We start from the raw sequence: 56,949 nt of genomic DNA, 5'->3' as shown, positions 1-56,949 counted from the left end.
CGACTCCAAGAAGCTCACCGAGGCGGTGCGCGAGGAGCTGTTCCCGGTGATCCAGCGGCTCGCGCTCGCGTACCAGGTGGTCGTGATCCCGGCCTGGGAGATCGACTCCATCGGCATCCACGTCGCCAATATCGAGGGCATGCGCCGGGCCGTGGCGGGGCTGGATCCGGTGCCCGGCTACGTGCTCACCGACGGTTTCCGGGTGCCCGGCATTCCGGTGCCGTCACTGCCCGTGATCGGCGGCGATGCGTCCTCGGCCGGTATCGCGGCGGCCAGTGTGCTGGCCAAGGTGACCCGGGATCGCATGATGGTCGAGCTGGACGAGCAATTCCCGGGCTATGGTTTCGCGGCCCACAAGGGGTACAACACACCCGAACACAACGAGGCGCTGCAGCGACTGGGCGTCACCACCGAACACCGGCGGTCCTGGCGAAACGTCCGTGAGACCGGCCGAGTGGCTACCGACACCGCGTATGCGGGATGATGTCTCTACACCCAGTGTGGCGATAAGGAGGACGTTCCACCCGATGAGCGCCGAGGACCTCGAGAAGTACGAAACCGAGATGGAACTATCCCTGTACCGCGAGTACAAGGACATCGTCGGTCAATTCTCGTACGTGGTGGAGACCGAACGTCGCTTCTACCTCGCCAATTCCGTCGAACTGCGGCCGCAGAACGCCGATGGCGAAGTGTATTTCGAGGTGCGGATGTCCGATGCATGGGTATGGGACATGTACCGGCCCGCCCGCTTCGTGAAGCACGTTCGAGTCATCACCTTCAAGGATGTGAACATCGAGGAGCTGGAGAAGCCCGACCTGCGGCTTCCGGAGTAGTCCACAGCTTTTCGTCATCCACAGGCCGACCTGTTTCCCCAGGTCGGCATGGCCGGTCCCCGCTCGGGTCCGGCCATTCTGGTGTGCATGGCACACAATCTCGCGCTCGGAGCGCACGGGGAGGAGCTGGCGGCGCGATTCCTGCGCGACGCCGGCCTGGAGATAGTCGCCAGAAACTGGCGCTGCCGCTACGGCGAACTCGACCTCATCGCCCACGACGGTGACATCACCGCCTTCGTCGAGGTCAAAACCCGCACCGCCCGCACCTTCGGCCCACCCGCCGAGGCCGTCACCTTCCTCAAACAGCAGCGCATCCGCCGCCTGGCCCTGCTCTGGCTGCACGAACAGAACGGCCCCTGGCAGCACGTCCGTTTCGACGTCGTCGCCATCCTCCTGCGCCCGCACACCGACCCGGTCATCGAGCATCTGAAGGCGGTGTTCTGATATGCCGCTGGGTCGAGCGTTCTCGGTGGCCGTCGCGGGGGTGGACGGCCAGCTCGTCGAAATAGAAGCCGATATCGGCCAGGGTCTGCCCTCGGTCCACCTGGTCGGCCGCCCCGACGCGGTACTGCAGGAATCACGGGACAGAGTGCGGGCCGCGGTCACCAATTCGGGCGAGAAGTGGCCCGACGGTCGCGTCATCCTCGCGCTGTCCCCGGCCACCCTGCCCAAGGTCGGCAGCGTCTACGACCTGGCCCTGGCCGCCGCCGTCATGGATGCTTCCGGAGCGGTTCCCGCCCAGCGTCTCGTGGGCACGGTACTGCTCGGCGAGCTGGCCCTCGACGGCCGCCTGCGCCGCGTGCGCGGCGTCCTGCCCGCCGTGGTGGCGGCACGCAATGCCGGACGCGCGACGGTGGTGGTGCCCGAGGCCGCGCTCGCCGAGGCGGGGCTCGTGAAAGGCATCCGCATCTTCGGTGCCGCCACCCTCGTCGACGTGCTCGACTGGTTGCGCGGCGGCGCGGATCTCATCACCCCGGAACCGGTACCGCCCCCGCCGCCGCCCGCGGTGGGCGACCTCAATGAGGTTGTGGGGCAACATGAAGCGCGCTGGGCGCTCGAGGTCGCGGCGGCGGGCGGGCACCACCTGTTGCTCACCGGGCCACCAGGAATCGGTAAAACGATGCTGGCGCAGCGTCTTCCGAGCCTGCTGCCACCGCTGACCGAACGAGAATCACTCGAGGTGACGGCGATTCATTCGGTGGCGGGCATTCTGTCCGACGACTATCCGCTGATCACCGTGCCCCCGTTCGTAGCGCCACATCATTCGACCTCGGTCAGTGCCATGGTCGGCGGCGGCTCGGGATCAGCGCGGCCCGGCGCGGTGAGCCGGGCACATCGCGGCGTGCTCCTGCTCGACGAATGCGCCGAGATCTCGAAGTCCGTGCTGGAGGCGTTGCGAACCCCGTTGGAGGAAGGCGAGGTTCGCATCGCTCGCCGCGACGGCGTCGCCCGCTACCCCGCGCGATTCCAGCTCATTCTGGCGGCCAACCCCTGCCCGTGCGCCCCCGCCCGGGATATCGACTGCATCTGCGCACCCCTGGCTCGTCGACGCTACCTCGGCAAACTCTCCGGCCCCCTGATGGACCGCATCGATCTCGCGGTGCAGATGCACTCCCAGGCCGCCGGGGCGTTCAGCGGGGAGGAAGTCGAAAGCAGCGAGACCGTGCGCAAGCGGGTCGCGGCGGCGCGTGACGCGGCCCGGAAACGCTGGAGCTCGGTGAACCTGACCACGAATGCGGAGGTGCCCGGACATGTACTGCGGCAACGGTTCCGGCTTCCCCGGGAGGCCCTGGCTCCCGTGGAGAACGCACTGAAACACGGCCGCATGTCGGCGCGCGGCGCGGATCGCGCCATCCGCGTCGCCTGGACCATCTGCGATTTGCGTGGTGGCGAGGTGCCCATCGCGCAGGATGTATTGCAGGCGTTGAGCTTCCGGCAGCGGGGTGTGGCATGAGCGGCGCGGCCGAGGAGCGAATGCGGGCATGGGTGTATCTGTCGCGCATGGCCGAGGGGCCGTGTGCGGCGTTGTCGGCGCTCATCGAATCCGTCGGGGTGGAGGAGGCGGCCCGCGCGGTGGAGGGCAGCGCGTTGCCGGCGGCGCTCGACAGGCTGGTCGAGAAGCGGGCAACGGTCTCGAGGAGGAAGTGCGTCGATCAGGATCTGGCGTGGATCGGACGCCTGGGTGGGCGGGTCGTCACCCCGGACGATGCGGAGTGGCCCGCCTGGCGGATGCTCGGCCTGAACCAGCTCGATCCCACCCAGGACGAAGGGGCGGCAGTGCCTTTGGCGCTGTGGGTCCGGGGGCAGCGATCGCTGCTGGAGTGCGCCGAGCGAGCCGTCGCCGTGGTGGGGACGCGCTGCAGCACCGGATACGGCAATCACGCGACCGGTGAGATCGCGGGCGAGCTCGCCGCGCGTGGCTGGACCGTGGTTTCGGGCGCGGCGTTCGGGATCGATGGGATGGCGCATCGCGCGGCCCTCGGAGCCGGCGGGACGACCGTGGCCGTGCTGGCCTGCGGGCCGGATCGGCCGTATCCGGTGCAGCACGATCGATTGCTGGCCGAGATCGTCGAGAACGGGGTCGTGGTCACCGAGTATCCGCCGGGGACGCCGGCGCGGAAGCATCAGTTCCTGGCGCGCAATCGGCTCATCGCGGCGCTGGCGGATGGTGTCGTCGTGGTGGAGGCGGGGCTGCGCAGCGGGGCTCGGAACACGGTGAAGTGGTCGCGGCGGTTGGGGCGGCCCGCCATGGCGGTGCCGGGGCCGGTTACCTCGGCCGTGTCGGTGGGGTGCCATCGGATGATTCGGGAGGGGGAGGCGTACATGGTCACGTGTGCCGATGACGTGCTCGATGAGGCGGGGCCGCTGCGGCTGTCGTTGCCCGGGGTGGTGCCGCCTGATCCGGAGGAGAACCTGGGTGGCGACGAGGCGGCGGTGTACGCGGCGTTGCCGAGTGTGGGGGCGCGGTTGCCGCGGTCGCTGGCGGAGGCGGCGGGGGTGTCGATGGGGTCGGTTCGGGCGGCGCTCAGTGGTTTGGAGATCGCCGGGCTGGTGGTCTGCGATGAGAACGGGTGGTCTCGGAGCGCGGCGGGACGGCGGGGGAGCGGGGTGGTGTGACGGTGTGGTGGCTTGCCTGTACGGGCGGGGCGGGTGAATGTGGAGGGATGCGTGCATTGCCCGAGGATTTGGAAGCCTTGCTGACGGAGTACGGGCGGCATCTGCGGCTGGGGCGGAATCGGTCGGAGCACACGGTGCGGGCCTATGCGGGGGATGCGCGGTCGCTGCTGGAGCATTTGCTCGTCAGGTCGGCGGATTCCGGTGTGGGAGAAGTGGATCTGGCGTTGCTGCGGTCGTGGCTGGCGGAGCAGGCGGCGGGTGGGGCGGCGCGGACCACCATGGCTCGGCGGGCGTCATCGGCTCGGACGTTCACCGCGTGGTTGACGCATACGGGGCGGTTGGCGGTGGATCCGGGGCCTCGGCTGGGGTCGCCGCGGCCGCATCGGGTATTGCCGTCGGTGCTGGGGAAGGAGCAGGCGAAGGCGGCCATGGAGGCGGCGGAATCGGGTGCGGCACAGCATGATCCGATGGCCTTGCGGGATCGGCTGATCGTGGAGATGCTGTATGCCACGGGGATTCGGGTGAGTGAGCTGTGCGGGCTGGATATCGAGGATGTGGATCGGGAGCGGCGGTTGGTGCGGGTCCTCGGCAAGGGGAACAAGGAGCGGGCGGTGCCGTTCGGCGCACCGGCCGATCAGGCGCTGGACAGTTGGCTGCGGCACGGGCGGTCGGCGTTCGCGAACGCCGCGTCGGGACGTGCTCTGCTGCTCGGGCGGCGCGGGCGGCGGGTTGATCCGCGGCAGGTGAGAACTGTTGTGCACGAAGTAGTTTCGGTGATCCCCGGCGCGGCGGATATGGGGCCGCACGGGCTGCGGCATTCGGCGGCCACCCATCTGCTGGAAGGCGGTGCCGATCTGCGGGTGGTGCAGGAGATTCTCGGTCACGCCAGCATGGCCACCACGCAGCTGTACACGCACGTTTCCATCGAGCGGCTCAAGAAGGTCCACGACCAGGCCCACCCGCGCGCGTGAACTTCCAGCTGATCGAGGGCGCGGCGGATTCGCCTGTGATACTTCATGTTCCGCATTCCTCGCGCCGTATTCCCGCTGCGGTGCGCGGCGGCATCCTGCTCTCCGACGCCGCGCTGGAGCGGGAACTCGACCACCTCACCGACGCTCACACCGAACAGCTGGCGGCCGCCGCGGTGGAGCTCGCCGGGACTCCGCCGTGGCGATTCGTGAACCAACTGTCCCGCCTGGTCGTCGACCCCGAGCGATTTCCCGACGAGCGTGAGGAGATGCTCGCGGTCGGGATGGGCGCCGTCTACACGCGGACCACGCATCGAGAAGCCCTGCGCCCCAGCGATTTCGACCCCGCCGAGCTCCTGGACCGCTACTTCCGCCCCTATGCGCGGGCGTTCACCGAGCTGGTGCGGGACCGCCTGGCCGTCACCGGCCGTGCGGTGATCCTCGACGTGCACTCGTACCCGACGACGGCCCTGCCCTACGAACTCCACGGCGACGGCCCTCGCCCCCCGATCTGTTTGGGCGCGGACGCCTTCCACACCCCGCCGGAGCTCTTGGATCGAGCCGCCGCCGCCTTCGCGGAGTTCGGCGGGATCGAGGTGAACACCCCGTTCGCCGGAACCTATGTGCCGCTGGCGCACTACGGCGTGGACTCGCGCGTCACCGCGCTCATGGTGGAGATCCGTCGCGATACCTACATGCTCGAACCCGGCGGCCCGCCCGGCTCCGGCCTGCCCCGTCTGGCCGCCGCCCTATCCACTCTCATCGACGCGCCAACGTGATTTCCGCCATATTGGAATGTATCGACGAGCTATCGGAGTTGGATCTACTCTGACTTAGGTAATCCTAATATGGAGGTGATTCCTTTGGCTCGACCCCGCACGACTTTCACAGTTCAGAGCACCATCCGGCTCAGCGACCACATGGTCCGTGTCCGCCTCGGCGGTGACGGGTTCACCGCGTTCCAGCCCAACGCGTTCACCGACGCCTACGTGAAGCTCGTCTTCCCGAGCGCCGACGGCGATGTCATGCGCACCTACACCGTCCGCGAGGTGGACCCGGCCGCGCAGGAGATCGCGATCGACTTCGTCTACCACGGTGACGAAGGCATCGCGGGCCCGTGGGCCGCCGCCGCCCAGCCCGGCGACACCATCGATCTGATGGGCCCCGGCGGCGCGTACGCCCCCCGCCCGGACGCCGACTGGCACCTGCTCGCCGGCGACGAATCCGCGCTCCCCGCCATCGCCGCGGCCTGCGCGGCCCTGCCCTCCGACGCCACCGGCCGAGTCTTCCTCGAGGTCGCCGGCCCCGCCGACGAACTCGCCCTGGTGCACCCGGAATCCGTGCAGCTCACCTGGATTCACCGCGGCGACGCCGCCCCCGGCGAAAAGCTCGCCGCCGCCGTCCGCGCCGAGCCCTGGCTCGACGGCCAGGTCCAGGTCTTCATCCACGGCGAAGCCCAGGCCGTCATGCACGACCTGCGCCCCTACATCCGCAAGGAGCGCGGCGTCCCCGCCGAATGGGCCTCCTCCATCTCCGGCTACTGGCGTCGAGGCCGCAGCGAGGAAGGCTTCCGCCAGTGGAAGTCCGACCTCGCCGAACGCGAAAAGGCCACGCCCGCAGTCGTCTGACCGCCGCCCCCCGCCGGCTTCCGTCGGCAGCCACGCCGACACCGGGGCAACGATTGCCCGCCCCGCCGCACACCGGGGCATCGGTTGCCCGTCACGACCGTGACACGGCCGCCCGTCACCGCCTCAGGCGGTGACGCGGTCGCCGGTTGCACGAAATGTGCTCGACGCCCGCGAAATCGGGCCGTAGCGTCGACCACCATGACGATCGAGCCGATCGCGGAGAGCTACCGCACAAGACTGCGCGCAGACCTGAAACAGGCGATGAAGGACAAGAACCGTCCGGCAATCGCAGCCCTGCGTTCCCTGCTGGCCGCCATCGACAACCACGAGGCAGTAGACGCCTCCCACGTCCAGGCCGGCGCCATCGAGACCAGCCCCCTCGGCCTGGGCGCCGCCGAACTCCCGCGCCGCGAACTGACCGCCGCCGAGATCGACGCCATCATCAAGTCCGAATACCACGAGCGCATCACGGCGGCCGCCGAGTACGACACCCTGACCGGCGGCGCAGACCGCGCAGCCACCCTGCGCGCCGAAGCCGCCGCCCTGGCCAAGTACGCCGACGCCGAATAGCCCGGATACGCCCGGCCTCCGATCACCGCGAGCACTCTCCCCGATGCCGGGCGTACCGGCATGGCTGTTCAGTTCGGCCGAAGTGCGTTGATGTATCGGGCGGAAAAGATGCGCTGGATCTGCCGTACGACCGGACTGCCGAGGCGGGCGTACCAGGGGCCGGGGCGGGAAAAGGCCGCCACGACAACATGTACCGAGTCGTCGGTGGGGTCGTACTCGGCCACGAAGAGTTCCTCGCCGCGCAGGGGATGCCCAGCGAGCGTGCCGTAGGCGAACCCCCGGCGGTCCGGCTCGTCGACCACATAGACGACTCGGGCCGGGGCGGTGATGCCGATTCGGGCGAGGCCGAAGAACATTCGGACTTCCGTGCCCGGTTCGGCGGTGGGGGTGGTTGCCTGCGCGAAGATGCCGGTGGCCTTCTGCATGCGGTAGGCGAGGATGTCGGCTGCCGCCTGCTCGAAAACCGCGCGGCCCGAACCGATCCGGCGGCGGCGGCGGAAATGGCGGTAGCCGGGTGGGAATTCGCCCCTGGTTGCGCCGACGTCGGGGTAGGTGAACGGGGTTTCGGTGGACTGGTGCGGCATGTCTTCATCCTGGTCTTGTCGGCGCGGTGTGGACAGGGGGATGGTTGTGCTGGGTGTCTCGGATCGTCATTGGCGGGTTATGGGTTTCAGGCGGAGGGGGGCGCGCTGGATCAGGGCGAGGGGGTTCAGGTAGTCGTGGCCGCGGCGTACGCCCCAGTGCAGGCAGGCGGAGGTGGGGCAGCCTTCGTGACCGGCGCTCAGGGTGCCGAGTGGTGCTCCGCGAGTTACCTTGCGCCCCACGGGGATCGAGGCTGTCACGGGTTCGTAGGTGGTGCGCAGCCCGCCGGCGTGGTCGATCGATATCACCGGCTTGCCCGCCACCACCCCGGCGAACACCACGACTCCCGACCCGGCCGCCAGGACCGGCCGCCCGGTACCGGCGGCTAGATCCACGCCGCGATGGCCCGGCAGCCAGTCGTGCTCCGGTTTGTCGAACGCGCGCACGACCGCCGGTCGCGGCCGCAGCGGCCAATCGAACTCGCCGCGCGGCGCGGCGGCCGCGCCGGGTGCGACCGAGACCAGCAGTGCGAGGACAACCGGTGAGATCCCGCCGAGGACCAGCGACATGATCGGGCGCATGAGACCACTGTCGCGGAAACGATCGCGTGCCGGGATACCGTGTTCGGCGAGTGTGGACAACTCGAGCGTATGTGGACACCGCCTGCCTCGAACCTGAATCAGCCCTGATCCCGGCCTACAGGAGGACATCGTTCATGGGCTCTGCCGAGCCGACCGCCGGCGCCGGGAACGAGAAACTCGATGACATCGCCGAGGCCGAAGAGCGCGATATCGACTACCGCTTCACCCTCGCCAACGAGCGCACCTTCCTGGCCTGGATCCGCACCGCCCTGGGCCTGCTCGCGGGCGGCGTCGCCGTGCACGAGTTGGTCCGCCCGTTCCGCCACCACGGTCTGCGCAGTGCCGTCGCCATGAGCTGCATCGTGCTGGCGGCCGTCATCGCCCTGGGCGCGTACGGCCGCTGGCGGCATGTGCAGGCGGCCATGGAACGCGGGGAACGCATGCCGCGCGCCCTCATGGTTCCCGTCCTGTCGGTCGGCATCGCGGTGATCGCGGTGCTGGCCAGCGTCGGTCTGTTGCTGTCGTGACCAGCCCCGAGGCCGGTCTCGCCGCCGAGCGCACCGCGCTGTCGTGGCGGCGGACCTGCGTCGCGGCCATGGCCAACGCGGTGCTGCTGGTGCATCTGGCCTATACGACCGAGTGGCTGCCGGTGGCTGTGCTCGCGCTCACAGCCGTTGTGTCCCTGGGCGTTCTGACGCTGGTCGGGGTGCGTCGCAGTCATGTGCTGCATTCGCACAGGCGGGGTGACTGGGCCGATGGTCACCGTGCTGTCACCACCGTCGCCGTGGCGTCCTCCGCGGTGGTGACCTTCGCGCTCGGCCTGGCCCTCTACTACGCGTTGACGCAGGCGTAATCGCAGGTCCCGCCGCTGCGCCCGGACCCGATTTCAGTCTCCGTGCCCAGGCCCGTAGACTGGCCAAGCGGTTTGCTCGAACGCGAACCGACTTCGCGCGCCCGCATCGAGGGTCGCCGGCTGGTCCCAGAGCTGAGCTTTCACAGCAGAGTTGTGGGTGTCGGTGGCCGTGGGCGCCAGGGCAGAGATCGCCGATCTCTGTGTCAACCAGCAACAAGAGGAGATACGGGAGCCATGGCTGTCGTAACTATGAAGCAGCTGCTCGACAGCGGCGCGCACTTCGGTCATCAGACCCGCCGGTGGAACCCGAAGATGAAGCGTTTCATCTTCACCGACCGCAACGGCATCTACATCATCGATCTGCAGCAGACGCTGACCTACATCGACAAGGCCTACGAGTTCGTCAAGGAGACCGTCGCCCACGGTGGCACCGTTCTCTTCGTCGGCACCAAGAAGCAGGCCCAGGAGTCGATCGCTTCCGAGGCGACCCGCGTCGGCATGCCCTACGTGAACCAGCGCTGGCTGGGCGGCATGCTCACCAACTTCCAGACCGTGCACAAGCGCCTGCAGCGCCTCAAGGAGCTCGAGGCGATGGAGCAGACCGGCGGTTTCGAAGGTCGCACCAAGAAGGAAATCCTCATGCTGACGCGTGAGAAGAACAAGCTGGAGCGCACCCTCGGCGGCATCCGGGACATGGCCAAGGTGCCCTCGGCCATCTGGGTCGTCGACACCAACAAGGAGCACATCGCCGTCGGCGAGGCTCGCAAGCTGAACATCCCGGTCATCGCGATCCTGGACACCAACTGCGATCCCGACCTGGTCGACTACCCGATCCCGGGTAACGACGACGCGATCCGTTCCGCCGCGCTGCTGACCAAGGTCGTCGCCTCCGCGGTCGCCGAGGGCGTGCAGGCTCGTGCCGCGCGTGCCACCGGCGATGCCAAGCCGGAGATCGGCGCCGGCGAGCCCCTCGCCGAGTGGGAGCTCGAGCAGCTGGCCCAGGCCGCCCCGGCCGCCGAGGCCCCGGCTGTCGAGACCGCCGCCGAAGCCGCGCTGACCGAAGACCCGGCCACCAAGACCCCGGCCGACTTCTGATCCAGCCGCGAGGCATCTGTTCACCTTGCCGACCGACTCCGTTGGGACGCGGTCGGCAAGGTGTGACCCCCACAGACTTTCACTCACAAAGGGAGGCTCGCCCCAGATGGCGAACTACACCGCCGCCGATGTGAAGCGGCTCCGCGAGCTCACCGGCTCCGGCATGATGGACTGCAAGAAGGCCCTCGAGGAGAACGCGGGCGACTTCGACAAGGCCGTCGAGTTCCTGCGCATCAAGGGCGCCAAGGATGTCGGCAAGCGCGCCGAGCGCGCCACCGCCGAGGGCCTGGTCGTCGCGCAGGACGGCGTCCTGATCGAGATCAACTCCGAGACCGACTTCGTGGCCAAGAACCAGGAGTTCCAGGACGTCGCGAACGCGATCGTCGCGGCGGCCGCCAAGGCCCGCCCGGCCGACCTGGACGCCCTGAAGGCCGTTGAGGTCGACGGCAAGACCGCCGACCAGGTGCTGCAGGAGCTGGCCGCCAAGATCGGCGAGAAGCTCGAGCTGCGCCGCGTGGCGACCTTCGACGGCACCACCACCGTCTACCTGCACAAGCGTGCCACCGACCTGCCGCCCGCCGTGGGCGTGCTGGTCGAGTACACCGGCTCCGATGCCGACGCCGCCCGCGCCGCCGGCATGCAGGTCGCCGCCCTCAAGGCCAAGTACCTCACCCGCGAGGACGTCCCGGCCGAGCTCGTCGCCAAGGAGCGCGAGATCGCCGAGGCCACCGCCAAGGAAGAGGGCAAGCCCGAGGCCGCGCTGCCGAAGATCGTCGAAGGCCGCGTCAACGGCTTCTACAAGGACGTCGTGCTCCTGGAGCAGGCTTCGGTCACCGACTCCAAGAAGACCGTCAAGGCGCAGCTGGACGAGGCCGGTGTCACCATCACCCGCTTCGCCCGCTTCGAGGTCGGCCAGGCGTAATCGCCTGACACACTCGAAAAGCCCCTCGCCCATCCGGATTGGATGAGCGAGGGGCTTTCTCGTTGTCGGGACGCGTTATGCGGGGGTGCTCAGACAGGTGGTGCCGCCGCTGACGGAATCCAGGCCGCAGAAGATTGTGAGAAAGGGAAGCAGGAAGGTCCAGGTCACCTCGCTGGAGCCGGAAATGGCTGCTGCGGGGGTGTGGGGGAGGTCGGCGGTGGCCGGGGCGGCGGTCAGGAGAATCGTTGCGGCGCAGGCCAAGCTGGTGAGTCCGGCTATGGCGCTGCGACGGCGCGAGGTGGTGCTCATGACCAGCGATAATATTTGAAACTATTGCATTTCAACCATGGTTCAGTGCCCATGGTTATGGGGGCCGGCCGGGCGGTTCCGCAGCGGCGTGAGCTGGTGGATGTCGTGTTTGATGCGGAGTTCGGCGACATTGTCGGGGGTACCTTCGCCGGAGGTGAGCAGCTCGGTGAGTTCGGCGAGATAGCGTTCGTGGCCGGCGGGGGTGACCATGAAAAGCATTTTGGCGGTGGAGTTTCCGGGGTTGTAGAAGGCATGCGGGCAGCCCGCCGGGACGTGCATGAAGCTGCCGGGCCGCCGCGGAAGACCTTGGTGCCGTCCTGTGCCTCCCAGGTGCGCCAGTCGCCGAGGGCGGTGGTGGCCGGGTGGAAGGCGAGCAGGTCGAGTTCGCCATCCACGATGTAGAAGATCTCCTCGGCGTGGCCATGCCAGTGGGCGCCCACGTCGAATCCGGGTGGGACCAGCAGGCCGTCGGTCATGGTGATCGCCTCACAGTTTCCAGTCGGTGGCGCGCAGCCAGCTCCGCAGGTCGTGCAGCTCCGGATGCGCCGCGCGCAGTGCGGCGAGGTCGATCGGCGCGTGCGGGTGGGTGTTGAAGTGCGCGAACATCTTGGCGACCTGCTCGTCGAAGGCGCGCAGCTGCTCGAGCGGGATCTGTACGGTGCGCGGGGTCAATCCGGCTGCCGCGCCGAGGATTTCGGCGATCTGCGGCGGCGTCAGGATATCGCCGGCGATGGTCAGGGTGCGGCCCAGGAACTCATCCGGCCGGTCGAAGGCCAGCGCGGCGAACCTACCGATGTCCTCGATGGCGATGACCGGCATGGGCACCTCGGGGGCGACCGCCAGCGCCAGCACCAGGCTGTCGCCATCGCGGGACGGCTTGTTGTAGGTGGCGAAATTGTCCATGAACAGCACCGGCCGCAGGATCGTGGCGGGCAGCCCGAGTTCGCGGATGCCGTCCTCGATATGTTCCTTGGAGTCGTAGTATTCGATCCCCGAGTCCTCGCCCACTCCGCTGAGCGAGCTGTAGACCAGGTGCGAGATTCCGAGCTCGCCGACGATCTCGGCGACGCGGCGTCCGCGCTTCTCCTCGGCGGCCACGGCGGCCAGGCTGATGTTGACGCCCTCCATCATGGTCATCATGAGGAAGACGCCGTGCACGCCGTCCATGGCCTTGCGTAGTGAGTCCTCGTCGTCGAGATCCCCGACGGCCAGTTCCGCGCCGGCCTCGTGCAGCGCGACGGCTTTGGCGGCCTGCGGATCGCGGACGAAAGCCCGTACCGGCCAACCGCGTTCGAGCAGTGCGGTGGCGGTGGCGGTGCCCTGGCGGCCGGTGGCTCCGATGACCAGAATCGGTGCGGTGTGGGTGGTCATTTCGTACTCCCTTGATTCCCTGGGTATTTCGTTTATCTGATGAGAATCACGCTATGAAGCCGGGCGTATCGCTGTCCTGGTAGCGATACTGCTACCCAGGCTCTGGTGCCGGGAGGGCGGCACGGGCGGTGGAGGAACGAAATGGTAAGCGGCAAAGGCAATCACGGCGCGGGCGGTAGTCGGCAGCAACAGCTGGGTGAATTTCTGCGGGCGCAGCGCGGCAAACTCCAGCCCGGCGATGTGGGACTGCTGCCCTACGGTGAGGCGTCGCGCCGGCGTACGCCGGGACTGCGTCGCGAGGAGGTTGCCGAGCTGTCGGGCGTGGGGCTCACCTGGTACACCTGGCTCGAGCAGGGCCGCGACGTCACCGCCAGCCGCCAGGTGATCGACGCCCTGGCCCGCACCCTGCGACTGGATGCCGATCAACACCGTCACCTGCGGTTTCTGGCAGGCTTCACCGAACCCGAGGAGCAGCGCCGCGACGGCGACCACGCCCGTATGCAGCGCCTCGTCGACGCCATGCTGCCCAATGCCGCCACCGTCTACGACGCCGCTTTCGACTACCTGGCCTGGAACAGCGCCTATGTGCGGCTGCGTCACGATCCGCTGGAGATGCCGGCCGCCCGGCGCAATCTGCTGTGGATGATGTTCACCGACAACGACAATCGGCTGCGCATGCCGCGCTGGGAGTTGGCCGCGCGGGCCGTGCTGAGCCAGTTGCGCGATGCCATGGGCCGCCGCCCCGACGATCCGCGGCTCACCGCGCTGGTGGCCGGTCTGCGGGCGGAGAGCCTCGAATTCAAGCAGTGGTGGTCGGAGTATCCGGTGCACCGCTTCCGGCCCGCAACCATCCTGGTGAATCATCCGGAGGTCGGTCAGGTGGAGCTGGAACTGTTCCAATCGCGTCCGGTGGATGATCCCGGATTGCTGCTGGTCGTGCAGATTCCGGCCACCGAGCTTGCCGCCACACGGCTTTCGGCGCTGCTGCGCACGGCCGAAACCGGATAGAACACGCCAAATTTCTCACCGTCTGCGAGGGTCGGCTCACCTCCGTGACGGCGCGTGAGGCAGGATAGATGAAGCTTGTCACCGTCCCGTGTAAACCAATTGTGCCGGGATGGTCTTTTCATGTGCGTGTGCAGTCTCACTGCCGAGGAGAAGGAGACCGATGACGGACCCGGATACGGCGCCCGACCGCAAGGGCTATCGCCGAGTGCTCCTCAAGCTGGGTGGCGAGATGTTCGGCGGCGGCCGGGTCGGTCTCGATCCCGATGTCGTGCAGACCGTCGCCGAGCAGATCGCCGAGGTCGTCGAGGACGGCGTCCAGGTGGCCGTCGTCATCGGCGGTGGCAATTTCTTCCGTGGCGCGGAACTCGAGGAACGCGGCATGGAGCGCGCCCGTTCGGACTACATGGGCATGCTCGGCACGGTCATGAACAGCCTTGCGCTGCAAGACTTCCTGCAGAAGCAGGGCATCGACACGCGCGTGCAGACCGCCATCACCATGGGCCAGGTCGCCGAGCCGTATCTGCCGCTGCGCGCCAAGCGGCATCTGGAGAAGGGTCGTGTGGTGATCTTCGGAGCGGGTATGGGTATGCCGTACTTCTCCACCGACACCACCGCCGCGCAGCGCGCCCTGGAGATCCAGGCCGAGGTGGTGCTGATGGCCAAGGCGGTCGACGGCGTCTTCACCGCGGACCCGCGCGAGGACCCGAACGCCACCATGTACACCGAGGTCACGCACAAGGAAGTGCTGGAGCAGGGCCTGAAGGTGGCCGACGCCACCGCGTTCAGTCTGTGTATGGACAACCAGATGCCGATGCTGGTGTTCAATCTGCTTACCAAGGGAAATATCGCCCGTGCGGTCGCCGGTGAAAAGATCGGCACGCTGGTCCGTTCGTGACCAACGAGAACTAGCTGTGGAGGAAACGCCGTGATTGAAGAAGCGCTCTTCGACGCCGAGGAAAAGATGGAGAAGGCCGTCTCGGTGGCGAAGGACGACCTCGGTTCCATTCGGACCGGTCGCGCGAATCCGGGCATGTTCTCCCGGGTCGTCGTCGACTACTACGGGTCGCCCACCCCGATCACCCAGATCGCGTCCATCAGCGTGCCCGAGCCGCGCATGCTGGTGGTGAAGCCGTACGAGCAGTCGCAGTTGCAGGTCATCGAGACCGCGATCCGCAATTCGGACCTGGGTGTGAACCCGACCAATGACGGGCACATCATTCGCGTGATCGTGCCGCAGCTCACCGAGGAACGCCGTCGCGAGATGGTGAAGCAGGCCAAGGCCAAGGGCGAGGACGCCAAGATCGCCATCCGCAACGTGCGCCGCAAGACCATGGACGAGCTGGGCCGCATCCAGAAGGACGGCGAGGCCGGCGAGGACGAGGTCGGTCGCGCCGAGAAGGAGCTCGACAAGACCACCCAGAAGTACGTGCACCAGATCGACGAACTGGTCAAGCACAAAGAAGGCGAACTGCTCGAGGTCTAGGCCGGTCGGCGCGATGCTTCCGAGCATCTTGGACGCCGCCCGGGGGTAGGGACGAACGGACGACAAGTGAGCGACGGGACAATCGTGGCCGAAGAAACTGCCGCCACCGGCGAGGCCGAGACAACCGCGGTGCCGCCGGGTGATGCGGCGGCGCCGAGCGAGACAGCCGCGGCGAAAGCCCCGGCTTCCAAGGCGGGCCGGAACCTGCCCGCGGCATTGGCGGTCGGTTTCGGGCTGGGACTGTCCCTCATCGCGATCCTGCTGTGGGCGCCCAAGGTGCTCGTCGGCGTGATCGCGGTGGCCATGGCCGTGGCCACCTGGGAGGTGGCCAAGCGGCTGCGCGAGGCCGATGTCCTGGTGCCGCGGATCCCGCTGCTGGTCGGCGGGCAGGCCATCATCTGGCTGGCGTGGCCGGCGGGCCCGCAGGGGGTGGTGGGCGCGTTCGGTGCGACGGCCCTGACGGTGATGGTGTGGCGCCTGTTCGACCACGGCTTACAGGCGACCCCGCGAAACTACCTGCGCGACACCGCGATCAGCATCTTCGTCCTCGCCTGGGTGCCGCTGCTCGCGGCCTTCGCCGTCCTCATGCTGGATCAGCCGGACGGCAACCTGCGGGTTCTCACCTTCATGATCCTGGTGGTCTGCTCGGATGTCGGCGGCTATGTCGCGGGCGTCCTGTTCGGCAAGCATCCGATGGTCCCGGCCATCAGCCCGAAGAAGTCCTGGGAGGGCTTCGCCGGCTCCCTGGTCTTCTCCGTCATCGGCGGCCTGCTCACCGTGACCCTGCTGCTGCAGGCCAATTCGATGATCGGCGTCCTGCTGGGCGTGGGTCTGGTGCTGGTGGCCACCAGCGGCGACCTCATCGAATCCCAGGTCAAACGTGAACTCGGCATCAAGGACATGGGCACCCTGCTGCCCGGCCACGGCGGCATCATGGACCGTCTGGACTCGATGCTGCCGTCGGCCTTCGTCTCCTGGCTCGTTCTGACTGCGCTTCTCTGAGGCGCACCGGGGGATTCGGGGGCCGTGCCCCCGAAAACCCCCGGGAAATGCAGGTCAGTGCGCGGCTTTCTTGGCGGCCCGGCGTAGCTGGAAGATACGCCAGCCGCCGACCAGACCCATCACGAGTGCTCCGATGATGATGGCGAGGAGCACCAGGACACCGATCGGCATCTGGAAGGTCCAGGCGAAGAATTCGACCCGGGCGTTCTCCAGGTTCTGGAGGATGAAGATGAGTACCAGGATGCCGAGCAGTGCCGCGATGACGAGTCCGGCCCAGGTGTAGCCGGTTCGGGTCTTCAATACATTGTCGATTTTCTTCTCGACGGATTCGGCGCCCGCACTGGGCTCCGCTCCGGGATTCACGGCGTCTGCGGTCATAACTCGATCATTGCTGATGGCTATGACCGGTGCACGCATATTGCCCCTTACTGCTGATATGTCGCCCGCACCCGAGTTTGCCGACAATGTGACCAGCGCATCCCTGCCCCGAGGGCCCGCAGCGCCGGTTCGGATGGAACACTGGAAGGGTTATGACTGCCGCCCCGCTTCCCCTTGTTTTCGACGCCCCCCGCCGTGGCATGCCGCCGCGGCATCTCGCCGACCTCGACGCGAGTGAGCGTAAGGAAGCGGTCGAGAAGCTCGGTCTACCCAAGTTCCGGGCCGATCAGATCGCCCGGCAGTACTACGGGCGGCTGCAGGCCGATCCCGCGCAGATGACCGATCTGCCGGAGTCGGTGCGGGAGAAGGTCGCCGAGACGCTGTTTCCGCAGCTGCTGAGCCCGGTTCGGCATATCGCCTGTGATGACGGCAGCACGCGCAAGACGCTGTGGAAGGCCAACGACGGCACCCTGCTCGAGTCGGTGCTCATGCGCTACACCGACCGCAACACGCTGTGCATCTCCAGCCAGGCCGGCTGTGGCATGGCCTGCCCGTTCTGCGCCACCGGCCAGGCCGGGCTCAACCGCAACCTGTCCACCGCCGAAATCGTCGATCAGGTGCGCGCGGCAGCGGCGGCGCTGCGCGACGGCGAGATCGCCGGCGGCCCCGGCCGCCTCTCCAACATCGTCTTCATGGGCATGGGTGAACCCCTCGCCAACTACAAGCGCGTGGTGAACGCCGTCCGCCGCATCACCTCGCCCGCCCCCGACGGCCTGGGCATCTCCCAGCGCAATGTCGTCGTCTCCACCGTCGGCCTGGCCCCGGCCATCCGCAAACTCGCCGACGAGAACCTCTCGGTGACTCTGGCTGTCTCCCTGCACACTCCGGACGACGAACTCCGAGACACCCTGGTACCGGTCAACAACCGCTGGCCGGTCGCCGAAGTCCTCGACGCCGCACGCTATTACGCCGACAAGTCCGGCCGCCGCGTCTCCATCGAGTACGCCCTGATCCGCGACATCAACGACCACCCCTGGCGCGCCGACATGCTCGGCAAGAAGCTGCACAAAGCGCTGGGCTCCCGAGTCCACGTAAACCTCATTCCCCTGAACCCCACCCCGGGCAGCAAATGGGACGCCTCCCCGAAACCCGTTGAGCGAGAATTCGTCCGCCGCGTCGAAGCCCAGGGCGTCCCCTGCACCGTCCGCGACACCCGAGGCCAGGAAATCGCCGCCGCCTGCGGCCAGCTCGCCGCCGAAGGCTGAGCGGGACCGACTCCGCCATAACTCGGTCCGACCGAGGATCTGATCCAGTTCGTTATGTGCGGCGGATGCCGGTGTCAGGGGATCAGCGCCGCGAGTTCGGTTCGCAAGCGGTCGAGTTCTCCGCTTCCGGTAGTGGGGAAGCGCAGGATGGGGATGTTGTAGGCCGCGCATATGGCGTTCTTGATGGCGTCGAGGGCTAGTTGGTCAGGCTTGTTCTCGTGGTGGTTGAAGCCATCGACCTCGATTACACACAGGCGTTGCTTCGTGATGCGGTTGTACAGGTCGAAATCCACTGAGGCGGAACGGGACCGGGTGAACTTCCGTTGTCGCTGGTCGAGCCGGTCGGTATCGGGCAGGAGATGCTTGATGTGGACCTGTTCGTTGAACCAGAATCCTTGGAAGCCGGGTTCGCTCAGGATCTGTTCCAGGGCGGCTCGCATGATGTTCTCCGAGCGATGCGCCGACTCGTCCCGTACGCGACTCGCGAGCGTTCGAAGAACTGTGGAATAGTCGTTGTACAACAGGTCGAAGATCGATACGACCGGGCTTTCGAAGAATTCCTTGTCCGGAAACTGGTAGCGGATGTAGCCGATCAGGTCGCTCAGGTTCCGGCTCTTCGGCAGCATCTTATGGTGGATGACCAGCACGAAACGCTTCCGCGCACGGGATACGGCCACATTGATCAGTTCCGGGGAGTCCGCGAATTTCAACGCCTTGTCGAGACCCGGCCTGTCGTCCAAGACCGTGGTCATGATGATCGCCTCCTTTTCCCGGCCCTGAAACTTGTGGACGGTGTCAGCCTCGATACTCGAGATCAGAGCGTCGGTGACCCGGTCCGCCTGCGGTCGGTACGGCGTGGTGACACCGATTTGATCCGCGGAGTACTCGGCGCAATACTGCGGCAGGACGTCTTGCTGGATGATGTCGATCTCGCGCTGATTGATTCGGCCGCCGGGCCTTCCTGTTCTCGCGTCGAGCCAGCGCATGTGGTCGCCGGGTTGCGTTCGTACAACGACCATGGACTGATAGCTCGGGACGCCACGTGTGAAGGGAATGAGATTGTCCTGGTAGAACTTCTGGTTGCAGAAGCCGATTATCGCAGGGTCGGAACGATAGTGCTCCTTCAGCAGGACGCGTGGCAGTGCGGCTCCGTAGATGTCGGTCAGCGATGAGAGAATGCTCTGTCGCCGATAGTCGTACACGGGATCGGGGGCGGGTCCGGTGGCTGATTCCGGAACTGTCACGACGGGCTGCAGCTGCCGCAGATCGCCGACGACGATCAGATTGCGGCAGCAGCCCAGTGCGACCGCCGCAGCGACCAGGTCGACTTGCGAAGCCTCATCGATGATGAGGTAGTCGACGAGTCGCCCCGTGCCGATGCTGCTTTCGAGTGAATGGCAAGTGCTCAGGATGACGGGGTAGTCGCGGGCGAAGTCCTGCCAATGGCGTCGATATCCGAAGTCGTACGAACGCGTGGCGTGGCCGGCGTAGCGTTGACGCAGGCTCTCGACGAGCCAGGCCACTGAGAGATCCTTCTGCTGGGCGGCGAGATCGTCGAAGTTCGATCCGTCCAACAACTTTCGCGCCTGTTCGATTTTGCGCTCGAGTTCGGCGATCTTGGCGTCGTAGTAGAGCTGATGCAGCCGGAACACGATATCGATATCCTGTGCGTCGGCATGGCGCATGGAGCGGTACTTGAAGTATTTGCTGATCCGGTCCACCACTCCGGCTATACCCGTGGCCCGTGCCAACTCTGGATCGGTGTCGGCGATGAAGGCCAGAATCTTGGCCGGCCGCCACCGTAGTACCGGAAGTTTCTCCTGGTCGGGCAGTTCATGCCGATCCAGGTAGGCGCGAAAATGTATGCGCTCCAACTCGTAGGCGGCATGTTCTGTGTACAGGTCGGCGATGGTGCGTTCGATTTCGCGCAGTCGCAGCAGGCGCTGATCGCGCGCGGTCATCTCCTCCGCACGGGGGAGTTGCATCGGGACCGCCGAGCGCAGGTGCTCGACGTACAGGTTTCGATCCGCCTGCTCCTGAAAGAATTTCTCCTTCTTCGTCTTCCGCCCGAGATTCGCTGTGACGAAACCGAATCCCGCTTGAACGAGTTTGGCGTGCACATTGTCCACCGCCGCGTTGTTCGAGGAGACGACTGCCACCGTCTTGGTTTCGTCGACAATGATATTGGCGATCAGATTGAGGATGGTTTGTGTCTTCCCGGTGCCGGGTGGGCCGTCGATCACCGAAATCGGGTGGCGCAGAGAACTATCGATGGCGGCGCGCTGGCTGAGGTTCGTGTCGAAGGGATACAGCGGTGGCGACTCCGGCCGCTCGACCTGTTCGATCGGCGATCGATGGAGATAGCGATACAGGACGCTGTCCGGATGAACGGATAACGGCCGCTCGTGTGCCTCACGGAGAGCACGACCCTCCTCCGGTAGCCGCGTCGCGATGGCACGCCAGTAGGCCAAAACCTGGGCGACCTGCGGATGCGGCGCCACGCTCGGTACGACGTCCACCCGGCCCCCGTGATACGCCGAGAAGTAATGATCATCGCCGGGAAAGATGTGCCACCAATCCTGGCTCCCGTCGCGAAAACGGTAGGCCTCGGTCAGATTCTCGCGAGGTCTGCCGTCGACCAGGATGCGCTGCTGCGGCCCCAAGGGCACGGCCTGCGGGTTGCGCAACTCGAGCACTCGACGATGCCCATAGGGGAAGGTGCTGCCGTCGTGGAAAGTGACGTTCATACGAGTCGCGGTGGGCCGCACGGCCGCTACCTTCGCGGTGAGATCCTGATACGGTCCATCCGCGGGAATTCGAATCAGCACGGCCAGCTGACGTGGATCAACCATCGGAGCCCCCTCGATTGTCGGTACAACGAGGTTACCGTTACGAAAACTGTTGTGCCGCAGTATTAATGGGTTCCAGTCGGCGCCGTCCGGGGGCGACTCACTGCCGGGCGGGAGCGGGATCCCGAGGCGAAAGCGCGGAAATTACTTGTAGTCAGCATCTTCGAGGTCTCATCGCCCGGTCAGAGTGAACCGTACATAGCGAACATGGGACAGGTGTTTGCGGTGCTCGCGCGCTGCGGCGATCTGCTGCTCGATCGAGGCGAGTTCGGCGGGGGCGTTCCGAAGTGCTGCGAGGCGTCGGCCGAACTCCTGACGTTTATGTGTCGCCGCGGCGGTTGCGGCTGTGGCCTCTGCGGACAGCTGCGTCACTGCCGCCTCGTACTTCTGCTTCGCCTGCTCGCGGTGGCTCTTGGCTTCGTTCTCGGCGGCACTGGTCTTCTGGGTCAGTCCGCTGATATCGCGATCGTATTGGGCGCGAATCATTCCGGCGCTGGAGGGCGCGGTGCGTGTGAACCGCGCACCCGCGCGGGTGGCGAGTGAACGTCGCCAAGCGTCCAGCGCGTTCGCCTTGACCTCTCCGATCCCTCTGACGTACTTCCGTCCATTGGGCGTGACGATGTACGCGGTGACGGAGTTGTAGGTGCCGCCCGGTGCGCTCAGACTGATTCCGGAGAAGTCTGCCGCGGTCCGGATTCCCTGTGCTGCCAGGTCTCTGGTGAGTGCGGTGCCGATTCCGGTGATCGACGCGTTCGATATGAGAGAACGCGTCAGGGCCTGTCGGATATGGTCGGCCCGCTCGGTCTCGAGCGCGTTGATCATCCGCGACTGCAGCTTGCGCTCCAGGTCGGCGCGTTCTCTCTCGATGGTGGTGATTCTGCTGCGCATTCGGGTTTCGGCAGCCGCCAGGTCCCGGTTGTACTGCGCCTGCAATTGATTTCGCCGCGCTGGGAGTTGTGCCAGGCGTTGCTGTTCGGTGAGATCCAGCTGTGCTTGTTCGTCACGCACCGCCGCCTCGGCCTTGGCTATGTCGGCTGTCTCGGCGTGCCGTTGACGAAGTTCGCGAAGATGCCGCCGCAGTGCGATGGTCTCGGTGCGCGATCGCCGGGCCGTCCACACGACGGCCCAGGCGCCAGCCAGCGGGACCAATGCGACGGCGGGAGAGGGGAATACGAAGGCGGATATCGCAATGACCGTCGTCATGAGGACCAGGAGCATGGTCAGCACGTCCACGGATCGTCGCCCGTTGAATCGCGGGAGCGTATCGGGCTTGGACGTAGATGCGGATCTCGACGGTGGACCGGCCGCCACATGCCCGGCCATCCAGCCCGGTAGTCGGTTGGTTGCCGGTCCGGCGGGGGAGACCGGGGGTGCGGATGTGGTGCCCACCGTCCTGGCCGCCAGTTCGGGAAGAACGGCCAGAGGTTGCGACGCCAGGAATCGGACTTGCTCGGCCAGATCTCGGATCCCCCGGTCGGGGTGCGTGAGTAGCGTCGGAAACCTTTGTGAGATAGCCGGATTCGTGAAGTCGTCCTCGGCGAGCAACAGATACTCACCCTGGGGCTCGTGCAGCTGAGGCCACAGGGCCGAGTCGACGGCGATGGCTTTCAATGCCAGATAGATGACCCAGGCCGAAAACCGATCCAGATCGGATCCGAAGTCATGGTTGCCGCGGGCTGGTGACTGATAGTTGCGGTGGCCGCGCTCGGTACCGCCCAGTCCGCCCAGCGCGGGCACGTACATGCCGTCGTAGTCCAGCAACCGCAGGGTGCCGTCGTCGGTGACCAGGAGGTTGCCGTGTTGGAGATCGCCGTGTGCGATGCCGTGGTCCGAGAGATCGGCGATCAGGCCGGCGAAGTGTTCGGCCAGGCGGTCGACCCCGATGCTGTCACGGTGGTGCGCATCCAGCCACGCCGACAGCGTGACGCCCCGCACCCACTCCATCTTCAGGATCGGGTACCGGTGCCGGCCGACCAGCACCGCGTCGGGCAGATACTCGAATCCGATCTTCCACGGCTGAGACAGGTCCGCCGATGGCAGGGCTGCCAGCTTCTCGCTGATCGCGCGGTATCGATCCTGCTGATCCGGGACGTAACGGGTGAAACACTTGACGGCGTAGCAGGTTCCGGTGACCTTGTTCGTCAGTGGGAAAACGCTCGCGAACGCGCCCGAGATCGCGCGCGGCTGCCGGAGTTTGGTCAGTTCCGGCTCGGAGTTCACGAGGTCCGAGTCCCTGAAGCAGATCCGGGGGTGCTGGAGAGCCTCCTGATAGTTGCCGGCAGTGGGGAAGTCGCGGGGCGAGGCCGTGACCATCGGCGCTATCTCCCCTCGAAATCGATTCGGATCAGCGCGACATCGTCGTTTCGGAGCTCGTGTTCGAGGCGAAGCTTGTCGAGCCAATCGGCGAACCCAACGGCGTCATGTGGTCCCCCGAACTCGAGAAGTTCGCCGAGCGCGACTGCCTGATCCGGTGCGGCCATGAACCACGCCGCCAAGGCGTCGGACATCAACAGGAGCCGGTCGCCGGGAACGCAGACGCCTTCGATGAATCGGGTACGCTCCGCCAGCAGCGCGGTGTCGCGGTTGCGGCTTCCGAAGAGGTTCGGGTTCATACCGAACTCGTCGGCGCTGAGCACGGGAAATGCGGTGAGTGTCTGGTCGCCCCGCACGTGGAAGACGCATGAATCGCCCAATGCCGCTGCCTGCCAACGCCATCCGATGCCGTCATCGGGTGTGACCAGAACACTGAGCATGGTCGCGAACGTGCTCCCTCTCAGCTTCTCCTGCTCATACCACCGCAGCGGGCGACCTTCCGCCTCGCGGTGGTGCGCGTATTCGTCCAGCCACGGGTCCCAGCTGCTCACGACATGCGCGGCGAATTCTTCGAAAGCGGATCCGGTTTCGAAGAATCCAGGATCCGACAGTGCTCTCGCTGCGGCAGCGGTGGCCAGCAGACGCGCCCAATCCTTGGCCAGTACGCTTTCGGTCGCTCCGTCGCATACGCTCGCCGCCACCGGGCCTGCGATCAGCTCATCGAACGGTGTCTCGGGCAGTACACACACCGCGTCCTCGCATTCACCGGCGGTCGAGCCCTGTTTGGGCACGACCAGGTGTGTGACGTAGAGGCCGGGAGTGGTGGTCACCGCAGTTCGGTGGCGCGCGTACCGATGTCCAAGAACTGGACAACCGATGTGATGTCCGCGTTGTAGACGAACCCGCGTGTGGTGTCACCGATCTGATGTCCCTGCGCCGCAGCGTAAGACCGCATGTGACTGGGCAGCACGCTCGACATGGAGAACAGCGTCTGCGCGTAGGCGTCGGGGAGTCCGGCATCGGAACTCGGGAAGGTGACAGGTGAGCCGCCGGTCGCCGAGACGTGCAGGTTGAAGAGCAGTACCGCGCCGTCGGCCGTCGCCTGTGACGTGATGGCGGTGGCGGCCTCGGTCGGGACCCCGTCCGTCGATTCGCCGTCTGTCAGGTTGATGACGATGGGCGGAAATCCGCCCGGGTGTTGTGTGATCCAGCCTCGCACAAGAGTTTCCGCGTAGTGGAGGGCGCGGTTCATGGGCGTGCCGCCGCCGATGACCGGGTCCATCCACACCGGGAACGACACCGATGTCTCGACGAGTCCACCCGCACCGTCCGGCACCTTCTTCAATCGCTCGTCGACGCGTGCGGGGTTGTCGGCGACTTCGCTCAACGGCACGAGATCCCGTCCGGCCAGCGCGCCGGAGAAGGCCGACCCCACGGTGGCGCCGTATCCGATCACGGAGACGTGGAAGTAGTCCCTGACTCCCTCCTCTTTCGCGCACTTCACGGCCAGTTCGGTCAGCAGTCGATTGATCGCGTCGGCTACGACATCCGCCTTCTTCTGCGGGATTTCACCACCGATCTGGTCGCCCATCGACGTCGACTGATCGACGAGGAAGATGAAGCAGGTCGGGTTGGTGCGGCTGATTTCTGCCATGTATGGCATATGTGCTCCCCAGTGTGTGAACCCCGGACACGCCGTAGGTGCGACGTGTCTCCCGAACCCGGTGCCGGTAATGAAATCGAATCGCCGGCACAGTGTCAATGACGTTGTGCGTGACAAACTTTCGCGAAGTACAAGGCGCCGACTCCGGCTATCACCAGTGGAGGAGTCAACAGGACGGTTCCGTGCTTTGCCAACGCCGCCGCGGTGACCCAGCAGATACCGGTCAGCAGAACGAGCAGGATCACACCACCGGATCCGGTGGTGGGGCGAGTCGGCTGTGTGCGGTGAACAGGCGCTGCACGGTGGAGCGGCAGTGCGGGCGAGTAGGGATGAGACGGCGTGAGCACCGGCTGATGCGGACGCGCCGCTCGGTGGCCGCCGATCACCCTGGTGTCATGGATGCCGGTGCCCGGTATGCGAACAGTTCGCTGAACGCGGCCGTCCGCGCGTTTGGTGACGCGGAGTGGGCCACCCCCCACGCTGTAGCCGACGCCGGTTTTGGAGACGGTGATTCGTACCGGGCCGAATCTCCTATGCATTCGAACCATTGCGTTTCCTCACTGTCAGGAACACCGCTGCCTTCAGTAGAGCACCCGGCACCGACACGTTGGGCTGGAATCAGGATCAAGAACAAGTGCTGGACAGCCAGGGGCGGAGTCCGCCTGCGTGAGCGCATCGCTCCACAGCCGATGCCACAGCGCGGGTGCGCTCCCGGGGATCGATGTGGTAGCCGACACCGGCTCGTCAATGCATGGTTGCGTAATGCATTGGGGCGGTTCTACTCTCGGGCAGGTGCGACCGATTGCCGCCGAGCGGGAACTGGACGGCGGGTGGGAGGTCGTCCGGTCGGTTCTCCGGTCGGTTCTCCGGTCGAGGATTGCCGGGCTCGAGATGAGCGGCTTCCGCAACGACGGCGCGCACGGCGTGGATGTCCTGGCCCTGGCGCGTCCGGTAGTGACGGTGGCGATCATTCTGGGAGACAAGGGAATTACCGTCGAGAACGGTGCCGGCAGGTGGAGCCTCGACAGCTACGTGGGTGGTATGTCGCCCGGTGCGCATCGGGTGCGGGCGGGTTCCGCGGAGGGGATCAAGCTGCGATTGTCGCCGGTGCGCGCGTACGCATTGCTCGGGGTGTCGCCCCTGGAACTGAACGACAGCGTGATCGGTCTCGAGGATTTGTGGGGCCGTGCCGGTGTGCTGTTGCGAGAGCAGCTCACCGAAGCGGTGAGCTGGCAGGAGCGCTTCGACATGACGGCCACGCATCTGCTCCGGCACCGATCCGGCCGTATCCCCGATCCTGAGGTACGCGCGAGTTGGCATCACATCCTCGCGGGTCACGGCAGAGTCGCGGTCGCCGACCTCGCCGAGGCCAGCGGCTGGAGCCGGAAACGGTTGTGGGCGAGGTTTTCCGCACAGATCGGCGTCACTCCCAAACACGCCGCCCGGGTGGTGCGGTTCCGCCGGGCATTCAACATGCTGCTGTCCGGGGCATCCACCACCCGAGCCGCCACGGACTGCGGCTTCGCCGATCAGCCACATCTACATCGCGAGATATCGGCGTTCACCGGCCTGACACCGAACCTGGTCCGATTCGGGGCGATCTCACCCGACGAGGCGGACGCCGAGGGAACATTCGTTCAAGACAATGCCCTGGGTGGTCGCCGATAGTTGTCGTGGGAACGCCGTTTCGAGGAGGGGTGAAACGGCGCTTCCGATTCCGGTCACGGTGCAGCCGTTCACTGTGAGCCGCTGTGGCCGGCCGCAATGGAGCGGCCGGCCATCCGCCTACCGCGTCACGGCAGCGGGCGCTGGTTCGCGAACAAGCTCTGGACGAACTCGACCGCCGTTGGCATGGAGGCGTTTTCGGTGGGGACGTGGTTGCCGGGGAAGGGGCGGACGGTGACGGGCTGGCCGTTGAGGAGGAGTTGGGTGACGAGGGTGGCGGTGAGTGGGGCCGGGACCGTGGTGTCGGTGATGCCCTGGATGATCAGGAGGGGGCGGTCGTAGCCGGTGACGGGGACGGACATGGTGTCGCGCAGGGCGGTTGCGAGGGGAGTGCCGAGCAGGGGGACGGAGAGCATGTCGCCGATGGCCACGCCGTCGGTGAGGGCCTGGAGTTGCGGGCCGTCGCAGGCGGCTTCCGCGCCGTCCACCACGCGGCGGCCCACCGGCGTGAGGTAGTCGTCGACGCGGAGGTCTGGGCGTGAATCACGGAGTCCCGCAAGGATGTACGCGAAGGAACCGGCGCCGAACGGTATCGGTGGCACCGCGGGTGCGGCGAACTGGAGCAGGGTGTCGAACTGGGAGGGCGGGCCTACCGCGACCGTGCCCCGGAAGTCCAGGTCGGGGGCGTCGGTGGTGGCTCGGTCGGCGGTGAACAGGGCGGCCTGCCCGCCCTGGGATTGGCCGACCACCGCCCAGCTGGGTGCGAGGGCGGGCAGGACCGCGCGGGCGGCGCGGACCATGTCGACGACGCTGTGGGCGGCGGCTCGGCCGTCGAGGTAGGGGAGGACACCCGGGGTGCCGAAGCCGATGTAATCCGTTGCGGCGAAGGCATATCCGGCGGCAAGGAAGGGCGCGGCCTTGGCGGAGACGCTGCGGGCGCGGTCGTTCAGGGCGGGGAGGCACGTATCGCCGATACCGGCTGTGCCGTGGGCGTAGGAGACGATCGGCCAGCCGCCGGACGGTGGATCTCCGGCGGGCACGTAGACGACACCGGTGCTCAGTCGCGGCTGTCCGTCGGAACCGCGCGACCAGTATTCGAGCAGGAGGCCGTCCGAGGTGGGCGGCAGGGATGCGCGGTCGACAATGGCGGTGGCCGACGCCACCTCCCCCGGGACGGTATCGGCGGGACTGGCCGTGGCCGGACCCGCTGTGGTGAGCGCCATCGATATCGCCGCGGCGGCGATCATGAGGGGACGCAAGGCGGTGATCGGCGCGGATGTCGCGGCGAGTGCGCGGCCTGGTTCGGCGGTCGGGTGTGCGGTACGGCCGGGTGATCGGCGCGCCGCCGGGGACCGTCGCGGTGTTGTGGTGCCCACTCGTTCTGCTCGACTCATCCGCACTCCCCGTGTCCCAGACGATCTTCCGTGGCCACGATAACCCCTACTCCTGCTTCAGCGCCTCCAGCAGCCTGCGGGCCTCGGCGACGACCTGGGGGAGAGCCGTAGCGGGGTCGGGGGTGCGGGCCAGGAGCATGCCACCTTCGCAGAGCGCGCCGAAGATGAGGTGGCGGCGGATATGGAGGTCGCCGTCGGTTAGCCTGCCCTCCGCGGTGGCCAGGGCCAGGCCCGCGGTCAGGACGCGCAGGGTGTGGTCGGATTCGATGGCGCGGACGGTTTCCCAGCCCAGGACCGAGGGCGCGTCCAGGACGACGATGCGGCGGAAGCGGGTTTCCAGGCTGAGTTCCAGGAAGGTGCGGGTGCCGTTCAGCAGGGCGGTCCAGGAGTCGGGGGCGGCGACCGCGACCTGCTCCAATTCGTTCGCCATCCACTGCTGCTCGGCGATGAAGGCGGCCCGGAAGAGGGCGGCCTTGTCGGTGAAGTGGTGGTAGGCCGCGCCCTTGGTCAGGCCGGCGGCGGCGGCGATGGCGTCGATGGAGGTGGCCGCGTAGCCGTTGCGGCCGAACAGGTTTCGGGCGGCGTCGACGAGTTTGCCCATCGTTGCGTCCGAGCGTTCGGCTTGGGTGCGGCGTGCGGTCACGCACTCAATGTATCGGGCGGGCGGTCATTGACTTGCATACTCCGAGTATGTAAGTCTCGATATACATACCCAGAGTATGGAAGTTGATCATCATGACGATTTACGCCGTCTACGGGGCCACCGGCCACACCGGCCGCCTGGTCACCACCGAACTTCTCTCCCGCGGAAAGGATGTCGTACTGTCCGGGCGCGACTCCTCCGGGCTCGCCGCGCTCGGCCATCCGCGCATCCACGTCGCCGCCGCCGACGATCCGGACGCCCTGCACGCCCTCGCCGAGACCGCCGACGTCCTCATCAATTGCGCTGGGCCCTTTGCGATTACGGGACAACCCGTGGCGCAGGCCGCAGCGGAGGCAGGGTGCCACTACGTGGACCACTCCGTCGAAATCCACCCGGTGCGCCGGATCTACGACACCCTGACCGAGCAGGCGCAGCGCGCCGGAATCACCATGATTCCCAGCCTCAGCTTCTACGGCGGACTCGGCGATCTGCTGGCCGGAGCGGTCGCCCGCGCGGTGCCCGACATCGACCGGATCACCGTGGCCTACGCCGTCACCAACTGGAAGATGACCACCGGCGCGGTGAACACCGCCCGCCTGCTCTTCGCCGACACCGAGCGCATCGGCTACGAGAACGGTGCTCTGCGTACCGGATTCGTGGAACCCCGCAATGCCGTCTTCGCCTTCCCGCCGCCGGTCGGCCCGCGCACGGTGATCGCACCGGTCCCGTTCCCGGAGCCGTTCACCATTCCCCGGCACACCCCGGTGTGCTCGGTCGAAGCCCAGCTCACCGCCCGCACCTTCGAGGAGGAGCAGGCGTTCACCAGCGAGCACGTCGACTCCGCGGAACGCGCGGCCAGCGAATTCACCATCGCCGCACAGGTTCTCGCCGCGAACGGCTCCGCCTCGGGCTCCCTGCGCGGTCGCGACCTGTGGCGCGCGGGCGCCCTCGCCTCGGTCGAGGCCGCCGTCCGCATCGCCGAGGGTGCGGTGAAGAGCGGCGTGCTGGCCCCGGCCGACGCCTTCGACGCCCGCGATTTCCTGCGCACCCTCGCCGACCGCGACGCCTTCACCCTCGACCTGCCCGCCGAATCGTGAGGAGAGCAGCAATGGAACCGATCCTCGTCACCGGAGCCGCAGGCGGACAACAGGGTTCGACCGGCCGCCTGGTCACCGAAGCCCTGCTCCGCGCGGATCGCCCGGTCCGGGCCTTCGTCCACTCCGACGACGCCCGCGCCGCCGAACTCAAAGACCGTGGCGCGGAGGTGATCCTGGGCGACCTGCGCGAGATCACCACCGTGCTGCCCGCCGTGCGCGGTGTCCGCCGCGCCTACCTCACCTACCCGGTCACCGCCGGAATGCTGGACGCCACAGCGGCTTTCGCGGCCGCCGCACGCCAGGAGCAGCTGACCCGCGTGGTCGCGGTATCCCAGCTCGGCTCCGACCCGCACGCGGGCACCCCGCACATGCGCAGGCACTGGGTGGCCGAACAGGTCCTCGACCGCGCCGAGATCGGCGCGGTGCACCTGCGCGCCGCCGTGTTCTTCGAGAACCTGCGCTTCGCCATCGGCGATTCGGGTGTGCTGGCCCTGCCTCTCGGCTCACCGGATACGGTGCTCCCGCTCATCGCGGCCCAGGACGTCGCGCGGGTGGGCACCGGCCTGCTGCTCGAGGACGGCCCGGTGGAATCGGTGTACTGGCTGTGCGGTGAGGTGCTCACTGCGGGCGAGGCCGCCGCGGCGCTGGGCGTCCGCTACGTCGACACCGATCCGGAGGAGTGGGTGCGCACCGCGCTGCCGCGCTATCGCGACGAGGTGGCCGTGGAGCATCTGTCGCATCTGTGGAAACTGTTCAAGGACATCGGATCCGGCCATCAGCTCTACCAGGTCACCCCGGCGATCGAGCGGTTCGCGGGCCGCCCGCCGCTGGCCCTGCGCGACGTCGCGGCCGGTGGCTAGCCTGCTGTGACTGAGCGAATTCAGTTTCAGTTTTAAGTTCCGCGCAGGGTGAATCTCAGCCGCGGCTCAGGGTCCGGCGGGATCGTGGACGGCGTAATCCCGCCAGCCCCGAACCTGCCGAGTAGAGCGACTAGCCCACAGCCACTCGTCCCGGCGTGGATGGAGATCCCATGCGTGCCCTCACCGTCATTGCGGAGCAGAAAGGTTCAGCCGAGGTTCGCGGCCGCGACGACCACATGTCGGCAGTGCCGCGGTGACCGCCACTGTTCACCGGACGTCACGCGCGCACCGGCCGGTTCCGGTGCGGCGCGTGGTGACCAATGGCGTCGTCACCGACGAACCGCCCTCGCGGCGCATCTGGTTGTGGGCGGGCATCGCGGCCCTCGCGAGCTTCCTGTTCGGCTATTTCAGCGCGGTGGCGGCCGTCGCGCAGCTGTTCATCACCGATGAGCTGCGGTTGGGAACCATCGAGCAGGTCGCCGTGGTCGCGGTGCTGCCGGTGGGGGCCGTGGTCGGCGCGCTCGGCGGCGGCCGCCTCGGCGATCGCGTCGGCCCACGCCGGGCACTGCTGCCCGCCGCGGCGCTGTTCCTCGTCGGCGGTCTCCTCGCCGCGGTCACCCCGGATCTCGGAATACTGCTGGCGGCCTTGCTGATTCAGGGTCTGGGCGCCGGTCTGGGCGCGGTGACCGTACCCCGCTACCTCTCCGAGATCGCACCCGCCGAGCGGCGTCGCGAACTGCTGGTGCTCGGCCAGGTCATGTTCCTGACCGGCCTCGTCAGCGCGTACGTCGCGCACCTGCTCTGCGCTCCGGACAGCGCGTGGCGCTGGATGTTCGGACTGGGCCTGGCGCCCGGCCTGCTGCTGCTGGCCGGACTCGCCGTGGTGCCCGAGTCGCCCGTCTGGCTGGAGGGCCGGGGCCGGCTGCGCGCGGCCCGGCGCGTCCTGGCCCGCGAGTTCGGCGACAGCACCGCCGACATCCATCTGTTCCGCCTGCAGCAGGCCCGCCGCGGCGTCCCGCAATCGATTGCGCCGCAGCGGATTTCCGCCGGGACCACCCGCGCCCTGCTCACCGTCGGCGTGATGCTCGCCGTCGCCGGGGTGCTGTTCACACTGCACTCCCCGGAAGCCTGCCTGATCACCCTCGGTTCGCTGACCGGTCTGGTCTTCGCGCAGTACTGGATGTTCGGTGCGGGCCTGATCCGCGAGCGCGCGAAAGTCCGCCAGGTGTTCAGGCGATATCCGCGATGAACAACCGCAGCTTCCGCCCGGCCACTCGCGCCGCCAGCGGCAGGCTCGGATCGGGCGCAGCCGGGTCGACGATGCGCGGGTTCGTCAGGTGGACTTTTCGAAAGGTGGTGCGCGCGTTACCCGTTCCGGCCGCGAGGATGTTGCGCGCCCAGTCGGTGACGCCATGGCCGAGGACGACCACGAATACTCCCCGGGCCGGGACCACGTTGACGGGGGTCGTGTAATCGGCACCTGATTTGCGGCCCCGGTGCTCGAGCAATGCGAACCCGGGCAGATAGGGGGCCAGTGGGCGGACCAGGGGGTTGAGGTATCGGCTCTGCAGCCGATCCAGTCCGGCGGGGAAGATGTGCGGACCGCGGTCTGTCGTCGCCATGTCGTCACCATTCCGGTAGTCGGGTACGCCTCACGGTAGTGCCTGTCTGGGACGCTGGGAAGCCGAGCTCAGGATTTGGTCAGCGACCCGGCGCCGATGGTGAACGCCGCGCCCGACGCGTGGACGCCGATCATGATGGTGTCCAGGTGGTCTCCGGCGGCGGCGATCGTCCACGAGGTGAGCGTCTCGGTGCCGCCGTCGGAGCGCGGGCAGGTCTGCACGGGCGGATCGAGTTTCGCGGTGTTGCCGCGGGCGAGCAGCGTCCACTGGCAGCCGTCACCGGTGACGGCGGTGATGCGATTGCCGAAATCCGCTGTCACGGTGAGGGTTCCCTGGTGGGTCGGGGCGAATGTCCAGGCTCCGACGAAGGCCGGCGCGGCAGCGGGATCCGATTCTGTGGTGCGGGTGCGGGCGCCCTTCTCCAGGGCGAAGTCCAGATCCCGGTCGGCGCGATGGCTTTTCGCGCTGAAGACCTCGGTCATCCGGTCGCCGGAGACCGTCGCGGTCCAGGCGGTGATGGTGTAGGAGACATGCGAGGTGGGGTTGTTGCACAGCTGGGCCGGGGGATCCAGCCGCAGCGCATCGGGATCGAGGCGGAAGCGCCAGGTGCAGCCGACATCGGTGCGGCCGATGAGGTGGGTGTCCGGTGCGGCCGGATCGCGGGTGACAACGATATCGCCGATCTGCGGGGCCTGCGCCGTACCGGTGGGCAGGTGCAGCACGGCCATATTGGTCATGGCGGCGGGGTCGGGGCGGTCGTAGTTCCATTTGCCGAGATAGTCCTCGGCGGAAGGGATTTCGGGGGTGCCGGGATCGGCGGAACAGGCGGCGGCGGTGAGAACGGCGGCCGCGAGCGGGATGAACCAGCGCGACGGTGAGCGCGATCTCGCGCTCATCGTCGACTTCCTGTCCGGGATCGAGGAATCGTTCGCCGCCGAACTGGAACCCGGGGCCGGTTCGGGCGAGTAGCCGCGCTTCAGCGGGTGGTGAGCGCGTCGAGCGCCTGCCGTGCGCGGGGCGCGTGCAGCGGGGAGAAATGCGGATTGATGGTCAGGGCGTCGGTCAGCGCGGCGGCGGCCCGATCCGTATCACCTAGCGCCGCAAGGATCATGCCGCGATGGTAGGCGAGCGAGGCGCTGCGCCGGCCCAGCGCATTCGCCCGGTCGGCGTACCCGATCGCCTCCGCGTCGCGCCCGGCCCGGTGCAGTGACCAGGCCAGCACATCGGCGGTGAGAACGTTCTGCCTGCGACCGAATTCCAACTGCGCCAGGCGAACCGCCTCGGCGGGGTCACCGTGCTCGGCGGCGAGCAGGGCGGCATCCACATACTCGGTGACGCCCTGCGCCTCGAGCGCGCGGAACCGATCGGTGACCACCGCATAGGCGGCGGCCGCCTCCTCGGTGCGGCCCGCGGACTCCAGCAGTTCGGCCAGCTCGATCAGATATCCGGGCAGCGGGGAATCCTCGGTCACCTCGCGATACAGCTCCACGGCCCGATCGGTGTCACCACGCGCGGCCAGCGCCTTGGCCTGACCCTGCCGCAGTGCGACGTGCGTCGGATCGGCCAGAAGCCCTGCGCGGTAGTGGGTTTCGGCCTCGTCCAGCCGCCCGGTATCGAAGGCCAGCTCACCCAGGTGATACCGGCAGAACGCGATCTGATCCGCGGTGCTCGCCGCGTTCAGCGCCATCTCCAGCGCCGTCCGCGCGTCATCGGTGCGGCCGTGCAACTCGAGGTCGTAGGCCGCGCGGGTGAACGACGCGACGCCGGGCCGCAGATCCAGCATGCGCTGCACGGCGACGGTCGCCGCATCGGCCTCGCCGAGCTGGGTCAGTGCGTCGGCCAGCACCCCGTACGCGTCCGCGCTGCTGGGGCGCAGCGAAACAGCCTGCTCCGCATAGCCTTTCGCAGGACCGAACTCGTGCAGCGCGTTCTTCAGCGCGCCCAGCCCGATCAGGGCGTCAGCGTTCCCTTCGGGCTGCAATTCCAGGGAACGGTCCAGCGCACGCTGTGCCGCACCGTAATTGGCGGGGTCCCCGGTGATCCGCGCCAGCTCCACATACGCTCCGCCGAGCGCCGCCCAGCGCGGCGCATTGCCGGGCATCCGATCGAGTTGCCCGCGCAGCTGCGCGATCTGCGCCGACAGCGCCGCACCGGGATCGGCCGCGACGGCCACCGGCGCGGTGGAGCGGGCGGGCAGCGTCGCGGCGACCCCGATCGCCGCGACGATCAGCCCCACCAGCAGGAGCAGCACCAGCACCGGTGCGCGGTGAACACGGACGAGCAGGCGGGAGGGGCAGTGCGACATGACGAGACCTTCAGTGCTGGAAGGGAGTTCGAGGTGAACGGGAGATCCCGGTGGGCGGGGCCGAAATCCGTTCCCGCCCACCGGGTGACAGCGGACTCAGGGCACCAGGCGACCCGGAGCCGCTGCCCGCCGGCGCATGAACAGCCACACGCCGCCGCCGATCAGCGCCGCCGCGCCGATTCCGCCCGCGGCCACCGGCATCCACGACATCCCGCCGTCCTCGCCGCGCTGCGAGGACGCGGCGGGCGCGACACCGTCGGCGGAGACGCCGCCCTCGGTCATCCCGCGTGACGGCAGCGCCACGTACGGGAACACCTCGGAGAACTTCGCGTCGTTGGAGTCCACCGCGTCACCGGCGGCCAAGGCGTCGACCAGCGTGCCGCTCTGCGCCGCACCCACCATGGCCTGCAACGCGATATCGAGCACGTCGTCGGTCAGACGGCGGCCGTTGGGGAAGCCCTGCAGGTCGCCGGCGAGCACACCGAGGCGTTCGGGCGAGGCCGTCACCGGCACGGACATATTGAGCCGCAACATCTCCGACGGCCGGAAGGTCTCGGCCTTCACATCGGCATTGAGCACCTGCGAGTTGAGGTCGGCCTGAATGGGCGGCCGGCTGCCGTCCAATGTCGGGGCGTTCTTGGCGATTCCGGTGAGGAAGATCTCCACCAGGTCATTGCGCGGACCGGCCGGGGCGGGGATCTTGTAGATTGCCTCCAGCAGCTTGGGCAGCTCCGGATCCGTCACGCGCGCAACCACTTCCGGAATCCCGGCATCGGCGCTGGGGGAGATGCCGTTGAACGCGTCCTTCAGCCCGGCGGGCACCACGACCTCGTTCACCAGCGGATTACCCAGCCGTGACACCTGCACCGGCTCCCCGACCGGTTTGGCCGCACCGGGACTGAGCTGCAGCGACTTTCGTTCGGTATCGCTCCACACGCCGATCACCGGATTGCGCGTCGCGTCGTTCTTCAGCGCCAGATCCTTCTTGGGCACCTGCAGCACAACGGTATTCACATTGAATCCGGCGAGCGTATCGGTGCCGACCTCGGACAGGTCGCCGCCGTAGAGCAGATCGAACACCCGCAGATCGAGGTAGAACGGATCCTCCGCCCCGCCCACGTACACGGTGCCGCCGCCCGCCAGCTGCTCGGTGGCCTGCGTGCGCAGCGCGTTGTAGTCGGGCATGGACGCCGGCCCCACGTAGGACGGCGCGGCCTGCCCGGTCCCGATAGGCCGCCAGTCGCCGACGCCGTGGCTCACCGACACCGTGTAGTTCTGCCGGAACAGCAGGTTCTCATCGGTGAGGCTGGTGACCGGGCCGTTGTTGTACAGGAACGTGCTGCCGTCGCGGCGGTCGTCGGTGGCGAAGGTGATCCGGTAGCTGACATCCGGCTTGCCGTTGCCGTCGTTGTCGATATTGATGTCGTAGTTGGCGTCGGCGGCCCACGGGTAGAAGTTGGGTCCGCCGTAGGCCGCCTGGACCCCGTACCAGTTGCTGATGATCGTCACCGTCTCCGGATTGTCGGGGCTGACGAACGCGTACACATCGGTGTTGTCCACCGCCGGATCCCCGGCGATCAACGGGGCCTCCCGATGACTGGAGGCGTGGGCGGCAGGTAGCGCGAGACCGCCCACCGTGCCGCCTGTGACGAGAACGCCGACGGCCGCGAGAGCCCCGGCGGCGCGGCGGCGAACACCGCGCTGAGGTGATCGGAACAAGATCTCTTCCTTCGGATGTGGTGGGTGGCATTACGCCGGAACACGTCCACATCGTCGGCCCGGCACCGGCCCGCTCACATCGGTCGATCGACCTATCCCGCGTGCGTGGCCGTGATTGAGGCCGGACCGGCCGGGTACCCGCGCCACGAGAGCGGCGGGACACCCAGGCGAGGAGACGACCATGACGACCACGGTGGGCGACTATGTACTGCGGCGGCTACGGGAATGGGGTGTCACCAGGGTTTTCGGGTATCCGGGCGACGGGATCAACGGTCTCGTCGCGGCCTTCGGGAAGGCCGACAATCGACCGGCCTTCGTGCAGGCCCGGCATGAGGAGATGGCGGCCCTGGAAGCCGTCGGATACGCGAAATTCGATGGCGGTGTCGGGGTATGCATGGCGACTTCCGGACCGGGCGCCATTCATTTGCTGAACGGTCTGTACGACGCGAAACTCGATCATGTCCCCGTGGTGGCAATTGTCGGGCAAACAGCGCGCAGCGCCATGGGCGGCAGCTATCAGCAGGAGATCGACCTGCAGAGTCTGCTCAAGGACGTGGCGAGCGAGTACCTGGTGGAAGTGAATGTGGCAGAGCAGTTGCCGAATGCACTCGACCGCGCCATCCGCACCGCCCAGGCCCGCCGCGCTCCGACCGCGCTGATCATTCCCTCCGATCTGCAGGAGGAGCACTATCAGCCGCCCGAACACGAATTCCGGCAGGTGCCCTCGAGTGCGCCCGCCGCACTGAACCCCACCGTCGTGCCCGCGCGCGAGGACGTCGAACGCGCCGCCGACCTGCTGAACGCCGGTACGCGCGTGGCGATTCTGGTCGGGCAGGGCGCGCGCGCCGCCGCCGTCGAAGTCGCCGAGATCGCCGAAATCACCGGCGGGGGAGTGGCGAAGGCGCTGCTCGGCAAGGATGTGCTCACCGACGCACTGCCTTTCGTGACCGGCTCCATCGGCCTGCTCGGCACCCGGCCCAGCTACGAACTCATGCGCGACTGTGACACCCTGCTCATCGTCGGCTCGAATTTCCCCTACTCCCAATTCCTTCCGGAATTCGGCAAGGCCCGCGCCGTGCAGATCGACCTGGACCCCACCATGATCGGCATGCGCTATCCCACCGAGGTGAATCTGGTCGGCGATGCGAAAACCACTCTGCGCGAACTGATTCCGCTGCTGAAGTACCAGCAGGACCGGTCCTGGCGGGAGACCGTGGAGGAGAACGTGACGCGCTGGTGGTCCACCATCGACCGCCAGGCCGCGCTCGGCGCGCGTCCGGTCAACCCCATGCGCGTGGTGACCGAACTGTCCCGGGTCATTCCCGGCGATGCCATCGTCACCGCGGATTCCGGGTCCTCCACCACCTGGTACGCCCGCTGCCTGCGATTCCGCGGCAGTATGCGCGGTTCGCTGTCGGGCACCCTGGCGACCATGGGCTGCGGCGTCCCGTACGCCATCGGAGCCAAGTTCGCGCATCCGGACCGCCCGGTCATCGCCCTCGTCGGTGACGGTGCGATGCAGATGAACGGTCTCGCCGAACTGATCACCATCAACCGCTACCGCGCCGAATGGCTGGACCAGCGCCTGGTGGTGTGCGTCTTCCACAACAACGACCTCAACCAGGTCACCTGGGAGCTGCGCGCCATGGGTGGCGCGCCGAAATTCGAAGAGTCCCAAATACTTCCGGACACCTCCTATGCCGATCTCGCCCGCGCGCTCGGCATGACGGCCATCGCCGTGGATCATCCCGATCAGCTGGCCGGGGCGTGGGATCAGGCGTTGAACGCCGGGCAGCCCGTCCTTCTCGACGTGCACTGCGATCCGGAGGTCCCGCCCATTCCGCCGCACGCCACCTGGGAGCAGTTGGAGAACACCGTCGCGGCTGTGCTGCGCGGGGATCCGAACGGCTGGCATCTGGTGAAACAGGGTGTGAAAACCAAAGCGCAGGAACTCTTTTCCTGAGAAGGCGCTGAGCGTTTCCGAGGCCGGTCGGCCCGTTGGCAGTCCGGGCCGACCAGCGGTTTTCCAGCGACATGGATGACCTGTGTCACAAAAAGGGCGTACTAGTGACTTCTGCTATTTATACGCGTTCTTAGCTACTATTCAGTAACTATTTCCTGGACACTTGACTCAGAGAGCTTGAAAAGCTCCGGCTTCAAACCCCGATTCCGCTCCCGGAAACCGGAAGCGCCCTCGCAAGAAAGCTAAGAAGCAGCCATGAAGTTCAGGAAAGCTGCCGCGACGTCGGCTCTGGTCATCGCGGCCCTCGGTGTTACCGCCGGAACTGTTCACGCCGACCCGGCCCCCGCGCCGGCTCCGGTCCTGCCCTCGCTGATCGACGGCATCAACCAGGGCATCGGCCGGGTGCAGCAGGGCGCCGCCCAGCTGCTTCCGTCCATCCACTGGAACGTCAAGGTGGAGAACGACTCCGTCGTCGTCGACACCGACGCCGGTGCGCTGACCGCGGATGGTGGCCAGTTCCAGGTCCGCGACAATCTGGGCAATGTGGTCGTGGGCTTCCCGCTCAGCTACACCCTCGATGACCTCGAGTACCCGATTCAGGCCAGCATTCAGGGCCTGCGCGCGGTGCTGACGCCGAGCAAGAACATCGCCGACGCTCGCCCGTCCGGCCTGCTCCACAATGTGACCAAGCAGGATGCCTTCGACGACGCGGTGTCCGCCGCAGCCACGCAGTTCGGCATCATCACCGCCATCGGCACCCTGGTCGGCACCATTGTCGGCGGTGCGGCCGGCTGCACGCTCGGCTTCATCGGCGGTGCGGTCATCGGTCTGCCGATTCTGGATCTGGGTGGCGCGACCGGTATCGCGGGCTGCCTCGCGGGCGCTGCCATCGGTATCCCGCTCGGCGCTGCCGCCGGTCTGGTCCTGACGGGCGTGCCCGCCGCGATCATCGTCGGCATCGGTTTCTTCAACCGCATCAACGCCCCCGAGAACCAGTAGTTCCGTTCTCGCACAAGGCCCGTCGCATCGCTCGAGATGCGGCGGGCCGTGTTGTGTATTAAGTATTGCTATGAACTGATGGTTTGCGTTCGAGCTGTTTTCTGGACCCTCACGACCGAGAACGTAACGAAAACATGCTCTAAGACTCATAACGGCTATGATTCAGCAACATCACGGAAACATAACAGCTGGAGTCTTGTCCCCGGGTGCTCGATGAGGACCTGCGCAATCCCGCAAGGGCGCGCACCCGCTGACGAAAGCGACGAGAAGTAATGCAGATCAAGAAGTTCGCCGCCACTTCGGCACTGGTCATCGCGGCACTGGGCATTGCCACCGGCACCTCGAACGCCGCGCCGGTGATCCCCTCCGTGCTCGACGGCGTCGATCAGGGCATCGGCTCGGTCCTGCCGTCCATCGGCTGGAACACCAAGCTCGAGGGCGATTCCATCGTGCTGGAGACCACCGCCGGCTCGATGAACGCCGACAACGGCCAGTTCCAGGTTCGCGACAACCAGGGCAATCTGGTCACCCAGTTCCCGCTGTCGTACACCATCGGCGACCTCGAGTACCCGGTCAACGCCGCCGTCGACGGCCTGCGCGCGGTCATCACGCCGAGCAAGAACATCGCCGACGCCCGCCCGACCGGTCTGCTGAAGAACGTCGCCAACCAGGAGGCGTTCGACGACGCCGTATCCGCCGCGGCCACCCAGTTCGGCATCATCACCTCGATCGGCACCCTCATCGGCACCATCGTCGGCGGCGGCCTCGGCTGCGCGGTCGGCGCGGCCGGCGGTGTCATCCTCGGTGTGGCCGTGCTGTCGGCTCCCGGCGGCATCGCGGGCTGCCTCGTGGGCGCGGGCATCGGCATCCCGCTGGGCGCCGCCGCGGGCCTGGTGCTGACCGGTATCCCGGCCGCCATCGTGGTCGGCATCGGCTTCGCCAACCGCATCAACGACCCGGCGAACCAGTAACGCTGTAGCACAAACGAATCGGGCCGGGTCGCGGAAAGCGACCCGGCCCGATGTCGTACGTCTGCGACGTCAGCGCGGCTTACGCGACACGATCGAATCGCGGATCAGAATGCCCGCCAGACCGGCGGCGAACACCACCAGGAAGATGTAGCCGACATTGCCCGAACCCGAGGAACTGCCCTGCTGATTCTCGAACAGCATGGCCAGCAGGATGACAACGACAGCCCAGCCGGCGATGCGGAAGGTCCGGCGCGACTCGCCGCTCCAACCCCAGGCGGCGGACGGAACCTCGGCGGTGTCGACCTTGGTGACGACCTCAGCGCTGTGGGCGTGTTCCAGTTCCGTGGCGGCCACTTTCGCTCCTTATGGACTCGAATCGAATTCTGGCCAATATGGTGGCATACGACCGTCCGTCGTAGCCAGCAGGGTCGCCGTGGGGCGGCATGTCACCGTCGAACTCGGGGCAGGGGAGAATAGGCGCGTGTCCGACATCGTGAGAGTTCTGCTGCTGGGCAGCACCGGTTCCATTGGCACCCAGGCGCTGGAGGTGATCGCCGCCAACCCCGATCGCTTCGAGGTGGTGGGTTTGGCTGCGCGGGGTGGCAATACCGAACTGCTGGCACAGCAGATCGCGGCCACCGGCACCCGGAACGTGGCCATCGCCGACGAAGCGGCGGCGGCGAAACTCGGTGTGGCGCTGGCGGGTCCGGACGCGGCCACCGAACTCGTGCGGCGCACCGAGGCGGATGTGGTGCTCAACGCGCTGGTCGGGTCACTGGGCTTGGAGCCCACCCTCGCCACCCTGGAATCCGGGCGGCGACTGGCGCTGGCCAACAAGGAATCTCTGGTCGCGGGCGGCTCCCTGGTGACCCGCGCGGCCGCACCCGGGCAGATCGTGCCGGTGGACTCCGAACATTCGGCGCTGGCGCAGTGCCTGCGCGGCGGGCGCGCCGACGAGGTGGACCGGCTCGTCCTGACCGCCTCGGGCGGGCCGTTCCGCGGCTGGACCGCCGAGATGCTGGAATCGGTGAATCCCGAAGAGGCCAAAGCGCATCCGACCTGGTCCATGGGTCTGATGAACACGCTCAACTCGGCCAGCCTGGTGAACAAGGGACTGGAACTCATCGAGACGCATCTGCTGTTCGGTGTGCCCTACGACCGCATCGATGTGACCGTGCACCCGCAGTCCATCGTGCACTCGATGGTGACATTCACCGACGGCTCCACGCTCGCGCAGGCCAGCCCGCCCGATATGAAACTGCCCATCGCGCTGGCCCTCGGCTGGCCCGATCGCGTGCCCGGCGCGGCCGCGGCGTGTGACTTCTCCACCGCCTCCACCTGGACCTTCGAACCCGTCGACGACGAGGTGTTCCCGGCCGTGCGGCTGGCGCGGCAGGCCGGTGAGGCGGGCGGATCGGTCACCGCGGTCTACAACGCCGCCAATGAGATCGCCGTGCAGGCGTTCCTCGACGGCCTCATCCGGTTCCCCGACATCGTGCGCACGGTGGCCCGCGTCGTGGAGTCCGCCGACCGCTGGACCGCCGAACCCGGTAGCTTGGACGAGGTGCTCGCGGCCGATGCGTGGGCGCGTGACCGTGCCCGCACAATCGTGCGCAGTTGAAGTAGGAGGGGTCGAACCGCATGGCATTCGTGGTCGGGTTCGTACTGTTTGCCGTGTGCATCACCCTGTCGGTGGCGCTGCACGAATGCGGTCACATGTGGGCGGCGCAGGCCACGGGCATGAAGGTGCGCCGCTACTTCATCGGCTTCGGCCCCACCATCTTCTCCTTCCGGCGCGGTGAGACCGAATACGGTCTGAAAGCCTTGCCGCTGGGCGGTTTCTGCGATATCGCCGGCATGACCGCCCTCGACGAGATCGCCCCCGAAGACCTCGACCGCGCCATGTACCGCCAGGCCACCTGGAAGCGCCTGCTGGTCATGTTCGGCGGCATCCTGATGAACTTCATCCTCGGCTTCATCCTCATCGTGGTGCTGGCCGTCGGCTGGGGCCTGCCGAGCCTGGACCAGCCCCCCGCCACCGCGATCGGCGCCCCGGCCTGTGTGCAGGAGTACGACCGCGACGGCAACCCGATCAACGGCCTGTGCACCGGCGCGGGCCCGGCCGAGCAGGCGGGCCTGCAGCGCGGCGACGTCGTCACCAAGGTCGACGGCGTTCCCGTCGACACCTGGCAGCAGTTCGTCATCGAAACCCGTAAGCAGGACGGCCCCTTCGTCTACACCTTCGTCCGCGACGGCAAGACCATGACCGCCACCGTCACCCCGCAGACCGTCACCCGCTACCCCAAGGACGGCGGCCCCGGCGAAAAGGTCAGCGCGGTCGGCGTAGGCCCCGACTTCTACGAGCCCGTCCAATACGGCGTCCTCGCCGCCATCCCCGCCTCGGTCTCCTTCACCGGTGAGGTCTTCAGCCACACCGTCCAGTCCCTGATGAAGATGCCCGAGAAGATCCCCGCCCTCTGGAACGCGATCACCGGCGGCGAACGCGACCCCGAAACCCCCGTCTCCGTCTACGGCGCCAGCCGAATCGGCGGCGAAAGCGTCGAAATCGGCCAGTGGCAGATCTTCGTCATGCTCCTGGCCAGCCTCAACATCTTCCTCGGCATGTTCAACCTGCTCCCCCTGCTGCCCCTGGACGGCGGCCACATCGCAGTGGTCATCTACGAAAAAATCCGCAACACCCTCCGCGCCCGCCGCGGCGAAGCCCCCGGCCTTCCCGTCAACTACATGAAGCTCCTACCGGTGACCTACGTGGTCATCGTCATCGGCGGCGCCTACATGCTCCTCACCCTCTCCGCCGACATCCTCAACCCCATCACGCTCAAGTAGGCGGCGCCGGTAGAGGTTTCACGCTTCGGCGGCGATCTCGCGTTGCAATCGCCTGCACAGGTGGTCGGCTTGCCGGGTGGTTTCCGGGAGGCGGTAGTGGGTGGTGGCGGCCAGAACCTGGGTGCAGGCGGTGTCCAGGTCGATGTTGTGGCCCACCGAGACGAAGACGGGTTTGACGTCGGTTCGGGTGCGCAGGGCGCGGCCCACGGGTTCGTGGTCGATGGTGATCGTCGAGTATGCGCCGCGTTCGCCGCCGGGGTCGGCGTAGTCGCCCCAGACGTTCTTGGCTACGCCGATGGTGGGGAGGCCGGTGAGCAGGCCGAGGTGGCAGGCGAAGCCGAAGCGGCGGGGGTGGGCCAGGCCCTGGCTGTCGCAGATGAGGAGATCCGGTGTGACGGTGAGCTTTTCGAGGGCGCGCAGGGTTGTCGGAAGTTCCCGGAAGGCGAGCAGGCCGGGGACGTAGGGGAAGTCGGTGGTGCCGCGCGCGGTGACGGTGTCGATCGGCTCCAGGGTTGCCGCGTCCAGGACTACGATGGCGGCGACCACATTGCCGTGGTCGTCGTAGGCGGAGTCAAGGCCCGCAACGGTACGGAACCGGGGCGGGCGCGGGTTTTCGGCGATCACGCGGGTGCGCAGGCGATCCTGCAGTGCCGTGGCCTCCTCGGGTGTGCGGGGCCACGGATCGATGTTTGCTACCTTCACAATTCGCGTTTGTACACCTTTGTGCCGTTTGCGACGAATACCTAGTGCAAGGCCCCTGCCGATTCCGGGTGCGGTGATCAGGACCGGTACCGTTGTCGCCGCCGTCACAGGGCGACCGGTATCCGGGCGTCACTAGACTCGGGACCGGAAGGGTGAGGACATGACGAAAGTAGGCAACCGATCGTGAGCAGTGCCATCGCATTGGGGATGCCGTCCGCGCCGGCGGCCGTCCTCGCGCCGCGGCGCAAGACGCGCCAGTTGATGGTGGGCAATGTCGGGGTGGGCAGCGATTACCCGGTGTCCGTGCAGTCCATGACCACGACCAAGACCCACGATGTTAATGCGACGCTGCAGCAGATCGCGGAACTCACCGCGTCCGGCTGTGACATCGTGCGAGTGGCCTGCCCGCGCCAGGAGGACGCGGACGCGCTGCCGATCATCGCCAAGAAGTCCGGCATCCCCGTGATCGCCGACATCCACTTCCAGCCCCGCTACATCTTCGCCGCCATCGACGCCGGATGCGCCGCGGTGCGCGTGAACCCGGGCAACATCAAGGAATTCGACGGCCGCGTCAAGGAGGTCGCCAAGGCGGCCGGCGCCGCGGGCATCCCGATCCGCATCGGCGTCAACGCGGGCTCGCTCGACAAGCGCATGATGCAGAAGTACGGCAAGGCCACCCCCGAGGCCCTGGTGGAGTCGGCCCTGTGGGAGGCGAGCCTGTTCGAGGAGCACGGCTTCGGCGACATCAAGATCTCGGTCAAGCACAACGACCCGGTGATCATGGTGGAGGCGTACCGTCAGCTCGCCGCGCAGTGCGACTACCCGCTGCACCTGGGCGTCACCGAGGCCGGTCCCGCCTTCCAGGGCACCATCAAGTCGGCCACCGCGTTCGGCGCGCTGCTGTCCCAGGGCATCGGCGACACCATCCGCGTCTCGCTGTCCGCGCCTCCGGCCGAGGAGGTGAAGGTCGGCGGGCAGATCCTGCAGTCGCTGAACCTGCGCCCCCGCAAGCTCGAGATCGTGTCCTGCCCGTCCTGCGGTCGTGCGCAGGTCGATGTCTACACCCTGGCCAACGAGGTCACCGCCGGTCTCGAGGGTATGGAGGTGCCGCTGCGCGTGGCCGTCATGGGTTGCGTCGTCAACGGTCCCGGCGAGGCCCGCGAGGCCGATCTGGGCGTGGCCTCCGGCAACGGCAAGGGGCAGATCTTCGTCAAGGGCGAGGTCATCAAGACGGTCCCCGAGCATCTCATCGTGGAGACCTTGATCGAGGAGGCCATGCGTCTGGCCGAGGAGATGGGCGAGGACGCGGGCACCGGCGCGCCGGTTGTCACCGCTGGCTGAGCCTTCGACCGCGCGCGTGAAAGCCCAGGTGGGCGGGCGCGCGCGGTCAATACTGCGGCACGTTGCCGGAAGTTCTGGCAGGCTGTGAACGTGCGGAGTGTGCTGGAACCGACTCGGCGGGCCAAGGCGTCGTCCGGTGCGCGTCAGCTGGCGAACCGCGATCTGACCCAGGTTTTGCGCGTTCTCGACGCTGATCCGGTGGCGACCTGTATGGTTGCCGCGCGTTTGCAAGAGTTCGGTCTGGATACCCGAGGCGCGTACGGCGAACTGTGGAGTCGCGGCGGTCCGGGCGAATCCCTGTGCTTCTCCGGCGCGAATCTCGTTCCGCTGCGCGGCACGCGCGAGGATATGCGCGCCTTCGCCGAGCGCGCGATCCGCGGCCCGCGCATCTGCTCCTCGGTGGTGGGCCGCCGCGAACTCGCGCTGCCGCTGTGGGAGCTGCTCGCCGAGCAGTGGGGTCCCGCCCGCGAACTGCGCGACGACCAGCCGCTGCTGGCGCTCGAGCATCCCGCCGCCATCACCCCTGATCAGAAGGTCCGCCGCGTGCGCCCGGAGGAGCTGGAACGCTATCTGGTCGCCGCGGTCGCCATGTTCACCGAGGAGATCGGCATCGACCCGCGCGCGGGCGACGGTGGCCGCGGCTACCGCCGCCGCGTGCAGACCCTCATCGAATCCGGCCGCGCCTGGGCCAGATTCGAGGACGGCGAGGTGGTCTTCAAGGCCGAGGTGGGCGCGCTGTCCCGTCGCACCGGTCAGATCCAGGGCGTCTGGGTGCATCCGGACTACCGCGGAAAGGGTTTCGGCACCTCCGGCACCGCCGCGGTCGCGAATGTCGTGGTCGCCTCCGGCCGCACCGCCAGCCTGTACGTGAACTGCTACAACGAGGTGGCCCGGCGCGCCTACGCCAGCGTCGGCTTCCGGCAGGTCGCGACATTCGCAACAGTGCTGCTGGACTGATTCCGGCGCCTGCCCGATTTGTGAGTTAGGCGCGAAATCCGTTCTCCTACAGTGTGTCGCGCCGATTTGCTGATAGTTGGCTCTAGCATCTGTGCCGATGTCAACTCGGGTCCTCACCATGCTGATCGCCGCCGCGGTGTCGATTGCCGCCGCCGGATGCGCGTCGCGGCCGCAGGGTCCGGCGCAGGCCGCCGACGCCTTCCTGTCCGCCTTCGCCGACCATGACGTGCAGGCCGCCGCCGATCTCACCAACCAGCCCGAAAAGGCCGGTGCCGCACTGACTTCCGCCTGGGACAACCTGCAGGCCGAACAGCTCACCGCGCAGCTCGGCGACGCCCGCGTCACCGGCGACACCGCCACCGTCGACTACACCTACGAATGGCGGCTGCCCAAGGAACGCGTCTGGAAATACACCGGCCAGCTCCAGATGGGCCGCAGCGACGGCCGCTGGTCGGTGCGCTGGACCTCGGCGAACATCCATCCGCGCCTGGGCAATACGCAAACGATGCAGTTGCGCGCCACCGCCGCCCCCAAGGCGCGCGTGAACGAACGCTCCGGCAGCGACGTGCTGGTGCCCGGCACCGTGTACCGGGTGCTGTTCAAATCCGGTGCGGCCTCCTCGGATCCGGCCGCCGTCGCGACCGCGCTGGCCACCCAGCTGCAGCGGTTCGATGAGAAGTTCACCGCCGAGGCGATCCTCGCCGCAGCCCGCAAGGCCGAGGGCGGGGTGTATCAGGTCGCCATCCTGTCGGAGTTCGAATACGAGCAGGTGGGTTCCGAACTGCTGGGCCTGCCCGGCGTGACCTTCACCAAGCAGTGGGACATGGTCCCCACCGACCGGCATTTCGCCCCCGACCTCATGACCCAGGTCCGCAAGACCGTTATCGACGAGGTGGACGGCCGCGCCGGGTGGAGTGTGGTCACCGTCAATTCCAATGGCGCGGATACCGATGTGCTGATGGAGGTCGATCCGCAAGCCGCCCCGTCGTTTTCGCTGAGTATCGACCGCTATGTGCAGAATGCCGCCCAGCGCGCCGTGGACCTGCGCGAGGAGCAGGCCATGATGGTGGTCATCCAGCCGTCCACGGGCGCGGTCCTGGCCATCGCCCAGAACGAGGCGGCCGATGCCGACGGCCCGGTGGCGGCCGCGGGCATGTATCCGCCGGGCTCGATCTTCAAGACGGTGACGGCCGCCGCGGCCATGACCGCCGGCCGCGCCACGCCCGATACGGTCGTGCCCTGTCCGAGCCGGATCGTGGTGGGGGAGCGGACCATTCCGAATTACAACCTCTTCACCGTCGGTGACGTCCCCATGGCGACGGCCTATGAGCGCTCCTGCAACACCGCCTTCGCCAAGATCGCCTCCGAGCTGGGCGGCACGGACCTGGGTACGGCGGCCGCCGCGCTGGGTATCGGCCCGGACTACGCGGTGGCGGGTCTGCCGACCGTCTCGGGCTCGGTCCCGCGTGACGACGAGCTCGTGCAGCGCGCCGAGGACGGCATCGGTCAGGGCCGGGTGCTGGTGAGCCCGTTCGGCTCGGCGCTGATGGCGGCCACGGTGGCCAATGGCTCGACCCCGGTGCCGTATCTCATCTCCGGTCACCCAACCGAGGTGTCGGGTGCGCGCACGACGCTGTCCCCGCAGGTGGTGGATGGGTTGCGCGCGATGATGCGCAAGGTGGTGCTCGGCGGAACCGCGGAACGCATCCGCGATCAGGGCGAGGTCTACGGCAAGACCGGTGAGGCCGAGGTGGAGGGTGGTTCGCACGCCTGGTTCGTGGGTTACCGCGGGGATATGGCGTTCGCGACGCTGGTGGTGCGCGGCGGCAGTTCCGACAATGCGGTGGCGGTGACCAGGGATATGCTCACGGCGCTGCCCGCAGGCTATTGAGCGCTGCGCGGGTGCCGGTATTCGAACGGTGGAACGAGGTCCCCGGGCTCAGCGCGCGCTGCGCAGGCAGGCCGCCTGGGTGATCTCGCCGTGGATGTCCTGGGCCACGAACCGTTGCTGCGCCAGGGTTTTGACCGGGGGAACGCTGGTGGAGTGGTCGCCGAGGGCTTCGGTGACGGCGGCGCCCGCGAGGATCATGCCCGCGGTGGTGATCATCAAAAGGGCCGAACGCTTCATGTCGCACTCCCTTGTTCGGGGATGAGTTGAGGACATCCGAACGGTCTGTTTCGGATAGCCGGTGCTCATTAGGGTTGGCTGAATGTTTGCCAACGCAAGGAACGTTAATCCGGCTCTTATGTCCGAGGCAACCCCCTCGAGTGACTCAGCACACTTTCGACACCAGAGTGGTACTGGTCACGAATGGGAAAAATGGTGCGAATCGGGCGTCAGTTCTCGCGGTGCAGCGTGGCCGCGAGATGATGCTGCAGCGGTTGCTCGACCGCCGCCATCCGCAGCGTGTACCCGAGCGTGTCGCCCGCGAGTTCGAAGGTGCGCCCGAGCGCCGTCACCGACTTGGCGGTGCTGGACCGCCCGATCGAGGTCGAGTCCAGTTCGATTCGCAGCCCGTTGTTTTCGGTGACGAGCTTGCCCTCGCAGATCTCGGTGATGCCGGTGGGATGCGCGAGGATCAACTCGACCCGATCGCCGCCGATGGCCCGCAGGTATCCGGTCTCCGAATGCATGGGCCGGCTGCCGTCGGCCGCGCGGGTGCGCTGCCGATAGGTGAGGAATGGGCGGCCGACATGCCCGAAGTGCACTTCCTCCAGGTAGTCGAAGGATTCGATGGTCGGATACTCCCCTTGCCCGCGGCCACGCCAGGTGCCCAGCAGTGGCGCGAGGTGAGCGATGTCCGGGTGGGGCGCGACGGGCGTGTGGGGTTCGAGCACGGCGGCCAGCATAATGCGCTCGTCGTGATCCGGCGGCCGGTCGACGCGCCGGGACACGACTATTTACGGAAAGGGGGCTGGATCCGGAGATTGCCTGCGCCCGTTGCGGGTAAAAGATCAGGTTCAGCGGCGGCTGGCCCGCTTGTAGCCGTATGCCGCGGGCACCGCGAACAGCACGATCAGCCCGACGGACCAGGCGATGGTGCGCAGCAGCGGTCCGGTCAGCGCGCCTTCCTCCGACAGCGCCCGCATAGTGTCCACCGCGACCGACATGGGCTGCCACTGCACCACCGGCTGAATCCAGTCCGGATACGCCTCCAGCGGCACGAATCCGGTGCTGAAGAACATGAGCAGTGAGGTGAGGATCGCGATGGCCTCCACCAGCGTGGATTTGGCGGAGAACACCGCGATGGCGGTCACCATGGTGGCGAAGGCCAGCCCGAACAGCACCGGGATCAACAGGAACGCGGCCGCGGCCAGCGGGCCCTGCTGGAACCGGAATCCGAGCAGCGTCGCGAACAGCACGATCACCACCGTGCCGCCGAAGATCCGGATGCCCTCGGCGAGAATCCGGGCGGCGAGCCCGGATCCGCGGTGCACGGGCAGCACCCAGAACCGCGCCAGCAGTCCGGCATCGCGTTCCCGTCCGAGCATGACGCCGCTGGCCACGGTTCCCGAGAGCGCGCCGACGAGCGCCACCATGGGCACCGATCCGTAGAGCGCGTTGCGCTGGGTGAATCGTTCGATGGCCCCGCCCACCACGATGTCGAGCATGAGCAGCAGCAGGCACGGCACGATCAGCGTCTCCAGCAGCGTGATCGGATCGCGCACCCATCGGGTCAGCAGCCGCATGGTCTGAATCCAGGTGTGCCGCACCAGGGCCAGCGGCGAGCCCTCGGCGGTGACGATGGTGTCGGCGGCGTCGACGCGCTGGTCGATGGCGGTCATGTCACGACCTCTTCATATTCAGCCGGTAGGTGAAGAACAGCGACACCACGATGATGGCGGCGGCCCACAGCAGCGGTGGCGTCATGAGCGCCCAGGTCACCTCGGAGACCTGACTGGGTTTGCCGTTGAACAGGGTCTTGTCGCCGCCGAGCGCGCGCAGGCCGTCCGCGAACTGCGAGACCGGTTGATTGCGCACGAACGGCTGCACCCAGCTCGGGAACTGCTTCACCGGTGACAGACCGGTGGAGAGCATGCCGAGGATGAGCGGCGGCAGCACCAGCATCTGGGTGGTGGCCTCCGGGCTCTTGGTGACCGTGCCGATCACGTCCGCGCCGAGGTTGAAGGCGAGGGCGATGAGCATGCCCAGGCCGATGAAGCCGAGGGTGTGCGACCAGCTGCCGTGGAAGCGGAAGCCGATGACGTGCACCGAGACCAGCGCCGACACCATGGCCACCGACGCGCGAAACACGTTGGCGGCCATGCGCGCCGCCGTCGGCACCAGCGGATGCATGGGCATGGCGTCGAAGCGGCGGTCCAGGCCCGACACCTCGTCGGTGGCCGAGCGGAAGGCCGCGGAGATGGCGGTGAACGCCGCCGCCTGCAGGATCACGATCGGCGCCATGAACTGCGCGTAACTGCTGAATCCCGTGCCGGAGAACGACATCACGCGGTTCAACGGGATGTAGAAGCTGATGGTGAAGGTGGCCGGGGCGAGGACGGCGGTGAGGATCTCACCGGTGGTCACCGACGGCACGATGAGCCGCACGGTGAGCACCCACCACTGCTGCAGGGTGGACTGGGTGGCGCGGGTGCTGGTGAGCCAGGCGTCGGCCGGGGCGGCGGTGGCGGTCACGACCGGTCCTTTCTCGCCGCGGCCTCCACCTGGTGGCCGTTGGGTTCCGGCTTCTCGGTCATATGGCCGGTGAGGGAAAGGAATACGTCGTCCAGGGAGGGACGGCGCAGGGCGATGTCCACCAATTCCATTCCGGTGGCGTCCAATCGGCGTAGCGCCTCGGCGAGCGTCTTCGCGCCCTCCGGCGCCGGGATGGCGATGCGATCCGAATCCGCGTTCAGCACATCGCGTGTCGCGGCGGGCAGTAGATCGCCGAGCGCGAGCGCGATGGCGGGCAGGTCGGCGGTGCGCAGCGGCACCACCTCGCAGTAGCTGCCGCCGGTGCGGGCCTTGAGTTCGTCGGCGGTGCCGTCGGCGATGACCACGCCGTGGTCGATCACGATGATGCGATCACACAGCGCGTCGGCCTCTTCCAGATACTGCGTGGTGAGCAGCGTGGTGATGCCGTGCTTGCGGAAGCCGCCCACCAGATCCCAGACCCCTTGGCGGCTACGGGGATCCAGGCCCGTGGTGGGTTCGTCGAGGAACACCACCTCGGGCCGCACCACCAGCCCGCAGGCGATGTCGATGCGGCGGCGCATACCGCCGGAGTAGGTGCCCACCCGGCGGCCCGCCGCCGCGGTGAGATCGAATTCGCCGATGAGATCGTCGGCGCGGGCCTTGGCGGCGCGTTTGCGCAGCCCCATGAGCCGCCCGAACATCACCAGGTTCTCGTAGCCGCTGAGCGCGTCGTCGAGCGCGGCGAACTGTCCGGTGAGCATGATGCTGCGCCGCACCGCCGCCGGGTCGGCGACCACGTCGTGCCCGGCCACCTGTGCCCGCCCGGCATCGGGGGAGATGAGGGTGGACAGGATGTTGACGGTGGTCGTCTTCCCCGCGCCGTTCGGCCCGAGGATGCCCAGGACCTCGCCCGGCGCGGCCTTGAAATCGATGCCGCGCAAGGCTTTCACGGTTCCGAATGATTTCTCGACGCCTTCGACGACCACGCCGTCCGCGTCCGGTCGTGCGGGGTTGCTGCCGGTTGTCACTGCGTTCCTCCCAGATGTGTGTCGAGGATGCGAGCTATCTCCGCGAGTGCGGTGGGCGCCGTGAGCCCCTCGTGCGTGGCCTCGATGTCGTAATTGGTGATGTCGCCGGTGATCCAGGCCCGCCACGGGGCGGCGCCGAAGATCGCCGGGTCTTCCGCGCCCTGGACCGTGGCGTGGAAATACAGTGCGTCGCCGTGCAATACGGGACGCTGGTAGCCGGTGCGGGTGTCCGCGGAGGCGTTGTAGGACGCCGCCATCCGTTCCAGGGTGTCGGCGTCGACCAGCGAAACCCCGCCCATGCGTTCCCGAATGAGCGCGGCGGCGTCCTCGGCGGTGGCGTCCGGCGGGACGTCGGAGATGCCGAACACCTGACCGAAGGTCGCGATGAACGAACCGGCGGTGAGCTTGTCGATGGTCGCGCCGTCGAGGTCGATGCTGTCCGGATCGAGGAGCGCCAGCACGCCGAGTTCCGCGCCCTGCTCGCGCAGTTTCGCCGCGATGGCGTGTGCGATGAGCCCGCCGAAGGACCAGCCCAGCAGGTGGTACGGGCCTTCCGGGTGCAGCCTGCGGATTTCGCGCACGTAGCGTTCGGCGAAGTCGTCGATGCTGCGGGCGTGCGGTTCGCCGGTCAGGTCCGGGGCCTGGAGACCGTAGATGGGACGTCCGGGGGCGAGCTGTTCGGCCAGGCCCAGGTAGGTCCAGGCGATGCCGGAGGACGGATGGATGCAGAACAGCGCCGGTTCCTGTCCGTCGAGCCGGATCGGCAGCACCACGTCCAGGCCCAGTCCGGGCGGTGCATCCGGTTGTGCCGCAGCCAGTTCGGCTTCGAGCCGAGCCTGTTCCAGCGCGGCCGTGTATGCGGCCTCCTGCGCGGCGGCCTCCTGGGCGTCCGGGGTGTCGGCGAATTCGGCTGCGGCCATGAGGGCTTCGACCCACAACTGCGCGAGCGCGTCGACTTCCTGCCGGGACAGCAGGGTTTCGGGATAGGTGAAACTCGCCTGCAGCCGATCGCCCGCCACCACGGCATTGATCTCGATCTCGGCGTTCACCGGCATCTCCGGATGCTCCCCGGCCGGCAGCTCCCCGAATTCGTCGGTCGGCAGCCAGCCCAGCCCTTCCAGCCCCGCCGGAATGTCCGCGGTCGCATACCGTCCGAGATAGTTGAACCCGATGCGCCCCGGCAGTTTGCGCGGGAAGTGTTGCGCGGTCTCGGCATTCAGATACCGCAGCATCCCGAATCCGATGCCCTTGTCCGGAATCGCCAGCAGCTGATGCTTCACCGCCCGGATGGCCTCACCCATGGCGGGCCCGCCGGTCAGCGCGTCGTCGAGATCCAGTGCGGGCAGATCCAGCCGCACCGGATACAGCGTGGTGAACCACCCGAGCGTCCGCGAAAGATCCGCTCCCGGAACGACTTCCTGCTGCCGCCCGTGCCCTTCGAGCCGGATGAGCACGGAATCCGGTTCCTCGGCGCGATCCGGCGCGCGCCAGTGCGAGACGGCCAGCGCGAGCGAAGCCAGCAGCGCGTCCTCCACGGTCCCGTCGAACAGGCCGGGCAGCGTGGTGAGCAGCGCGTTGGTGACGGTCTCGGACACCTCGACATCCACCGCGCGTACGACGCCCACGCGGTCCACCGCCGGATCGAGCTCCCGCCTGCCGATCAGCGGATCCGGCGTCTGCGCCAGCTCCCGCCAGTAGTCCAGCTCGGCCACTCGCCTGTCACTGTGCGCCTCTTCCCGCAGCGCATGCGCCCACCGGCGCATGGACGTCCCGGTGTCGGCCAGCACCGGGGTGTTCCCACCCGCCAGCTGCGCCCACGCCGCGATCAGATCCGGCACCAGAATCCGCCAGGACACACCATCTGTCACGAGATGGTGCGCCACCAGGATCAATCGCCCGGTGCGAGTGCCCCCGCGCTGTGGGGAACCCGGCCGCGGCGAAGCTCCGGCGTGTTGCGCCGAGCCCGAGCGCTGCGCGGAACCACCGGGTTGCGCGGAGCCGGTGTGCTGTCCGGGGAGCCCGCGCTGGGTGGAACCGGCGTGGTGCGCGGAACCGCCGTGCTGCGCCAGGTTGATGCGCTGGGTCGCACCAGTGCGCTCGCCGAGTGCCACGCGCTGCAACGTTCCGGTGTTGGCCGAACCCAGTCGCTGTGTCGTGGTCGGGAACTGGGGTGTGCCACCGCGTTGTGACGGTCCCGCGTGCACGGGTCGCTCGATCGGATCGAGCCACACCAGCTGCAGTACGGTGCCGGTGGCCGGATCCAGCCGGTCGAGGGCGGCATCCAGTTCCGTGACCGCGAAATCCCGGAGTTCGTCGCGCCCCGCGGCATCGAATTCGATGCGGCGCAGCAGGGAATCGACATCGATCGTGCCCGGCTCCCGGGTTTCCAGCCGCCAGGCGTCGCCCGCGCGATGCAGGCGGGCGCGCAGCATATCGTGTTTGTCCACGACCGCCGCGACGGTGGCGACGACCTGTTCGCGGGTGATGCCGACGGGCATCTCGAGCACGGCGGTTTGTGCGAACCGCCCGAAGTCGCCGCCGCGCTCGGTCATCCACTGCACGATCGGGGTGAGCGGCATGTCGCCCACGCCCCCGCCGGGCAGTTCGTCCAGGACGACGGCCTCGCCCGCCGCGTCGGCCTGGGCGGCCAGTGCGGCCACCGTGCGATGCTCGAACACCTGCAACGGCGACAGCTCGAGGCCGCGCAGCCGCGCCCGCGACACCAGCTGGATCGCGAGGATACTGTCGCCGCCGAGGGCGAAGAACGAGTCGTGGACGCCGACGCGGGTGCGGCCGAGCAGTTCGGCCACGATCTGCGCGAGCACCTTCTCGGTGGGGGTGCTCGGTGCTCGGTATTCGGTTTCGGCCTCGAATACCGGTGCGGGCAGGGCCTTTCGGTCGAGCTTGCCGACGGCGTTGAGCGGGATGGCGTCGAGAACCACGAAGGCCGTCGGCACCATGTAGCCCGGCAGCCGGTCCGCGGCATGCGCCCGAACCGCCGAGACGTCCAGGGCCGCGCCCGGTTGCGGCAGCAGGTAGGCCGCCAGCGCGGTACCGCCGCCGGGCCCCGGAACGCCCAGTGTGACAGCGAACTCCACATTCTCGGCGCGCGCCAGCACGGCGTCGATCTCACCGAGTTCTATGCGCTGGCCGCGCACCTTCACCTGGAAGTCGGTGCGCCCCAGGTATTCCAGGCGCGGTGCGGCGAGGCTGCCCGTCCAGCGGACCAGATCGCCGGTGCGGTACATGCGGTCGCCCGGTGTGCCGTACGGATTGGCGGTGAACCGCCCGGCGGTGAGCGCGCCCCGGTTGTGGTAGCCGCGCGCCAGCGCCGGCCCGGCGAGGTACAGCTCGCCCGCCACACCCATGGGCACCGGCCGCAGCCGGTCGTCCAGCACCAGGGTGGCCCCGCCGCGCAGCGGCCGCCCGATGGTGACCGGGGCGTCCGCGCGCAGCGGTTCGGAAACCGTTGCCCAGATGGTGAATTCGGTAGGACCGTACAGGTTCATGAGCATGCGGCCCTGCGCCCACCGCTGCACCAGTTCCGGTCCGATGGCCTCACCGGCCACGGCCAGCATGCGCACGCTGGTCACTGCGGCCGGATCCATGGTGGCCAGCGCCGAAGGGGTGATCACCATATGCGTGACCTGGTGTGCCGCAATGAGTTCCGAGAGCGCGTCGCCGCCGAACACATCCGGCGGCGCGACGATCGCGGTGCCGCCCGTCCCGAACGCCATGAGCGCTTCGAAGGCCGAGGCGTCGAAACTCGGTGAGGCCACCTGCAATACACGGGCGTATCCGTCCAGTTGCAGCACCTGCCGCTGCGCGGTCACCAGATCGGCGAGTCCGCGATGCGAGACCGCGACGCCCTTGGGCGTCCCGGTCGATCCGGAGGTGTAGATGAGCCAGGCCGGGTGTTCGGGCCGCGGCTCCCGGCGTACCCGCTGCGCGGGCAGTTTCCGGGTGAGCCCCAGCGTCATCGGCTGATGATCGCGCGGCCGGGTCATCAGCCACCGGATGGTGTCGGGCAGCAGCGGCCGATGCTCGTCACCGGTCAGCCCCAGGATCGCCCCGGAGTCGGTGAGCATGTGATCGATGCGATCGAGCGGATGCCGCGGATCGATGGGCAGGAACGCCGCACCGGTCTTGGCCACCGCCCAGATGGCGACCAGCAGTTCGGCGCTGCGGGAAAGCGCCAGCGCCACCACGGTTTCCGGCCGTGCGCCATTGGCGGCCAGCCGATCCGCGAGCCGATCGGAGGCGGCCTCCAGCTCGGCGTAGGTCATGACCCGTCCATCCGCCACGATGGCGGGATGGTTGGGCCGCACCCGCGCGGTGGTGGACAGCAGATACGGCAGCGTCAGCGTCCCCGAATGCCGCGGCCCGCGCACCGGCACCAGCGTGGCGCGTTCGGTGTCGTCCAGCAGGTCGATATCCGAGAGCCGGATGCCCGGATCCGCGGTGACCGCCGCGAGGATCCGCCGCCACCGGGTGAGCAGCAGCATGGCCGTCGCCTCGTCGAACAGATCCGTGGCATAGGTGAGTGTGCCCTCCAGCCCCGTGGGCGCACCGCCCGGCAGCGGTTCCCGCAGTTCCAGACTCAGGTCGAACTGCGAGGTATCCCGTTGCACCGGTTCGACTTCCACCCGCAGTCCGGGCAGTTCCAGCACCGGCGGCGTGAAGTTCTGCAGCGACAGCGACACCTGGAACAGCGGATGGTACGCGGTCGAGCGTGGCGGATCGAGCACCTGGACGAGCCGCTCGAACGGCACGTCCGCATGTGCGAAGGCGTCCAGGTCGGTCGTGCGCACCGCGCCCAGGAAGGTCCGGAAGTCACTGCTCGGATCGACGGGCGTGCGCAGGGCCAGGGTATTGACGAACATGCCGACGAGATCGTCCAGCGCGGCATCTCCGCGCCCGGCGATGGCCGTGCCGATGAGCACATCGGGTGTCCCCGCCAGCCGCGACAGCAGCACGGCCAGCGCCGCGTGCACCACCATGAACAGGCTGGTGTCGGTCTGCTTCGCCAATTCGCCCAGCGCCCGATGGGTTTCGGCGTCCACGGTGAACGGCACGTCGGTGCTGCGCATGGACTGCACGGCCGGCCGGGGCCGGTCGGTGGGCAGTTCCAGGGCGTCCGGCGTGCGGGCCAGCCGCTCGTTCCAGTAGCGGACCTGCTGGGCGGCAAGGGATTCGCTGTCCTGCTCCGCGCCCAGCAGTTCCCGATGCCACATGGCGTAGTCGGCGTACTGCACGCGCAGCGGTTCCCACGCCGGGGCCGCGCCGCCGCTGCGCGCCACGTAGGCCATCATGAGATCGGTGGCCAGCGGCGCCATAGAGGTGCCGTCCGCGCTGATGTGATGCACCACCAGCACCACCACGTGGGTGTGCTCGTCGATGCGGAACA

Annotated in this window: 55 protein-coding genes (2 of these 55 running past the window's edge); 30 read left to right on the top strand and 25 right to left on the bottom strand. The window is 67.7% G+C overall.

The window, feature by feature from the left end; genetic code table 11:
• The 9 genes from JK358_RS32245 to JK358_RS32205 all read left to right on the top strand — a co-directional run.
• Positions 1–484: the 3' portion of a ribonuclease HII gene (locus tag JK358_RS32245; RefSeq protein ID WP_307817847.1), read on the top strand. 191 nt of this gene lie to the left of the window's left edge; the window shows 484 of its 675 coding nt (coding positions 192–675); the start codon falls outside the window, past its left edge; it ends in the stop codon at positions 482–484.
• A gap of 43 nt (positions 485–527) precedes the next feature.
• Complete coding sequence (locus JK358_RS32240) at positions 528–833, top strand: DUF2469 domain-containing protein (RefSeq protein ID WP_011210678.1); 306 nt, start codon at positions 528–530, stop codon at positions 831–833.
• Positions 834–920: 87 nt separating this feature from the next.
• On the top strand, positions 921–1,277 hold the full coding sequence (locus JK358_RS32235; protein ID WP_201954964.1) for a YraN family protein: 357 nt from the start codon (positions 921–923) through the stop codon (positions 1,275–1,277).
• A 1-nt stretch (position 1,278) separates the two neighbouring features.
• On the top strand, positions 1,279–2,787 hold the full coding sequence (locus tag JK358_RS32230; protein WP_201954963.1) for a YifB family Mg chelatase-like AAA ATPase: 1,509 nt from the start codon (positions 1,279–1,281) through the stop codon (positions 2,785–2,787).
• Positions 2,784–3,950: a DNA-processing protein DprA gene (gene dprA / locus JK358_RS32225; RefSeq protein ID WP_201954962.1), complete on the top strand. Its 1,167-nt coding sequence runs from the start codon at positions 2,784–2,786 to the stop codon at positions 3,948–3,950. The genes JK358_RS32230 and dprA overlap by 4 nt, the downstream gene beginning before the upstream one ends.
• 47 nt (positions 3,951–3,997) lie before the next feature.
• A complete protein-coding gene (locus tag JK358_RS32220) occupies positions 3,998–4,921 on the top strand; it encodes a tyrosine recombinase XerC (protein WP_201954961.1) in 924 nt (307 codons plus the stop codon).
• Between the two features lie 35 nt (positions 4,922–4,956).
• Positions 4,957–5,697, top strand: coding sequence for an N-formylglutamate amidohydrolase (locus JK358_RS32215; RefSeq protein ID WP_307817839.1), 741 nt, complete (start codon positions 4,957–4,959; stop codon positions 5,695–5,697).
• A gap of 69 nt (positions 5,698–5,766) precedes the next feature.
• A complete protein-coding gene (locus JK358_RS32210) occupies positions 5,767–6,546 on the top strand; it encodes a siderophore-interacting protein (RefSeq protein ID WP_201954959.1) in 780 nt (259 codons plus the stop codon).
• 198 nt (positions 6,547–6,744) lie between these two features.
• On the top strand, positions 6,745–7,116 hold the full coding sequence (locus tag JK358_RS32205; protein WP_201954958.1) for a GatB/YqeY domain-containing protein: 372 nt from the start codon (positions 6,745–6,747) through the stop codon (positions 7,114–7,116).
• A 68-nt stretch (positions 7,117–7,184) separates the two neighbouring features.
• Here the strand turns inward: JK358_RS32205 and JK358_RS32200 are convergent, their stop codons facing one another.
• Together JK358_RS32200 and JK358_RS32195 are read right to left on the bottom strand one after the other, a co-directional pair.
• Positions 7,185–7,700 (bottom strand): DUF1990 domain-containing protein, encoded by a 516-nt coding sequence (locus JK358_RS32200; protein ID WP_201954957.1) that lies wholly within the window; start codon positions 7,698–7,700, stop codon positions 7,185–7,187.
• A gap of 66 nt (positions 7,701–7,766) precedes the next feature.
• Complete coding sequence (locus JK358_RS32195) at positions 7,767–8,279, bottom strand: M23 family metallopeptidase (RefSeq protein ID WP_372440767.1); 513 nt, start codon at positions 8,277–8,279, stop codon at positions 7,767–7,769.
• Positions 8,280–8,413: 134 nt separating this feature from the next.
• On the opposite strand from JK358_RS32195, the gene JK358_RS32190 reads away from it, so the two are divergent.
• From JK358_RS32190 to tsf, 4 genes are all read left to right on the top strand, one after another.
• The gene (locus tag JK358_RS32190) at positions 8,414–8,806 is read left to right on the top strand and encodes a YidH family protein (RefSeq protein ID WP_201954956.1); all 393 of its coding nucleotides are present in this window, start codon (positions 8,414–8,416) and stop codon (positions 8,804–8,806) included.
• Complete coding sequence (locus JK358_RS32185) at positions 8,803–9,132, top strand: DUF202 domain-containing protein (RefSeq protein WP_201954955.1); 330 nt, start codon at positions 8,803–8,805, stop codon at positions 9,130–9,132. Before JK358_RS32190 ends, JK358_RS32185 begins: the two co-directional genes overlap by 4 nt.
• 234 nt (positions 9,133–9,366) lie before the next feature.
• Positions 9,367–10,227 (top strand): 30S ribosomal protein S2, encoded by an 861-nt coding sequence (gene rpsB, locus JK358_RS32180; RefSeq protein ID WP_201954954.1) that lies wholly within the window; start codon positions 9,367–9,369, stop codon positions 10,225–10,227.
• Positions 10,228–10,333: 106 nt separating this feature from the next.
• A complete protein-coding gene (gene tsf / locus JK358_RS32175) occupies positions 10,334–11,149 on the top strand; it encodes a translation elongation factor Ts (RefSeq protein ID WP_201954953.1) in 816 nt (271 codons plus the stop codon).
• A gap of 75 nt (positions 11,150–11,224) precedes the next feature.
• Here the strand turns inward: tsf and JK358_RS32170 are convergent, their stop codons facing one another.
• From JK358_RS32170 to JK358_RS32160, 3 genes are all read right to left on the bottom strand, one after another.
• A complete protein-coding gene (locus JK358_RS32170) occupies positions 11,225–11,458 on the bottom strand; it encodes a hypothetical protein (protein WP_201954952.1) in 234 nt (77 codons plus the stop codon).
• A gap of 42 nt (positions 11,459–11,500) precedes the next feature.
• On the bottom strand, positions 11,501–11,668 hold the full coding sequence (locus JK358_RS39575) for a hypothetical protein (protein WP_232852260.1): 168 nt from the start codon (positions 11,666–11,668) through the stop codon (positions 11,501–11,503).
• 276 nt (positions 11,669–11,944) lie between these two features.
• Positions 11,945–12,829, bottom strand: a complete 885-nt coding sequence (locus JK358_RS32160) for an NmrA/HSCARG family protein (protein WP_201954950.1) — start codon at positions 12,827–12,829, stop codon at positions 11,945–11,947.
• 141 nt (positions 12,830–12,970) lie between these two features.
• On the opposite strand from JK358_RS32160, the gene JK358_RS32155 reads away from it, so the two are divergent.
• From JK358_RS32155 to JK358_RS32140, 4 genes are all read left to right on the top strand, one after another.
• Positions 12,971–13,837: a helix-turn-helix transcriptional regulator gene (locus JK358_RS32155; protein ID WP_201954949.1), complete on the top strand. Its 867-nt coding sequence runs from the start codon at positions 12,971–12,973 to the stop codon at positions 13,835–13,837.
• Between the two features lie 160 nt (positions 13,838–13,997).
• The gene (gene pyrH, locus JK358_RS32150; protein WP_181581036.1) at positions 13,998–14,732 is read left to right on the top strand and encodes a UMP kinase; all 735 of its coding nucleotides are present in this window, start codon (positions 13,998–14,000) and stop codon (positions 14,730–14,732) included.
• Positions 14,733–14,762: 30 nt separating this feature from the next.
• On the top strand, positions 14,763–15,320 hold the full coding sequence (gene frr / locus JK358_RS32145; protein WP_201954948.1) for a ribosome recycling factor: 558 nt from the start codon (positions 14,763–14,765) through the stop codon (positions 15,318–15,320).
• 129 nt (positions 15,321–15,449) lie between these two features.
• Complete coding sequence (locus JK358_RS32140; protein ID WP_307817846.1) at positions 15,450–16,322, top strand: phosphatidate cytidylyltransferase; 873 nt, start codon at positions 15,450–15,452, stop codon at positions 16,320–16,322.
• A 54-nt stretch (positions 16,323–16,376) separates the two neighbouring features.
• On the opposite strand, the gene JK358_RS32135 is transcribed toward JK358_RS32140, so the two are convergent.
• On the bottom strand, positions 16,377–16,700 hold the full coding sequence (locus JK358_RS32135) for a LapA family protein (RefSeq protein ID WP_232852259.1): 324 nt from the start codon (positions 16,698–16,700) through the stop codon (positions 16,377–16,379).
• Between the two features lie 152 nt (positions 16,701–16,852).
• Between JK358_RS32135 and rlmN the strand changes: the two genes are divergently transcribed.
• Entirely contained in the window at positions 16,853–17,965 is a 1,113-nt protein-coding gene (gene rlmN / locus JK358_RS32130) for a dual-specificity RNA methyltransferase RlmN (RefSeq protein ID WP_201954945.1), read from the top strand.
• A gap of 74 nt (positions 17,966–18,039) precedes the next feature.
• Here the strand turns inward: rlmN and JK358_RS32125 are convergent, their stop codons facing one another.
• The 5 genes from JK358_RS32125 to JK358_RS40710 form a co-directional block, all read right to left on the bottom strand.
• Positions 18,040–20,817, bottom strand: a complete 2,778-nt coding sequence (locus JK358_RS32125) for an AAA domain-containing protein (RefSeq protein WP_201954944.1) — start codon at positions 20,815–20,817, stop codon at positions 18,040–18,042.
• A gap of 168 nt (positions 20,818–20,985) precedes the next feature.
• Positions 20,986–23,034, bottom strand: a complete 2,049-nt coding sequence (locus JK358_RS32120; RefSeq protein ID WP_201954943.1) for an AarF/UbiB family protein — start codon at positions 23,032–23,034, stop codon at positions 20,986–20,988.
• A gap of 98 nt (positions 23,035–23,132) precedes the next feature.
• Entirely contained in the window at positions 23,133–23,828 is a 696-nt protein-coding gene (locus tag JK358_RS32115; RefSeq protein WP_201954942.1) for a hypothetical protein, read from the bottom strand.
• A gap of 125 nt (positions 23,829–23,953) precedes the next feature.
• Positions 23,954–24,790 (bottom strand): vWA domain-containing protein, encoded by an 837-nt coding sequence (locus tag JK358_RS32110; protein WP_201954941.1) that lies wholly within the window; start codon positions 24,788–24,790, stop codon positions 23,954–23,956.
• Positions 24,791–24,885: 95 nt separating this feature from the next.
• Positions 24,886–25,329, bottom strand: a complete 444-nt coding sequence (locus JK358_RS40710; protein WP_372440771.1) for a DUF4236 domain-containing protein — start codon at positions 25,327–25,329, stop codon at positions 24,886–24,888.
• A 352-nt stretch (positions 25,330–25,681) separates the two neighbouring features.
• Between JK358_RS40710 and JK358_RS32100 the strand changes: the two genes are divergently transcribed.
• A complete protein-coding gene (locus tag JK358_RS32100) occupies positions 25,682–26,458 on the top strand; it encodes a helix-turn-helix domain-containing protein (protein WP_232852258.1) in 777 nt (258 codons plus the stop codon).
• A 125-nt stretch (positions 26,459–26,583) separates the two neighbouring features.
• On the opposite strand, the gene JK358_RS32095 is transcribed toward JK358_RS32100, so the two are convergent.
• Together JK358_RS32095 and JK358_RS32090 are read right to left on the bottom strand one after the other, a co-directional pair.
• Positions 26,584–27,849, bottom strand: coding sequence for an alpha/beta hydrolase family protein (locus tag JK358_RS32095; RefSeq protein ID WP_201954938.1), 1,266 nt, complete (start codon positions 27,847–27,849; stop codon positions 26,584–26,586).
• Between the two features lie 46 nt (positions 27,850–27,895).
• Positions 27,896–28,492, bottom strand: coding sequence for a TetR/AcrR family transcriptional regulator (locus JK358_RS32090; RefSeq protein WP_201954937.1), 597 nt, complete (start codon positions 28,490–28,492; stop codon positions 27,896–27,898).
• Between the two features lie 92 nt (positions 28,493–28,584).
• Between JK358_RS32090 and JK358_RS32085 the strand changes: the two genes are divergently transcribed.
• The 3 genes from JK358_RS32085 to JK358_RS32075 all read left to right on the top strand — a co-directional run bounded on the left by JK358_RS32085 (position 28,585) and on the right by JK358_RS32075 (position 31,698).
• Entirely contained in the window at positions 28,585–29,589 is a 1,005-nt protein-coding gene (locus JK358_RS32085; protein ID WP_201954936.1) for a saccharopine dehydrogenase NADP-binding domain-containing protein, read from the top strand.
• An 11-nt stretch (positions 29,590–29,600) separates the two neighbouring features.
• Complete coding sequence (locus tag JK358_RS40180; RefSeq protein WP_201954935.1) at positions 29,601–30,449, top strand: NAD(P)H-binding protein; 849 nt, start codon at positions 29,601–29,603, stop codon at positions 30,447–30,449.
• 253 nt (positions 30,450–30,702) lie between these two features.
• A complete protein-coding gene (locus tag JK358_RS32075; RefSeq protein ID WP_201954934.1) occupies positions 30,703–31,698 on the top strand; it encodes an MFS transporter in 996 nt (331 codons plus the stop codon).
• Here the strand turns inward: JK358_RS32075 and JK358_RS32070 are convergent.
• The 4 genes from JK358_RS32070 to JK358_RS32055 form a co-directional block, all read right to left on the bottom strand.
• Complete coding sequence (locus JK358_RS32070) at positions 31,679–32,071, bottom strand: nitroreductase family deazaflavin-dependent oxidoreductase (protein ID WP_201954933.1); 393 nt, start codon at positions 32,069–32,071, stop codon at positions 31,679–31,681. The genes JK358_RS32075 and JK358_RS32070 overlap by 20 nt on opposite strands.
• A 68-nt stretch (positions 32,072–32,139) precedes the next feature.
• A complete protein-coding gene (locus JK358_RS32065; RefSeq protein ID WP_201954932.1) occupies positions 32,140–32,967 on the bottom strand; it encodes a hypothetical protein in 828 nt (275 codons plus the stop codon).
• Positions 32,968–33,047: 80 nt separating this feature from the next.
• Positions 33,048–34,376 carry a tetratricopeptide repeat protein gene (locus tag JK358_RS32060; protein ID WP_201954931.1) on the bottom strand — a complete coding sequence of 443 codons (1,329 nt, stop codon included), beginning with the start codon at positions 34,374–34,376 and terminating at the stop codon, positions 33,048–33,050.
• Between the two features lie 96 nt (positions 34,377–34,472).
• Entirely contained in the window at positions 34,473–36,095 is a 1,623-nt protein-coding gene (locus tag JK358_RS32055; protein ID WP_201954930.1) for a DUF4331 domain-containing protein, read from the bottom strand.
• A 181-nt stretch (positions 36,096–36,276) separates the two neighbouring features.
• Here JK358_RS32055 and JK358_RS32050 point away from each other — a divergent pair, with 181 nt between their 5' ends.
• From JK358_RS32050 to JK358_RS32040, 3 genes are all read left to right on the top strand, one after another.
• Positions 36,277–38,058: a thiamine pyrophosphate-requiring protein gene (locus tag JK358_RS32050; RefSeq protein WP_201954929.1), complete on the top strand. Its 1,782-nt coding sequence runs from the start codon at positions 36,277–36,279 to the stop codon at positions 38,056–38,058.
• Positions 38,059–38,313: 255 nt separating this feature from the next.
• Complete coding sequence (locus JK358_RS32045; RefSeq protein ID WP_201954928.1) at positions 38,314–39,057, top strand: DUF8020 domain-containing protein; 744 nt, start codon at positions 38,314–38,316, stop codon at positions 39,055–39,057.
• Between the two features lie 272 nt (positions 39,058–39,329).
• Positions 39,330–40,028: a DUF8020 domain-containing protein gene (locus JK358_RS32040; protein ID WP_201954927.1), complete on the top strand. Its 699-nt coding sequence runs from the start codon at positions 39,330–39,332 to the stop codon at positions 40,026–40,028.
• 69 nt (positions 40,029–40,097) lie between these two features.
• On the opposite strand, the gene JK358_RS32035 is transcribed toward JK358_RS32040, so the two are convergent.
• A complete protein-coding gene (locus JK358_RS32035; RefSeq protein WP_201954926.1) occupies positions 40,098–40,382 on the bottom strand; it encodes a DUF2631 domain-containing protein in 285 nt (94 codons plus the stop codon).
• Positions 40,383–40,509: 127 nt separating this feature from the next.
• Between JK358_RS32035 and dxr the strand changes: the two genes are divergently transcribed.
• The gene (gene dxr, locus JK358_RS32030; RefSeq protein WP_201954925.1) at positions 40,510–41,649 is read left to right on the top strand and encodes a 1-deoxy-D-xylulose-5-phosphate reductoisomerase; all 1,140 of its coding nucleotides are present in this window, start codon (positions 40,510–40,512) and stop codon (positions 41,647–41,649) included.
• Positions 41,650–41,669: 20 nt separating this feature from the next.
• The gene (locus tag JK358_RS32025) at positions 41,670–42,875 is read left to right on the top strand and encodes a M50 family metallopeptidase (RefSeq protein ID WP_201954924.1); all 1,206 of its coding nucleotides are present in this window, start codon (positions 41,670–41,672) and stop codon (positions 42,873–42,875) included.
• Positions 42,876–42,893: 18 nt separating this feature from the next.
• Here JK358_RS32025 and JK358_RS32020 read toward each other — a convergent pair whose 3' ends face one another.
• Positions 42,894–43,577: an endonuclease V gene (locus tag JK358_RS32020; protein ID WP_201954923.1), complete on the bottom strand. Its 684-nt coding sequence runs from the start codon at positions 43,575–43,577 to the stop codon at positions 42,894–42,896.
• Positions 43,578–43,784: 207 nt separating this feature from the next.
• Here JK358_RS32020 and ispG point away from each other — a divergent pair, with 207 nt between their 5' ends.
• The 3 genes from ispG to JK358_RS32005 all read left to right on the top strand — a co-directional run bounded on the left by ispG (position 43,785) and on the right by JK358_RS32005 (position 47,766).
• On the top strand, positions 43,785–44,918 hold the full coding sequence (gene ispG / locus JK358_RS32015; protein WP_232852294.1) for a flavodoxin-dependent (E)-4-hydroxy-3-methylbut-2-enyl-diphosphate synthase: 1,134 nt from the start codon (positions 43,785–43,787) through the stop codon (positions 44,916–44,918).
• Positions 44,919–45,008: 90 nt separating this feature from the next.
• Positions 45,009–45,875 (top strand): GNAT family N-acetyltransferase, encoded by an 867-nt coding sequence (locus JK358_RS32010; RefSeq protein ID WP_201954921.1) that lies wholly within the window; start codon positions 45,009–45,011, stop codon positions 45,873–45,875.
• A 97-nt stretch (positions 45,876–45,972) separates the two neighbouring features.
• A complete protein-coding gene (locus JK358_RS32005) occupies positions 45,973–47,766 on the top strand; it encodes a penicillin-binding transpeptidase domain-containing protein (protein ID WP_201954920.1) in 1,794 nt (597 codons plus the stop codon).
• 48 nt (positions 47,767–47,814) lie between these two features.
• Here JK358_RS32005 and JK358_RS32000 read toward each other — a convergent pair whose 3' ends face one another.
• The 6 genes from JK358_RS32000 to JK358_RS39565 form a co-directional block, all read right to left on the bottom strand.
• Positions 47,815–48,003, bottom strand: a complete 189-nt coding sequence (locus tag JK358_RS32000) for a hypothetical protein (protein ID WP_201954919.1) — start codon at positions 48,001–48,003, stop codon at positions 47,815–47,817.
• A gap of 209 nt (positions 48,004–48,212) precedes the next feature.
• Positions 48,213–48,725, bottom strand: a complete 513-nt coding sequence (locus JK358_RS31995; protein WP_201955063.1) for a peroxynitrite isomerase — start codon at positions 48,723–48,725, stop codon at positions 48,213–48,215.
• A gap of 111 nt (positions 48,726–48,836) precedes the next feature.
• A complete protein-coding gene (locus tag JK358_RS31990) occupies positions 48,837–49,661 on the bottom strand; it encodes an ABC transporter permease (RefSeq protein ID WP_201954918.1) in 825 nt (274 codons plus the stop codon).
• Position 49,662: 1 nt separating this feature from the next.
• Positions 49,663–50,514, bottom strand: a complete 852-nt coding sequence (locus tag JK358_RS31985; protein ID WP_201954917.1) for an ABC transporter permease — start codon at positions 50,512–50,514, stop codon at positions 49,663–49,665.
• Positions 50,511–51,542 (bottom strand): ATP-binding cassette domain-containing protein, encoded by a 1,032-nt coding sequence (locus JK358_RS31980; RefSeq protein WP_307817838.1) that lies wholly within the window; start codon positions 51,540–51,542, stop codon positions 50,511–50,513. The genes JK358_RS31985 and JK358_RS31980 overlap by 4 nt, the downstream gene beginning before the upstream one ends.
• Positions 51,539–56,949, bottom strand: the 3' portion of a protein-coding gene (locus JK358_RS39565) for a non-ribosomal peptide synthetase (protein WP_232852257.1). Its footprint extends 8,299 nt past the window's final position; 5,411 of the gene's 13,710 nt are visible here — the last part of the coding sequence; its start codon lies off the right edge, out of view — the gene reads right to left on this strand; its stop codon occupies positions 51,539–51,541. The genes JK358_RS31980 and JK358_RS39565 overlap by 4 nt, the downstream gene beginning before the upstream one ends.

This window comes from Nocardia acididurans (assembly GCF_016741815.1).
Lineage (GTDB): Bacteria > Actinomycetota > Actinomycetes > Mycobacteriales > Mycobacteriaceae > Nocardia > Nocardia acididurans.
Note: the sequence above shows the minus strand (reverse complement) of the source record. Positions and strands in the feature narration are given on the sequence as shown.

What these genes read in the sequence shown, in the direction of transcription:
- JK358_RS32240 (WP_011210678.1), top strand. Translation starts at nt 528, where the DNA reads ATGAGCGCCGAGGACCTCGAGAAGTACGAAACCGAGATGGAACTATCC.
- JK358_RS32235 (WP_201954964.1), top strand. Translation starts at nt 921, where the DNA reads ATGGCACACAATCTCGCGCTCGGAGCGCACGGGGAGGAGCTGGCGGCG.
- JK358_RS32230 (WP_201954963.1), top strand. Translation starts at nt 1,279, where the DNA reads ATGCCGCTGGGTCGAGCGTTCTCGGTGGCCGTCGCGGGGGTGGACGGC.
- dprA (WP_201954962.1), top strand. Translation starts at nt 2,784, where the DNA reads ATGAGCGGCGCGGCCGAGGAGCGAATGCGGGCATGGGTGTATCTGTCG.
- JK358_RS32220 (WP_201954961.1), top strand. Translation starts at nt 3,998, where the DNA reads ATGCGTGCATTGCCCGAGGATTTGGAAGCCTTGCTGACGGAGTACGGG.
- JK358_RS32210 (WP_201954959.1), top strand. Translation starts at nt 5,767, where the DNA reads ATGGAGGTGATTCCTTTGGCTCGACCCCGCACGACTTTCACAGTTCAG.
- JK358_RS32205 (WP_201954958.1), top strand. Translation starts at nt 6,745, where the DNA reads ATGACGATCGAGCCGATCGCGGAGAGCTACCGCACAAGACTGCGCGCA.
- JK358_RS32200 (WP_201954957.1), bottom strand. Translation starts at nt 7,700, where the DNA reads ATGCCGCACCAGTCCACCGAAACCCCGTTCACCTACCCCGACGTCGGC.
- JK358_RS32195 (WP_372440767.1), bottom strand. Translation starts at nt 8,279, where the DNA reads ATGCGCCCGATCATGTCGCTGGTCCTCGGCGGGATCTCACCGGTTGTC.
- JK358_RS32190 (WP_201954956.1), top strand. Translation starts at nt 8,414, where the DNA reads ATGGGCTCTGCCGAGCCGACCGCCGGCGCCGGGAACGAGAAACTCGAT.
- rpsB (WP_201954954.1), top strand. Translation starts at nt 9,367, where the DNA reads ATGGCTGTCGTAACTATGAAGCAGCTGCTCGACAGCGGCGCGCACTTC.
- tsf (WP_201954953.1), top strand. Translation starts at nt 10,334, where the DNA reads ATGGCGAACTACACCGCCGCCGATGTGAAGCGGCTCCGCGAGCTCACC.
- JK358_RS32170 (WP_201954952.1), bottom strand. Translation starts at nt 11,458, where the DNA reads ATGAGCACCACCTCGCGCCGTCGCAGCGCCATAGCCGGACTCACCAGC.
- JK358_RS39575 (WP_232852260.1), bottom strand. Translation starts at nt 11,668, where the DNA reads ATGGTCACCCCCGCCGGCCACGAACGCTATCTCGCCGAACTCACCGAG.
- JK358_RS32160 (WP_201954950.1), bottom strand. Translation starts at nt 12,829, where the DNA reads ATGACCACCCACACCGCACCGATTCTGGTCATCGGAGCCACCGGCCGC.
- JK358_RS32155 (WP_201954949.1), top strand. Translation starts at nt 12,971, where the DNA reads ATGGTAAGCGGCAAAGGCAATCACGGCGCGGGCGGTAGTCGGCAGCAA.
- pyrH (WP_181581036.1), top strand. Translation starts at nt 13,998, where the DNA reads ATGACGGACCCGGATACGGCGCCCGACCGCAAGGGCTATCGCCGAGTG.
- JK358_RS32135 (WP_232852259.1), bottom strand. Translation starts at nt 16,700, where the DNA reads ATGACCGCAGACGCCGTGAATCCCGGAGCGGAGCCCAGTGCGGGCGCC.
- rlmN (WP_201954945.1), top strand. Translation starts at nt 16,853, where the DNA reads ATGACTGCCGCCCCGCTTCCCCTTGTTTTCGACGCCCCCCGCCGTGGC.
- JK358_RS32125 (WP_201954944.1), bottom strand. Translation starts at nt 20,817, where the DNA reads ATGGTTGATCCACGTCAGCTGGCCGTGCTGATTCGAATTCCCGCGGAT.
- JK358_RS32110 (WP_201954941.1), bottom strand. Translation starts at nt 24,790, where the DNA reads ATGCCATACATGGCAGAAATCAGCCGCACCAACCCGACCTGCTTCATC.
- JK358_RS40710 (WP_372440771.1), bottom strand. Translation starts at nt 25,329, where the DNA reads ATGCATAGGAGATTCGGCCCGGTACGAATCACCGTCTCCAAAACCGGC.
- JK358_RS32100 (WP_232852258.1), top strand. Translation starts at nt 25,682, where the DNA reads ATGAGCGGCTTCCGCAACGACGGCGCGCACGGCGTGGATGTCCTGGCC.
- JK358_RS32095 (WP_201954938.1), bottom strand. Translation starts at nt 27,849, where the DNA reads ATGAGTCGAGCAGAACGAGTGGGCACCACAACACCGCGACGGTCCCCG.
- JK358_RS32085 (WP_201954936.1), top strand. Translation starts at nt 28,585, where the DNA reads ATGACGATTTACGCCGTCTACGGGGCCACCGGCCACACCGGCCGCCTG.
- JK358_RS40180 (WP_201954935.1), top strand. Translation starts at nt 29,601, where the DNA reads ATGGAACCGATCCTCGTCACCGGAGCCGCAGGCGGACAACAGGGTTCG.
- JK358_RS32070 (WP_201954933.1), bottom strand. Translation starts at nt 32,071, where the DNA reads ATGGCGACGACAGACCGCGGTCCGCACATCTTCCCCGCCGGACTGGAT.
- JK358_RS32065 (WP_201954932.1), bottom strand. Translation starts at nt 32,967, where the DNA reads ATGAGCGCGAGATCGCGCTCACCGTCGCGCTGGTTCATCCCGCTCGCG.
- JK358_RS32060 (WP_201954931.1), bottom strand. Translation starts at nt 34,376, where the DNA reads ATGTCGCACTGCCCCTCCCGCCTGCTCGTCCGTGTTCACCGCGCACCG.
- JK358_RS32050 (WP_201954929.1), top strand. Translation starts at nt 36,277, where the DNA reads ATGACGACCACGGTGGGCGACTATGTACTGCGGCGGCTACGGGAATGG.
- JK358_RS32045 (WP_201954928.1), top strand. Translation starts at nt 38,314, where the DNA reads ATGAAGTTCAGGAAAGCTGCCGCGACGTCGGCTCTGGTCATCGCGGCC.
- JK358_RS32040 (WP_201954927.1), top strand. Translation starts at nt 39,330, where the DNA reads ATGCAGATCAAGAAGTTCGCCGCCACTTCGGCACTGGTCATCGCGGCA.
- JK358_RS32025 (WP_201954924.1), top strand. Translation starts at nt 41,670, where the DNA reads ATGGCATTCGTGGTCGGGTTCGTACTGTTTGCCGTGTGCATCACCCTG.
- ispG (WP_232852294.1), top strand. Translation starts at nt 43,785, where the DNA reads ATGCCGTCCGCGCCGGCGGCCGTCCTCGCGCCGCGGCGCAAGACGCGC.
- JK358_RS32005 (WP_201954920.1), top strand. Translation starts at nt 45,973, where the DNA reads ATGTCAACTCGGGTCCTCACCATGCTGATCGCCGCCGCGGTGTCGATT.
- JK358_RS32000 (WP_201954919.1), bottom strand. Translation starts at nt 48,003, where the DNA reads ATGAAGCGTTCGGCCCTTTTGATGATCACCACCGCGGGCATGATCCTC.
- JK358_RS31995 (WP_201955063.1), bottom strand. Translation starts at nt 48,725, where the DNA reads ATGCTGGCCGCCGTGCTCGAACCCCACACGCCCGTCGCGCCCCACCCG.
- JK358_RS31990 (WP_201954918.1), bottom strand. Translation starts at nt 49,661, where the DNA reads ATGACCGCCATCGACCAGCGCGTCGACGCCGCCGACACCATCGTCACC.